The 54,607-nt window shown below is 63.4% G+C and carries 60 protein-coding genes and 2 pseudogenes (2 of these 62 only partly in view); 34 read left to right on the top strand and 28 right to left on the bottom strand.

Annotated elements, in window-relative coordinates; all coding sequences use genetic code 11:
* The 4 genes from BLW22_RS16895 to BLW22_RS16880 form a co-directional block, all read left to right on the top strand.
* A protein-coding gene (locus tag BLW22_RS16895; protein WP_065948102.1) for an ABC transporter permease crosses the window boundary here: on the top strand, positions 1-380 show its final stretch. It extends 415 nt beyond the left edge of the window; only the last 380 of its 795 coding nucleotides appear in the window; its start codon lies off the left edge, out of view; its stop codon occupies positions 378-380.
* Positions 377-1,408: an ABC transporter ATP-binding protein gene (locus BLW22_RS16890; RefSeq protein ID WP_065948103.1), complete on the top strand. Its 1,032-nt coding sequence runs from the start codon at positions 377-379 to the stop codon at positions 1,406-1,408. Before BLW22_RS16895 ends, BLW22_RS16890 begins: the two co-directional genes overlap by 4 nt.
* 10 nt (positions 1,409-1,418) lie before the next feature.
* Positions 1,419-2,252, top strand: a complete 834-nt coding sequence (locus BLW22_RS16885) for a phosphodiesterase (RefSeq protein WP_065924658.1) — start codon at positions 1,419-1,421, stop codon at positions 2,250-2,252.
* Positions 2,253-2,402: 150 nt separating this feature from the next.
* A complete protein-coding gene (locus tag BLW22_RS16880; protein WP_065924659.1) occupies positions 2,403-3,722 on the top strand; it encodes an OprD family porin in 1,320 nt (439 codons plus the stop codon).
* 132 nt (positions 3,723-3,854) lie between these two features.
* Here BLW22_RS16880 and BLW22_RS16875 read toward each other — a convergent pair.
* A pseudogene (locus BLW22_RS16875) lies at positions 3,855-5,238 on the bottom strand (sensor domain-containing diguanylate cyclase); the annotation flags it as partial.
* 158 nt (positions 5,239-5,396) lie between these two features.
* Between BLW22_RS16875 and BLW22_RS16870 the strand changes: the two are divergent.
* Together BLW22_RS16870 and metE are read left to right on the top strand one after the other, a co-directional pair.
* Positions 5,397-6,182: a M12 family metallopeptidase gene (locus tag BLW22_RS16870; protein ID WP_065948104.1), complete on the top strand. Its 786-nt coding sequence runs from the start codon at positions 5,397-5,399 to the stop codon at positions 6,180-6,182.
* A 166-nt stretch (positions 6,183-6,348) separates the two neighbouring features.
* Positions 6,349-8,637 carry a 5-methyltetrahydropteroyltriglutamate--homocysteine S-methyltransferase gene (metE, locus tag BLW22_RS16865; protein WP_074847087.1) on the top strand — a complete coding sequence of 763 codons (2,289 nt, stop codon included), beginning with the start codon at positions 6,349-6,351 and terminating at the stop codon, positions 8,635-8,637.
* Between the two features lie 250 nt (positions 8,638-8,887).
* Here metE and BLW22_RS16860 read toward each other — a convergent pair whose 3' ends face one another.
* Positions 8,888-10,042, bottom strand: coding sequence for an acetyltransferase domain-containing protein (locus BLW22_RS16860; protein ID WP_065924602.1), 1,155 nt, complete (start codon positions 10,040-10,042; stop codon positions 8,888-8,890).
* A 120-nt stretch (positions 10,043-10,162) separates the two neighbouring features.
* Between BLW22_RS16860 and BLW22_RS16855 the strand changes: the two genes are divergently transcribed.
* Both BLW22_RS16855 and yfcF read left to right on the top strand, forming a co-directional pair.
* Complete coding sequence (locus BLW22_RS16855; protein WP_137212212.1) at positions 10,163-10,699, top strand: DUF924 family protein; 537 nt, start codon at positions 10,163-10,165, stop codon at positions 10,697-10,699.
* A gap of 96 nt (positions 10,700-10,795) precedes the next feature.
* A complete protein-coding gene (gene yfcF / locus BLW22_RS16850; protein ID WP_065924603.1) occupies positions 10,796-11,428 on the top strand; it encodes a glutathione transferase in 633 nt (210 codons plus the stop codon).
* Here the strand turns inward: yfcF and BLW22_RS16845 are convergent.
* Positions 11,403-11,675: a hypothetical protein gene (locus BLW22_RS16845; protein ID WP_065924604.1), complete on the bottom strand. Its 273-nt coding sequence runs from the start codon at positions 11,673-11,675 to the stop codon at positions 11,403-11,405. The genes yfcF and BLW22_RS16845 overlap by 26 nt on opposite strands.
* A 132-nt stretch (positions 11,676-11,807) precedes the next feature.
* Between BLW22_RS16845 and BLW22_RS16840 the strand changes: the two genes are divergently transcribed.
* Positions 11,808-12,452: an ATPase gene (locus BLW22_RS16840; protein ID WP_065924605.1), complete on the top strand. Its 645-nt coding sequence runs from the start codon at positions 11,808-11,810 to the stop codon at positions 12,450-12,452.
* 34 nt (positions 12,453-12,486) lie between these two features.
* Positions 12,487-12,819, top strand: coding sequence for a YajG family lipoprotein (locus BLW22_RS16835; protein WP_027607228.1), 333 nt, complete (start codon positions 12,487-12,489; stop codon positions 12,817-12,819).
* A 308-nt stretch (positions 12,820-13,127) separates the two neighbouring features.
* On the opposite strand, the gene BLW22_RS16830 is transcribed toward BLW22_RS16835, so the two are convergent.
* Entirely contained in the window at positions 13,128-13,874 is a 747-nt protein-coding gene (locus tag BLW22_RS16830; RefSeq protein WP_027607227.1) for a creatininase family protein, read from the bottom strand.
* Between the two features lie 30 nt (positions 13,875-13,904).
* The gene (locus BLW22_RS16825) at positions 13,905-14,618 is read right to left on the bottom strand and encodes a murein L,D-transpeptidase catalytic domain family protein (RefSeq protein WP_074847086.1); all 714 of its coding nucleotides are present in this window, start codon (positions 14,616-14,618) and stop codon (positions 13,905-13,907) included.
* Positions 14,619-14,657: 39 nt separating this feature from the next.
* On the opposite strand from BLW22_RS16825, the gene BLW22_RS16820 reads away from it, so the two are divergent.
* Positions 14,658-16,259 carry a L,D-transpeptidase family protein gene (locus BLW22_RS16820; protein WP_074847085.1) on the top strand — a complete coding sequence of 534 codons (1,602 nt, stop codon included), beginning with the start codon at positions 14,658-14,660 and terminating at the stop codon, positions 16,257-16,259.
* Here the strand turns inward: BLW22_RS16820 and BLW22_RS16815 are convergent.
* Positions 16,256-16,759 (bottom strand): P-loop nucleotide/nucleoside kinase family protein, encoded by a 504-nt coding sequence (locus tag BLW22_RS16815; protein WP_074847084.1) that lies wholly within the window; start codon positions 16,757-16,759, stop codon positions 16,256-16,258. The genes BLW22_RS16820 and BLW22_RS16815 overlap by 4 nt on opposite strands.
* A 74-nt stretch (positions 16,760-16,833) precedes the next feature.
* On the opposite strand from BLW22_RS16815, the gene dapF reads away from it, so the two are divergent.
* Positions 16,834-17,637, top strand: a complete 804-nt coding sequence (gene dapF, locus BLW22_RS16810) for a diaminopimelate epimerase (protein ID WP_074847083.1) — start codon at positions 16,834-16,836, stop codon at positions 17,635-17,637.
* On the opposite strand, the gene BLW22_RS16805 is transcribed toward dapF, so the two are convergent.
* On the bottom strand, positions 17,625-18,767 hold the full coding sequence (locus BLW22_RS16805; protein ID WP_074847082.1) for a PAS domain-containing sensor histidine kinase: 1,143 nt from the start codon (positions 18,765-18,767) through the stop codon (positions 17,625-17,627). The genes dapF and BLW22_RS16805 overlap by 13 nt on opposite strands.
* Positions 18,757-19,572, bottom strand: a complete 816-nt coding sequence (locus tag BLW22_RS16800) for an alpha/beta fold hydrolase (RefSeq protein WP_074847081.1) — start codon at positions 19,570-19,572, stop codon at positions 18,757-18,759. The genes BLW22_RS16805 and BLW22_RS16800 overlap by 11 nt, the downstream gene beginning before the upstream one ends.
* A gap of 128 nt (positions 19,573-19,700) precedes the next feature.
* Between BLW22_RS16800 and BLW22_RS16795 the strand changes: the two genes are divergently transcribed.
* On the top strand, positions 19,701-20,906 hold the full coding sequence (locus BLW22_RS16795; protein WP_074847080.1) for a TPM domain-containing protein: 1,206 nt from the start codon (positions 19,701-19,703) through the stop codon (positions 20,904-20,906).
* A 59-nt stretch (positions 20,907-20,965) separates the two neighbouring features.
* Here BLW22_RS16795 and BLW22_RS16790 read toward each other — a convergent pair whose 3' ends face one another.
* Together BLW22_RS16790 and BLW22_RS16785 are read right to left on the bottom strand one after the other, a co-directional pair.
* Positions 20,966-21,391 carry a GNAT family N-acetyltransferase gene (locus BLW22_RS16790; RefSeq protein WP_065924614.1) on the bottom strand — a complete coding sequence of 142 codons (426 nt, stop codon included), beginning with the start codon at positions 21,389-21,391 and terminating at the stop codon, positions 20,966-20,968.
* Positions 21,392-21,409: 18 nt separating this feature from the next.
* Entirely contained in the window at positions 21,410-21,901 is a 492-nt protein-coding gene (locus BLW22_RS16785) for a GNAT family N-acetyltransferase (RefSeq protein WP_074847079.1), read from the bottom strand.
* Between the two features lie 422 nt (positions 21,902-22,323).
* On the opposite strand from BLW22_RS16785, the gene BLW22_RS16780 reads away from it, so the two are divergent.
* Positions 22,324-22,794, top strand: a complete 471-nt coding sequence (locus tag BLW22_RS16780; RefSeq protein ID WP_074847078.1) for a GNAT family N-acetyltransferase — start codon at positions 22,324-22,326, stop codon at positions 22,792-22,794.
* Positions 22,795-22,914: 120 nt separating this feature from the next.
* Here BLW22_RS16780 and BLW22_RS16775 read toward each other — a convergent pair whose 3' ends face one another.
* On the bottom strand, positions 22,915-23,400 hold the full coding sequence (locus tag BLW22_RS16775) for an HIT family protein (RefSeq protein WP_065924617.1): 486 nt from the start codon (positions 23,398-23,400) through the stop codon (positions 22,915-22,917).
* A gap of 140 nt (positions 23,401-23,540) precedes the next feature.
* On the opposite strand from BLW22_RS16775, the gene BLW22_RS16770 reads away from it, so the two are divergent.
* Complete coding sequence (locus tag BLW22_RS16770; protein ID WP_074847077.1) at positions 23,541-23,870, top strand: DHCW motif cupin fold protein; 330 nt, start codon at positions 23,541-23,543, stop codon at positions 23,868-23,870.
* A 206-nt stretch (positions 23,871-24,076) separates the two neighbouring features.
* On the opposite strand, the gene BLW22_RS16765 is transcribed toward BLW22_RS16770, so the two are convergent.
* Together BLW22_RS16765 and BLW22_RS16760 are read right to left on the bottom strand one after the other, a co-directional pair.
* Positions 24,077-24,544 carry a copper chaperone PCu(A)C gene (locus BLW22_RS16765; protein ID WP_074847076.1) on the bottom strand — a complete coding sequence of 156 codons (468 nt, stop codon included), beginning with the start codon at positions 24,542-24,544 and terminating at the stop codon, positions 24,077-24,079.
* A complete protein-coding gene (locus tag BLW22_RS16760) occupies positions 24,544-25,149 on the bottom strand; it encodes an SCO family protein (RefSeq protein ID WP_024074981.1) in 606 nt (201 codons plus the stop codon). Before BLW22_RS16760 ends, BLW22_RS16765 begins: the two co-directional genes overlap by 1 nt.
* Before the next feature lie 181 nt (positions 25,150-25,330).
* Between BLW22_RS16760 and BLW22_RS16755 the strand changes: the two genes are divergently transcribed.
* The 5 genes from BLW22_RS16755 to hemN all read left to right on the top strand — a co-directional run bounded on the left by BLW22_RS16755 (position 25,331) and on the right by hemN (position 29,621).
* Positions 25,331-25,714 (top strand): DUF2946 domain-containing protein, encoded by a 384-nt coding sequence (locus BLW22_RS16755; RefSeq protein WP_074847075.1) that lies wholly within the window; start codon positions 25,331-25,333, stop codon positions 25,712-25,714.
* Between the two features lie 62 nt (positions 25,715-25,776).
* Positions 25,777-26,322: a putative natural product biosynthesis protein gene (locus BLW22_RS16750; protein ID WP_074847074.1), complete on the top strand. Its 546-nt coding sequence runs from the start codon at positions 25,777-25,779 to the stop codon at positions 26,320-26,322.
* Positions 26,323-26,408: 86 nt separating this feature from the next.
* Complete coding sequence (locus tag BLW22_RS16745; RefSeq protein WP_065924622.1) at positions 26,409-26,852, top strand: hypothetical protein; 444 nt, start codon at positions 26,409-26,411, stop codon at positions 26,850-26,852.
* Positions 26,853-26,929: 77 nt separating this feature from the next.
* Positions 26,930-28,249 carry an oxygen-independent coproporphyrinogen III oxidase gene (locus BLW22_RS16740; RefSeq protein WP_065924623.1) on the top strand — a complete coding sequence of 440 codons (1,320 nt, stop codon included), beginning with the start codon at positions 26,930-26,932 and terminating at the stop codon, positions 28,247-28,249.
* Positions 28,236-29,621, top strand: a complete 1,386-nt coding sequence (gene hemN, locus BLW22_RS16735; RefSeq protein ID WP_065924624.1) for an oxygen-independent coproporphyrinogen III oxidase — start codon at positions 28,236-28,238, stop codon at positions 29,619-29,621. The genes BLW22_RS16740 and hemN overlap by 14 nt, the downstream gene beginning before the upstream one ends.
* A 689-nt stretch (positions 29,622-30,310) precedes the next feature.
* Here the strand turns inward: hemN and BLW22_RS16730 are convergent.
* From BLW22_RS16730 to nirS, 11 genes and pseudogenes are all read right to left on the bottom strand, one after another.
* The gene (locus tag BLW22_RS16730) at positions 30,311-31,765 is read right to left on the bottom strand and encodes a nitrite reductase (protein ID WP_074847073.1); all 1,455 of its coding nucleotides are present in this window, start codon (positions 31,763-31,765) and stop codon (positions 30,311-30,313) included.
* Positions 31,762-32,601, bottom strand: a complete 840-nt coding sequence (cobA, locus tag BLW22_RS16725) for a uroporphyrinogen-III C-methyltransferase (RefSeq protein ID WP_065924626.1) — start codon at positions 32,599-32,601, stop codon at positions 31,762-31,764. The genes BLW22_RS16730 and cobA overlap by 4 nt, the downstream gene beginning before the upstream one ends.
* A 44-nt stretch (positions 32,602-32,645) precedes the next feature.
* A complete protein-coding gene (gene nirJ / locus BLW22_RS16720; protein WP_065924627.1) occupies positions 32,646-33,827 on the bottom strand; it encodes a heme d1 biosynthesis radical SAM protein NirJ in 1,182 nt (393 codons plus the stop codon).
* A 3-nt stretch (positions 33,828-33,830) separates the two neighbouring features.
* Entirely contained in the window at positions 33,831-34,340 is a 510-nt protein-coding gene (gene ahbB, locus BLW22_RS16715) for a siroheme decarboxylase subunit beta (RefSeq protein WP_065948125.1), read from the bottom strand.
* Positions 34,315-34,758 (bottom strand): Lrp/AsnC family transcriptional regulator, encoded by a 444-nt coding sequence (locus tag BLW22_RS16710; RefSeq protein ID WP_065924629.1) that lies wholly within the window; start codon positions 34,756-34,758, stop codon positions 34,315-34,317. The genes ahbB (BLW22_RS16715) and BLW22_RS16710 overlap by 26 nt, the downstream gene beginning before the upstream one ends.
* Positions 34,751-35,266, bottom strand: coding sequence for a siroheme decarboxylase subunit beta (gene ahbB, locus BLW22_RS16705; RefSeq protein ID WP_074847072.1), 516 nt, complete (start codon positions 35,264-35,266; stop codon positions 34,751-34,753). Before ahbB (BLW22_RS16705) ends, BLW22_RS16710 begins: the two co-directional genes overlap by 8 nt.
* Positions 35,267-35,409: 143 nt before the next feature.
* Positions 35,410-35,859, bottom strand: a pseudogene (locus BLW22_RS16700) (Lrp/AsnC family transcriptional regulator); the annotation flags it as partial.
* A gap of 1 nt (position 35,860) precedes the next feature.
* On the bottom strand, positions 35,861-37,030 hold the full coding sequence (locus tag BLW22_RS16695) for a cytochrome D1 domain-containing protein (RefSeq protein ID WP_074847071.1): 1,170 nt from the start codon (positions 37,028-37,030) through the stop codon (positions 35,861-35,863).
* Positions 37,027-37,344 carry a c-type cytochrome gene (locus BLW22_RS16690; RefSeq protein ID WP_027607199.1) on the bottom strand — a complete coding sequence of 106 codons (318 nt, stop codon included), beginning with the start codon at positions 37,342-37,344 and terminating at the stop codon, positions 37,027-37,029. The genes BLW22_RS16695 and BLW22_RS16690 overlap by 4 nt, the downstream gene beginning before the upstream one ends.
* Before the next feature lie 16 nt (positions 37,345-37,360).
* On the bottom strand, positions 37,361-37,675 hold the full coding sequence (locus BLW22_RS16685; RefSeq protein ID WP_065948127.1) for a c-type cytochrome: 315 nt from the start codon (positions 37,673-37,675) through the stop codon (positions 37,361-37,363).
* A gap of 24 nt (positions 37,676-37,699) precedes the next feature.
* Positions 37,700-39,373, bottom strand: coding sequence for a nitrite reductase (gene nirS / locus BLW22_RS16680; protein ID WP_065924633.1), 1,674 nt, complete (start codon positions 39,371-39,373; stop codon positions 37,700-37,702).
* A gap of 195 nt (positions 39,374-39,568) precedes the next feature.
* Here nirS and BLW22_RS16675 point away from each other — a divergent pair, with 195 nt between their 5' ends.
* The 6 genes from BLW22_RS16675 to BLW22_RS16645 all read left to right on the top strand — a co-directional run bounded on the left by BLW22_RS16675 (position 39,569) and on the right by BLW22_RS16645 (position 46,216).
* Positions 39,569-40,345, top strand: a complete 777-nt coding sequence (locus tag BLW22_RS16675; protein WP_065948128.1) for a CbbQ/NirQ/NorQ/GpvN family protein — start codon at positions 39,569-39,571, stop codon at positions 40,343-40,345.
* Positions 40,329-40,892: a cytochrome c oxidase subunit 3 gene (locus BLW22_RS16670; RefSeq protein ID WP_065924635.1), complete on the top strand. Its 564-nt coding sequence runs from the start codon at positions 40,329-40,331 to the stop codon at positions 40,890-40,892. The genes BLW22_RS16675 and BLW22_RS16670 overlap by 17 nt, the downstream gene beginning before the upstream one ends.
* Before the next feature lie 7 nt (positions 40,893-40,899).
* Positions 40,900-41,148, top strand: coding sequence for a cytochrome C oxidase subunit IV family protein (locus BLW22_RS16665; RefSeq protein WP_074847070.1), 249 nt, complete (start codon positions 40,900-40,902; stop codon positions 41,146-41,148).
* Positions 41,149-41,875: 727 nt separating this feature from the next.
* On the top strand, positions 41,876-42,316 hold the full coding sequence (locus BLW22_RS16660) for a c-type cytochrome (RefSeq protein WP_074847069.1): 441 nt from the start codon (positions 41,876-41,878) through the stop codon (positions 42,314-42,316).
* A 3-nt stretch (positions 42,317-42,319) separates the two neighbouring features.
* Positions 42,320-43,741, top strand: coding sequence for a cbb3-type cytochrome c oxidase subunit I (locus BLW22_RS16655; RefSeq protein WP_074847068.1), 1,422 nt, complete (start codon positions 42,320-42,322; stop codon positions 43,739-43,741).
* A 633-nt stretch (positions 43,742-44,374) separates the two neighbouring features.
* Positions 44,375-46,216 (top strand): nitric oxide reductase activation protein NorD, encoded by a 1,842-nt coding sequence (locus tag BLW22_RS16645; protein WP_074847066.1) that lies wholly within the window; start codon positions 44,375-44,377, stop codon positions 46,214-46,216.
* Here BLW22_RS16645 and BLW22_RS16640 read toward each other — a convergent pair.
* Genes BLW22_RS16640 through BLW22_RS34545 form a run of 3 tightly spaced genes read right to left on the bottom strand, consistent with a single transcriptional unit; the run spans position 46,210 to position 47,314 of the window.
* Entirely contained in the window at positions 46,210-46,401 is a 192-nt protein-coding gene (locus BLW22_RS16640) for a protein DnrP (RefSeq protein ID WP_065924640.1), read from the bottom strand. The genes BLW22_RS16645 and BLW22_RS16640 overlap by 7 nt on opposite strands.
* Entirely contained in the window at positions 46,398-47,081 is a 684-nt protein-coding gene (locus tag BLW22_RS16635) for a Crp/Fnr family transcriptional regulator (RefSeq protein ID WP_065948311.1), read from the bottom strand. The genes BLW22_RS16640 and BLW22_RS16635 overlap by 4 nt, the downstream gene beginning before the upstream one ends.
* Before the next feature lie 29 nt (positions 47,082-47,110).
* Positions 47,111-47,314 carry a hypothetical protein gene (locus tag BLW22_RS34545; RefSeq protein ID WP_137212229.1) on the bottom strand — a complete coding sequence of 68 codons (204 nt, stop codon included), beginning with the start codon at positions 47,312-47,314 and terminating at the stop codon, positions 47,111-47,113.
* 120 nt (positions 47,315-47,434) lie between these two features.
* Here BLW22_RS34545 and BLW22_RS16625 point away from each other — a divergent pair, with 120 nt between their 5' ends.
* From BLW22_RS16625 to ubiT, 8 genes are all read left to right on the top strand, one after another.
* Complete coding sequence (locus tag BLW22_RS16625; RefSeq protein WP_074847064.1) at positions 47,435-48,625, top strand: NnrS family protein; 1,191 nt, start codon at positions 47,435-47,437, stop codon at positions 48,623-48,625.
* Between the two features lie 9 nt (positions 48,626-48,634).
* Positions 48,635-49,066 carry a hypothetical protein gene (locus BLW22_RS16620; RefSeq protein ID WP_074847063.1) on the top strand — a complete coding sequence of 144 codons (432 nt, stop codon included), beginning with the start codon at positions 48,635-48,637 and terminating at the stop codon, positions 49,064-49,066.
* Positions 49,067-49,643: 577 nt separating this feature from the next.
* The gene (gene pdxH, locus BLW22_RS16610; protein ID WP_074847062.1) at positions 49,644-50,291 is read left to right on the top strand and encodes a pyridoxamine 5'-phosphate oxidase; all 648 of its coding nucleotides are present in this window, start codon (positions 49,644-49,646) and stop codon (positions 50,289-50,291) included.
* A gap of 85 nt (positions 50,292-50,376) precedes the next feature.
* Positions 50,377-50,931 (top strand): molybdenum cofactor biosynthesis protein B, encoded by a 555-nt coding sequence (gene moaB / locus BLW22_RS16605; protein ID WP_074847061.1) that lies wholly within the window; start codon positions 50,377-50,379, stop codon positions 50,929-50,931.
* Positions 50,928-52,160, top strand: coding sequence for a molybdopterin molybdotransferase MoeA (locus BLW22_RS16600; protein ID WP_074847060.1), 1,233 nt, complete (start codon positions 50,928-50,930; stop codon positions 52,158-52,160). Before moaB ends, BLW22_RS16600 begins: the two co-directional genes overlap by 4 nt.
* Before the next feature lie 9 nt (positions 52,161-52,169).
* Positions 52,170-53,165, top strand: a complete 996-nt coding sequence (gene ubiU / locus BLW22_RS16595; protein ID WP_065948136.1) for a ubiquinone anaerobic biosynthesis protein UbiU — start codon at positions 52,170-52,172, stop codon at positions 53,163-53,165.
* 10 nt (positions 53,166-53,175) lie between these two features.
* A complete protein-coding gene (locus tag BLW22_RS16590) occupies positions 53,176-54,066 on the top strand; it encodes a U32 family peptidase (protein WP_074847059.1) in 891 nt (296 codons plus the stop codon).
* A complete protein-coding gene (ubiT, locus tag BLW22_RS16585; protein ID WP_065924647.1) occupies positions 54,060-54,539 on the top strand; it encodes a ubiquinone anaerobic biosynthesis accessory factor UbiT in 480 nt (159 codons plus the stop codon). Before BLW22_RS16590 ends, ubiT begins: the two co-directional genes overlap by 7 nt.
* On the opposite strand, the gene BLW22_RS16580 is transcribed toward ubiT, so the two are convergent.
* Positions 54,540-54,607, bottom strand: partial view of a Crp/Fnr family transcriptional regulator gene (locus tag BLW22_RS16580; RefSeq protein ID WP_074847058.1) — the end only. The gene runs 613 nt beyond the window's last position; only the last 68 of its 681 coding nucleotides appear in the window; its start codon lies beyond the right edge, outside the window; it ends in the stop codon at positions 54,540-54,542.

Here is a 54,607-nt window from a genome sequence, read left to right as displayed (position 1 = left end):
TGTTCACCTTGCCGTTCCTGGTACGTCCGGTGATGGCGGTGATGCAACGCCAGCAACTGCCGGTGCTGGAAGAGGCGGCGGCCAGTCTGGGCGCCGGGCCGATCAGGCGCTTTTTCAGCGTGGTGGTGCCCAACTGCCGGGCGGGGATTCTGGCGGGCGTGCTGATGGTGGTGACCTTGTCGTTGGGGGAGTTCAACCTGACCTGGATGCTCCACACGCCGATGACCAAGACATTGCCCGTGGGCCTGGCCGACAGCTACGCCTCGGCGCGCCTGGAAATCGCCAGCGCCTATACCCTTATCTTTTTGCTGATGATCGTGCCGCTGCTGATTGCGTTGCAGGCCATCAGCGCTCGTTTGTCCCGTGGAGAGCGTCGATGACCGCTATCACTATCCGCCTGCAAGGCTGTCGCAAGGCATTCGCCGACGGCACCGTGGCTGTGCATGACCTGAACCTGACCGTCGAAGGCGGTGAGACCCTGGCGATCCTCGGCCCGTCCGGCTGCGGCAAGACCACCACCTTGCGCCTGATTGCCGGCCTGGAACGCCCGGATGTGGGCCAGGTTTTTTTCGGCACCGACGACGTCACCCGCCTGCCCATCGAGCGCCGCGACGTGGGCATGGTGTTCCAGAACTACGCGCTGTTTCCCAACCTCGATGTGGCCGGCAATATCATCTACGGCTTGAAGATTCGCGGCATGGCGCCGCTTGCGCGGAACAAGCGCTGTGAGGAACTGCTGGAGTTGGTCGGCCTGCAACAGCATGGCAAGCGCAGCATCCACGAATTGTCCGGTGGCCAACGTCAACGGGTGGCCCTGGCCCGTGCCCTGGCGCCGCGCCCTAAAGTGCTGTTGCTGGATGAACCGCTGGCCGCCCTGGATGCGCAATTGCGTGAGCGCCTGCGCAGCGAGCTGAATGAACTGCTGCGCGGCCTCGGTATCACCTCGGTATTTGTCACCCACGACCAGGGCGAAGCCATGGCCCTGGGCGATCGTATCCTGGTGATGGAGCACGGCCGCGTCGCGCAACTGGCCAGCCCACGGGAGATCTACCAAAAGCCGGCGAATGCCTTCGTCGCCGGTTTTGTCGGCAACCTCAATGCCTTTGCCGTCACCTCGCGAACAGCCCATGGCCTGAAAGTCTGCGGCGGCGAGTTGCCGTGGCAGGCCGTCGACGTGCCCAACACGGTGTACTGCCGCCCCGAACACTTGCGGGTGATGGAGAGCGAAGGGCACTTGCACGGCCATCTATTGGCGCAGTTTTTCCAGGGCGCGCAAAGCCGCCTGTTGGTGGACGTGGGCGGCCCGCAACCGCTGCTGGTGGACAGCAGCGACAACCACCTGTACGCCGTCGGCGCGCCGATTGCCCTGGCGATTGCGCCGCACATGTTGTTCACCCTGAATGCGTGAGAGTTTGCTTGTGAATCGTCCGTTTCTTGTTGCGCAAATCAGCGACCTGCACCTTAAAGCCGGCCAGCGCCTGACGTATGGGGTGGTCGATACCCTGGGCGCGCTGCGCCGTGCCGTCGACCATTTGAACGCCAGCCACCCACGGCCCGATATCGTGGTGGTCAGCGGTGACCTGGTGGACTTCGGCCGCGCCGATGAATACGCCGTGCTGCACCCCGAACTCGCGCGCCTGCACATGCCGTGCTACCTGGTGCCCGGCAACCACGACACACGCGGTCCGTTGCTCGAGGCATTCCGTGATCACGCCTATTTGCCGTTGTCGGCAGAGGGCCCGTTGGACTGGGTGGTGGACGAGCATCCGCTGCGTTTGATCGGTCTGGACTCGACTATCCCGGGTGGGCACGGCGGCCAGCTACTGGACAGCCAATTGCACTGGTTGGACGCGCAACTGGCACGACGCCCGGACGTGCCGACGTTGCTGATCCTGCACCATCCACCGTTTATCAGCGGCATCGGCCATATGGACCGCGAACCCTTTATCAACGCTGCGGCGCTGGAAGCAGTTGTGTCTCGCCACCCGCAAGTGGAACGCCTGCTGTGCGGGCACCTGCACCGACCGATGCAACGACGCTTTGGCGGCAGCTTGAGTTGTGTGTGCCCCGGTACTTCCCATCAGATTGTGCTGGACCTGCAGGACGCCGCGCCCGCGCATTTCAACCTGGAGCCGGCGGGGTATCTGTTGCATCGCTGGGATGCGCAACAGGGCCTGATCAGCCACAACGGCGTGTTCGGGGATTACCCGGGGCCGTACCCGTTTTATGACGCTCATGGATTGATTGACTGAGGCTTACGGAGGTTTCACTTCACTCAACTCGCTAACAACTAAGCAACTGAATAACCGTTAACGCCGCGGCCAACTTCACATTTGGCCGACGGCATCCTGCTGCCCATTTTTTGCGCCCGGAACCTGGGTTCCGCGCCGGAGTTCGTCCTGATGAAAGCCACGTTGAATGTATTAAGTGTATTGACCGGCGGCCTGGGCATTGCCCTGAGCCCCTTGGCGTCTGCTGACTTTTTGAGCGACAGCAAAGCCAACTTGAGCATGCGTAACTTCTACTTCAATAACGACAACCGCGACGGCACGGCGGCACCGTCGAAGACCGAAGAGTGGGGCCAGGCCTTTATCCTCAACTACCAGTCGGGCTTCACCGACGGCACCGTCGGTTTTGGCCTGGACGCCATCGGCATGCTCGGCGTGACCCTCGACAGCAGCGCCGCGCGCCATGTCGGCAGCTCGATGATCCCCACCGAAGACGGCAAGGCCACGGATAACTGGGCCCGTGGTGGCGCGACGGCCAAGGCGCGCTTTGCCAAGACCGAAGCGCGCTACGGCTACCTGCGCCCGAACCTGCCGATCCTGGTGAGCAACGACGGCCGCCTGTTGCCGCAGTCGTTCGAAGGCGGGCAGGTCACCAGCAAGGACATCGACAACCTGACCCTGGTCGGCGGCCAGCTTGAGCACACCACCGGTCGCGGCTCCAGCGACCGCAGCGGCCTGGCAGCGGCGGGCGGTACCCGGGAGAGCAATAAATTTACCTACGCCGGTGCGGACTACCAACTGACCAAGGACCTGATGGTCCAGTACTACTACGCCAACCTCGAAGACTATTACCAACAACATTTCGCCGGGTTGATCCACGTATTGCCGCTGGGCGAATACGGCTCATTGAAAACCGACCTGCGCTACTTCAAGACCAGTTCCGACGGCAAAAACAGCAGCGCCGCCGGACGTGCCGAAGGCTACAAATTGGGCGGCTTCACCAAGAACGGCAACGGTGAAATCGACAACAACACCTGGAGCGCCGCGTTCATCTACTCCCTCGGCCCGCACGCGATCACCGCCGGCTACCAGCAAGTCTCGGACGACAGCAACTTCGCCCAACTCAACCAGGGCGGCCTGGTGAACAAAGGCGAGGGCGGTGCCAGCCTGTACCTCTACACCGACCGTACCGTACAGACCTTCATCCAGGCCGGCGAACGCACCGGCTTTGCCCAGTACGCCTACGACTTCGCGTCGCTGGGTGTACCCGGCCTGAAGGCCTCGGTCATGTACCTCAAGGGCGAGCACATCCTCACCACCAGCGGCAACGACGCCAGCGAGTGGGAGCGGGACATCTCGTTGGATTACGTGGTGCAGAGCGGCACGTTCAAGAACGTCGGCTTCGGCTGGCGTAACGGCGTGTCACGCAGTGAAGTGGCGCGGGACCAGGACCAGAATCGGGTGTTTGTGAGTTATTCGATTCCGTTGATGTAGTACCGCTGAGCCCCTCATCTTTGTAGGAGCGAGCTTGCTCGCGAAAAACGTCAACGATAACGCGCCTGTTCAGAATGCCAGCGGTGTCCTTGGGTTCTTCGCGAGCAAGCTCGCTCCTACAGGGGGGCTTGCTCACGTCACCCGATTCCTGCCCGCGCCCTTGGCCTCATACAAGCGCATGTCCGCGCGCTTGAGCAATGCCAGGGAGTCGCGGTCAGAAGGCTCGGCCACGCCCACGCCGATACTCACGGTCAGGCGACCCACGCTTGGGAACACTGCCGCCTCGACAGCCACACGGATCTTTTCGGCGACCACGTCAGGGCTGTCCGGCGCTTCGACTTCCGGCAGCAGCACGGCGAATTCTTCTCCGCCATAACGGGCAACGAAGTCGGTGGCGCGCGTGGTGTTTTCTATCAGGGCTGCCAGTTGGCACAGCACATCGTCACCGATGGCATGGCCGTAGGTATCGTTGACGCGCTTGAAATAGTCGGCGTCGATCAGCAGCAGGGCGAAGGTGCGGCCGGTACGTTGGAACAGCAGGCTGTTCTCGGCGAGTTTTTCGTCGAAGCGGCGCCGGTTGAACACGCCGGTGAGGGCGTCGTGGGTGGCCAGCTTGAGCAGGTCGGCGTTGGCCTGGGTGAGGTCGGCGGTGCGTTGCGCCACGGTGGCTTCCAGGGAGGCGTTGGCGTCTTGCAGTTCACGTTCCTTGGCGAGCAGCGATTGCGTCATGCCGGTGAGCGATTGTCCCAGTTGGGCAATCTCCAGCACCGGGTGTTCCTGGGGGAAGACCGCGCCGGGCTGATGGTCCTGCACCTGTTTGGCGGACTTTGCCAGGCGCTCGATGGGACGGCTGAGGGAGGAGGCGAGGTAATACGCGGCCACTACAAAAGTGATCGCCGCGAGCAGGCCGAGCACGAGCAATTTGTACAGCAGGCTGCGCGCCGGTTGCAGGGCTACGTCCAACGGCTGGCGCACCATGATGTACCAGTTCATCCTGGCGTTGGACGGGCTTGGCACGGCGACGGAGGCCGTGACGTAGCCGTTGCCGGAGAACCAGCCGGCCGACGTGAGCAGCTTGTCTGAGGGTATCTGTTCACCCGCGAGGGCTTCGGGGTAAAGCACCTTGCCATCGAAGTCGACAATCAAGGCCTCGATATCGGGGAGGGCGTCTTTTTGCGTTACGGCAGCAGTTTGGCCAGCAGCACTGCCTCGTGGGGATCGCCGGTGTACTCACCGCGCAGGCCGGCCTGGAACCATGCTGCACCGATTGATTGACCAGCAGCCCGTTGACGGCCTGGCGCACTTGGCCATCGGCGTCGGCGATGCCCATCCAGGCATATTCGGCGCGTGATTGCGTACGCAGTTCCATCAGCGTGAGGATATCCGGTGCGTCCAGGTCGCCCTTGCGCATGATCGGTGCTTTGCTCAACAAAGACACTTCCAGCTGGCGCTCGTGCAGTTGCACCGCCAACAGCGCTGCGGTCGAGCGCGCCGTGCTCAGCAGGGGGCTGGCGCTGGTGGGGTGTGCGTATTTCATGTTTTACGCGTTTTACCTGCACGTGATTGCGCCCTGAGATGAGTGGTTGAAATGGGCGGTTGTACTTCACGCGGAACCGTTGGCGCTCTCGGCACCAACTGTTCATTGTGGCAAAAAGCCGGACAACCACGGAGATCATGATTGTGATGACAGGAATTAATATTCAGCCATTTATACCGCCTTCCTACGCCCAGCCGAATGATGACACTGGCCAGAAACAGCCCGTCGACGCACCGGTTTTATCCAGGAGCAAGCGTGGGGTGGCCCTAGAGGCTGCGTTGTGGCCACAGTTTTCGACGGTCAGGATTTCTCTGATGGAGATGACCAAGGAACAGGAAAAATTCATCAAGGACAACATCAACAAATGGGCGCCGTATATCAACCTGAAACTGGAGTTCACCAAAGAGCTCGATGGCGATATCAGAATCAAGGCAGATAATGACCTCCTCGGTGGGAACTCCTATTACGGCACCCAAGGTAAACAAACGGCAGGTGCCGGTGAGCCTACGATGAATATCGGCTTCAAGGGTGGGCTGAATGAACTCAACGCTCGCGTGATAATGCATGAGTTCGGTCATGCATTGGGATTAGCCCATGAGCATCAGCACCCGGAAAATACACTCGACCTGAATTTTGAGCGGATTCGCAAATATCACACAGAGAAAAATGAGCCCTCGGCCCATGAATGGTTTTTCCCGTTCGACTCACAGACGGTTGTCACCTCCCCCTATGATCAAGCGTCCGTCATGCACTACACCATTCTCAAGGATTTTCGGAACAGTGGACATTATGTCGAGGGCGGCAGTGAGTTGTCAGAAGGCGACAAGCAATTTGCGCGCAAGCTCTATCCCATCCCCCGTCCTCCGGTACCGCCTCGTTGGTGGAACCTTTACAACGGACACGTCCCTTCTTCGCGAGCCTGAGCTGATCCCCCATTCAGACATCACCCAATGCGCCACCGCGAAAAGGGCGGGTTTGCAGCTTGTGATCATGAATTAAATTTGTGTTCGTATAAAATAAAATGAGTTTGTCTCACTATGATTGACTGCCGACAATGGCTCCCATCTCAACAGATTGGAGTTTTTTGTCATGGCAGTCGCTCATTCCCTCGGATTTCCGCGCATTGGACGCGATCGTGAACTGAAAAAAGCGCAGGAAGCGTTCTGGAAGGGCGAACTCGACGAAGCCGGCCTGCGGGCCGTCGGCCGGGAACTGCGCAAGGCCCACTGGGATCTGCAGAAACAGGCCGGTATCGAGTTGCTGCCCGCCGGTGATTTCGCCTGGTACGACCAGGTGCTGACCCACTCGCTGATGTTCGGTGTGATCCCCGAGCGTTTCCGTCCAGCCGACGGCAACGCCACCCTGCAGACGTTGTTCGGCATGGCCCGTGGCGTCAGCGACAGCTGCTGCGGCGGTGCCCATGCCCAGGAAATGACCAAGTGGTTCGATACCAACTACCACTACCTGGTGCCTGAATTCAGCGCCGACCAGCAATTTCACCTGGGTTGGGAGCAGTTGTTCGAAGAGGTGCAGGAAGCCCTCGACCTGGGCCACACCGTCAAGCCGGTGGTGATCGGCCCGCTGACCTACCTGTGGCTGGGCAAGGCCAAGGGGGGTGATTTCGACAAGCTCGACCTGCTTGAGCGTCTGCTGCCGTTGTACGGCCAGATCTTCCAGGGCCTGGCCGACCTCGGCGTGGAATGGGTGCAGATCGACGAGCCGATCCTGGTCCTCGACCTGCCGCAGGAATGGAAGAACGCGTTCGAGCGTGCCTACAACCTGATCCAGCGCGACCCGCTGAAAAAGCTGGTGGCGACCTACTTCGGCGGCCTGGAAGAGAACCTCGGCCTGGCCGCGAACCTGCCGGTGGATGGTCTGCACATCGACCTGGTGCGCGCGCCGGAGCAGTACCCGACCATTCTCGACCGCCTGCCGGCGTACAAGGTGCTGTCCCTGGGTGTGGTCAACGGCCGTAACGTCTGGCGTTGTGACCTGGAAAACGCTCTGGCCACCTTGCAGCACGCCCATGAAAAACTCGGTGATCGCCTGTGGGTGGCGCCATCCTGCTCGCTGCTGCACAGCCCGGTGGACCTGGGCCGTGAAGACCAGTTGGATGCCGAGCTGAAAAGCTGGCTGGCATTCGCCGTGCAAAAATGCGCTGAAGTGGCGGTGCTGGCGCAAGCGTTTAACCAGCCTGAAGCGCCCAACGTCCTTGCTGCCCTGGCCGAAAGCCGCGCGGTGCAGGCGGCCCGCGCGGTCTCGCCGCGTATCCACAAGCCTGCGGTACAGGCGCGGGTGGCGGCGATTACCCGCCAGGACAGCCAGCGCCAGTCGCCGTTTACCCAGCGTATCGAGAAACAACGTGCGGGCCTGAACCTGCCGCTGTTTCCGACCACCACCATCGGTTCGTTCCCGCAGACCGCATCGATCCGCCTGGCGCGGCAGTCCTACAAACAGGGCAAGTTGAGCCAGGCCGAATACGTCGAAGCCATGCACAGCGAGATTCGTCACGCCGTCGAGGTGCAGGAAAACCTCGGTCTGGATGTGCTGGTGCACGGGGAAGCCGAGCGCAACGACATGGTCGAGTACTTCGCCGAGCAGTTGGACGGCTATGTGTTCACCCGCTTCGGCTGGGTGCAGAGCTACGGTTCGCGTTGCGTGAAGCCGGCAGTGATCTTCGGCGACCTGAGCCGCCCGAAGGCGATGACGGTGGAGTGGATCCGCTACGCCCAAGGCCTCACCCGCAAGGTGATGAAGGGCATGCTGACGAGACCTGTGACCATGCTGATGTGGTCGTTCCCCCGCGAAGACGTGAGCCGCGAAGTGCAGGCGCGCCAACTGGCCCTGGCGATTCGCGACGAAGTGGTCGACCTGGAGGCCGCCGGCATCAAGATCGTACAGATTGACGAAGCCGCGTTCCGCGAAGGCCTGCCGTTGCGCCAGGCGCAGTGGCAAGGCTACCTGGACTGGGCCACCGAAGTGTTCCGCCTGTGCGCCTCGGGCGTGCGGGATGAAACCCAGATCCACACGCACATGTGCTACAGCGAGTTCAACGATGTGATCGAGTCCATCGCCGCCATGGATGCCGACGTGATCACCATCGAGACCTCGCGCTCGGACATGGAGTTGCTGGACGCGTTCGAAGCCTTTGCCTACCCCAATGACATTGGCCCAGGCGTCTACGACATCCATTCGCCACGGGTGCCGGATGCCTCGGAAATGGCCAACCTGTTGCGCAAGGCGGCGAAACGGATTCCTGCCGAGCGCCTGTGGGTGAACCCGGATTGCGGGTTGAAGACGCGGGGGTGGCCGGAGACGGAGGCGGCGTTGATTCATATGGTCACTGCAGCTCGCCAGCTACGCGCTGAGTTGGCTTGATATCGTAAAAAATGTGGGAGGGGGCTTGCTGTGGTGAGCGGGCTTGCCCCGCGCTGGGCCGCGCAGCAGCCCCAGTAAAGCAGAATGCGGTATATCAGAAACTCCATAGCGGCTGTTTTGGGGCCGCTACGCGGCCCAACGCGGGACAAGCCCGCTCGCCACAGGGGGAACTCGCCAGTCTCTGAAAGTTGTGTAGATACCTATGCCACGATGAGTATGGGCGAGCTCCCACATTTGGATCTGTGTCAGATTAGAGGTATTTGAGCCAGGCCAGGTCGCGCCGCCGCGCCTTGAGCCCGGCGAACCAGCGCACCGGCGGGTAGAGCGCCAGGGGTAATACTAGCGCCATCAGCCACACCGCGCCCATGCTGTCGAAGCCAAAGTAGTTGCCCTGGTTCAGGCCAAGCAGCGCGACACAGGCGACATACAGCACTTTCAGCACATAAAGGTGCAACAGGTAAAAGAACATCGGCACGGATCCAAACACCGCCAACACGCCGATCCAGCGTCGATGCCCCGCGCGTTCAAACGCCAGCAACAGTAACAGTCCAATGCCCAGGGTCAACGCCAGGAACAGCAGCGAAGGCGGGTACTTGGTGACGTTGAAAAAGCTCATCAGCGTCTGCACGCCGTTGTCATACGCCTGCCAGGGTTTCTCGCCGTAGCCATTGAGCCCACGCAACAGCACAAACCCCAGCAACGCACCCAAGCCGCCGAGCAGCAAATACCGCTGGCGCACGGCAGGCCGCGTGGCATTGGCAAACCACGGTCCCAGGCCGTAACCCAGGGCAATCACGCCGATCCACGGCAGTACCGGGTAGGTCGTGCGCAGGCGCAGGGTGTCGGATACGTCAATCCAACTGCGTTCATGCAGGATCGTCCACGGAATATGCAGCGCCGAGCCTGGGTCGAAGTGCAGGCCATCCAGCAGGTTGTGCCCGCCGATGATCACCAGCGCCAGCACGATCAACAGCGGGCGCGGCAACCACACCAGGGCGGCGAGGGCGAGCATGCTGATGCCAATCGCCCAGATCACCTGCAGATAGATCACGCTGGGCGGCAACTGGAAGGTCCAGGCGAAGTTGACCAGGGTGAACTCCAGCACCACCAGGAACAACCCGCGCTTGAACAGGAACGCCGACACATCGCGGCGGCCCTGGTATTTCTGGCCGTATAAAAACGCGGATAAGCCCGTGAGCAACACAAACACCGGCGCGCACAGGTGGGCGAGGGTGCGGCTGATAAACAACGCGGGCTCGGTGCTGTCGATGCTCATCGGGTCGCTGACCTGGCGATGCAGCAGGAAGGTCTCGCGTACGTGGTCGAGCAGCATGAACAGGATCACCAGGCCGCGCAGGGCGTCGATGGAGAGCAGGCGTTGGCGCAGGGGAACGGCATCGGTCATGGGCGGGATCACAGGGCAGGGCGGAAAATTGGCGTTATCCTATAACATTAATCGACGCGTTGCCCTCCATTGATCCCGCTTCTGATACCTTCAGTAAACCCATACCCGGAGCCCCTGAGCATGAGCACCCCTCAAACCGTCATCGACTTCTGGCAGCACGCCGGCCCCAAGCGCTGGTTCGCCAAGGACGATGGGTTCGACGCCACCTTCCGCGACACCTTCCACGCCACCCACCTGCAGGCCGCCCGGCGCGAGCTGGAAAGCTGGCTGGATTCAGCCGAAGGCGCCTTGGCCTTGCTGATCCTGCTCGACCAATACCCACGCAACGCCTTTCGCGGCACCGCGCACATGTTTGCCACCGACCCGCTCGCGCGTCTGTATGCCGCGCGCATGGTGGACGCCGGGCTCGACCAGCAGGTGGAGCCGGCATTGCGCGCGTTCTGTTATTTGCCGTTCGAACACTCGGAAGACCCAAGGGATCAGCAACGCTCCCTGGCCCTCAACCAGCCACTGGACGCCAACACTTACCGCTGGGCCAAGGAACACGCGCAGATCATCGAGCGCTTCGGGCGTTTTCCCCATCGCAATGCGGTGCTGGCCAGGGTCACCACGGATGAAGAGCGCGCCTTTCTGGACAAGGGCGGGTTTGCCGGTTAACCCGCTATTCCGCCCGGGAATGCCCCCATAAAAACCGCGCATTGTCTTTCTCGGCGCGCATCTCGTAGCGTAGGGCTTCACCCAAGGAGCCCCGTTATGAACCAGCCCCCGTTGCGCCTCTACGTTGATTCGCTCTACACCAGCCCGTACGCGATGTCGGTGTTCGTCACCCTGCGGGAAAAAGGCCTGGCCTTCGACCTGGTCACCCTGGACCTGGACACCGCGCAAAACCAGACAGCCGACTTTGCCCAGCTATCCGTGACCCAGCGCGTGCCGACCCTGGTGGAAGGCGATTTTGCCTTGTCGGAATCCTCCGCGATTACCGAATACCTGGACCAGGCCTACCCCGAGACAGCCGTGTACCCGGCCGATCCCAAACAGCGGGCGAGGGCACGACAGGTGCAGGCGTGGTTGCGCAGTGATTTGCTGCCGATTCGCCAGGAGCGTTCGACCCTGGTGGTGTTTTATGGGCAGAAAATGCCGCCGTTGTCAGCCGACGCCCAAGGGGCAGCCCGGCGCTTGATCAGTGCGGCGCAGGTGCTGTTGGCGGGCAACCCTTCGTACTTGTTCGGTGAGTGGTGCATTGCTGACGTGGACCTGGCGGTGATGCTCAATCGCCTGATTCTCAACGGCGACAGCGTACCTGCCGAGTTGGTGGCTTATGCGCAGCGCCAGTGGCGCCGGCCGTCCGTGCAGGCGTGGGTCAACCTGCAACGTCCTGCGCTGTAGCGCTGGTCGTCATTTGCATGACGCGCCGGTCCAGGTCTTCCCAATCGGCCATGCCCAGCACCCGCGTGGTGTTCAAGCCACGCAGGTAGCCGCGCAACTGCTGGGCACTGGCGTGCACCTGGTCGGCCTCCGACGCCTCATCCAGCAGTACCTGTTCATACTCGACCAGGTAATCGGCGACCCGCTCGCGAAACTCCGGCAAGACGGCTTCGCGGATGCGGTCGAAGGTTTTCTGGTGAGGCTTCATGGCGTGGTCCTTATAGGTTTTATGTGAGCACTATCGGTTCAGATAATAGTCACCATCATGCAACGCAAGTTCTGTTTTTTCAGGAAAAGCGCAAAATCGCCTGCATCGGGACGCTGTTCAAGGAAATGCACGATGAGGACGTTGATTCAGCTGGGTTTAATGATGCTGATGCTGGGCACTGTGATCGTCAACAACGCAGCGATCGCTGATGAATTGCGTGCAGGCCATTTGCTACCTATCGTCGGTAGCGTAGACTCCCTGCAGCATGCGCAATCGGTGGGGGTGTTGTTAAGCGATAACACCCGCGACAACCTCAGCTACCTTGAACGCTACCACGACATGGCCTTGAACGGCGCCAGGGATGCCCTTGACGCAGGTATCCGCGAGGCGTTCGTCAACAGCTCCGACCCGGAACTGGCCATTGATTGGTTGATGAGCTCGCTGCAGGGAACCTTTTTGTCGGTGACGGTCTACGACAACCTGGATGCCCTGGTGCAGGCTCGCCCCGATGTGGTGGTGATGCTCGATACCCATAACCAATTGCTGACCCAGCGCAACGATCAGGTCGAAGCGCGTTTTATCGCACGGTTTTATGACGCGAACCTGCAATACATCGCCAAGGCCGAAGGCTCGGTGCACAGGCAGGTGCCCTCGGTGTGGGTGCACGACAAGGCCGCACCGGAGATTGCCGCGCGGATCGAACAGCAGCGGGATGTGCAGCTCGATGCGTTGAAGCAGTTCGATGCCTCGCTCAAGGCGCTGGTTCGCGCGGGTTGATGTGAACCTTTATTTTTAGACTCAGGATTTTTTCATGCGCTCTTTTTTCGTACCGGTCGCGGCCCTGTTGCTGGCCGGTTGTGTTTCCGCTCCCAATAATCCGACCTTGACCCTGCAAACCGGCAAGAGCCCGGATGACTATGTGCAATGCCTGCTTCCCAAGCTGGAAAAGCACGGCATCACGTCGACGGTGACCCAGAACTCGCGCCACGCCAAGCTGGTGTTGACCAGCAAGATTGCCGCCGATGACGTGCTGGAGGTCTACAAGGCGGGGGACGGCGGCAAGGTGTTTTTGTATGAGCGCAAGCCGCTGGCGTCGACCATTACGCCGTCGCGGCTTGAACAGGTGGCGCAGGACTGCAGATAACCGATGTGGGAGGGGGCAAGCCCGCTCACCACAGCGGTTCGATCCTGCTGCTGGCGGTGGTCATCGACCGCATGAAACAACGCTGATGGGGGTAAACAAGCCCGTCGTAGTGAGCGGGCTTGCCCCGCGCTGGGGCGCGAAGCGGCCCCAATACAGTCACTGCATTCTTCCAGGCTGAACCGGGTTGCGGGTTTTAGGGCCGCTTCGCGCCCCAACGCGGGCAAGCCCGCTCACCACAGTTACAGTGTTCCTCCTTAACTGACTGGCATTGGGGCAAGCCCCCTCCCACATTTGAATCTGCATAAGGCCTAAGGTCTGGCTTCATTGCTGAAGCTGTTAACCGTTTTCACCAGCCCTTGAGCCGCCAGCGCCACCAACTCCCCACCTTTCTCCACCGTCGCCAGCGCCGGGTCCGAGCCCATGCGCCCGTCGGGGAAGCGGGCGCGGAAGTCCAGGGCTTCACGGATCGGCCCGGTGTTGGCGATCTGCGGGGAGTAGTCGGCCGACTTGATCGCGTCCGGGTACGCCCACTGCGTCACCGCGATTTCCGAAGGCGTCGCATGGCTGCCATGGCCCACCGGGAATTGGCGGTGCGCCAGGTCAGTGACGCCTTCCAAGTCCCACCAGTTCACCAGCTTCAACGCAAACCCGGCAGGGCGACGGCCGAAGCTCGCCTCGGCGTACAGCTCGGAAAACGCCGCTTCAATCGTGGCGATATTGCCGCCGTGACCGTTCAGGAACAGGATCTTGTCGAAGCCATGCCCGGCCAGCGAGCGCACCCAGTCGCCAATCGCAGCGATAAAAGTGGAAGGGCGCAGGGAAATGGTGCCGGGGAAACCCAGGTGGTGCTGGGCCATGCCGATATTGAAGGTCGGGCCGATGAGGATGTCGGCGTTCTTTTGCGCCTCATGGGCGATGATTTCCGGGCACATCCAGTCGGTGCCCAGCAGGCCGGTGGGGCCGTGTTGTTCGTTGGAGCCGATGGGGATCACCACCGTGCGGCTGCGTTCCAGGAACTGCCCGATCTCGATCCAGGTCGATTGATGTAGAAGCATGCGAAGCTCTCTTTTATCTGTGGGGACAGGCTAACCGCCACGGATTGTACGACTACTCGCCACCTGCTGGGGTTTGCAATTGAGGTACGTCGAGGACTTCAACCAGCGTTGGTCGGGGTACCACGAAAACATGAACTGCCCATCCTTGAGCTTGTCCACCACCTGGCGCGCCACCTGCGGGCGCACGGCCGGACAACCCTGGCTGCGGCCGATGCGGCCTTCGCGCTTGCTCCACAAGGGGCTGACGTAGTTGGCGGCGTGAATCACGATGGCGCGGTCGCGGGCCTGGTCATTGAACCCCGGCTCCAGGCCGTCCATGCGCAGCGAGTAGCCATGGGTGCCGAGGTAGCTTTCCTGGGTGCGGAACAGGCCCAGGCTGGATTGATGGCTGCCTTCCAGGTTGGAGAATTGGGTGGCGAAGTTTTCCCCGGACTTTGCGCCGTGGGCCACCAGGTCGCGCAGCACCAGGGTTTTCTTGCGCAGGTCGAAGATCCACAGCCGACGGGCGGTTGAAGGTTGGGAATAGTCAATCACGGCCAGGCGCTCGGAGCGTTCTTCGCCATTATTGACGGCGCATTGCACGGCGTTCAGGGCGCTTTTCAGTACCGTGGGATTGAGTTCTGGAGCCGAGCGCGCCAGGCTGCTATACAAGGAAGGAGGGTTGCCATTGGCGGCGAGCGTAATAGTGCTCAGTAAAGCCAGGCCCACGGTGACCAAACCGAGGCGGCACATAAAAGTCAGCATCTACAGTACATCCCCCCACTGTGGATTGGAGCAAAGCTATTGTTCAAAAAACACGCATGTTACTTGAGCATTTGCCTGCTCGTTGCACCATTGGTCGCCACAGCCGACGTGCTGCCGGTCGAGCCATTGCCGGTCACCACGCCGGCGCCGGTCGAACTGGCCCCGCTGCAACAGGCACTGGCGCAACTGCCGGGTGTCTGCCCCGGCCTTGCCGCGCAGATAGACGCCGCCGCCCAATTGCGCCTGCAAGCGTTCTACCAGCAGCAGGGGAATGGGCCGCTGTGGTCCGCCAATGATCGCCGCGAGGCACTGCACGCCCAATTGCAGCTGCTCGCCGATGACGGGCTGGACCCCACCCACTATAGTCTGCCTGCGGCGGATGCCACGGCCAATGTGCTGTGCAGCGACATCGACATCAGCCAGCACTACCTGCAAGCCCTGCAGGATCTGCATTACGGGCGCCTGCAGCAATCGCGCTTCGAACCGCTGTGGCATTCGCAGCCGCCCACCCGCGACCCCGACACCGAAGTGCTGGCCCTCGCTGCCCTCGGCCTGCAAAACATGGCGCAAGCCTTTGACCAGGCGCGCCCCAGCGCCGATCTGTACCGCAGCCTGCGCAACGCCTATGCCAGCGTCCGCCTGCAACCCTTGCCGCATTGGGATCCGGTCGGCAGCGGCCCGTTATTGCGTCCCGGCATGGACGACCCGCGCGTCCCGGAACTGGCCCGTCGGCTCCACAGCGGTGGCTACCTGTCTGCAGAACCCAAGGGCGCCGGCAAACAATACGGTCCGGAACTGGTCACCGCGGTGAAGGCCTTCCAGCTCAGCCACTCCCTGCAATCGGACGGCGTGATCGGCGCCGGCACCGTGGCCGAACTCAATATCAGCCCGGCCATGCGCCGCGAACAGCTGCGCATCAACCTCGAGCGTTTCCGCTGGCTGGCCCAGGACCTGGAGCCCGAAGGCGTACTGGTCAACGTCGCCGCCGCGCAACTGAGCGTGTACCAGAGCGGCATCCCGGTGTGGCAGACCCGCCTGCAAGTGGGCCGCGCCGAACGCCAGACGCCGCTGCTCAAGTCACGCATCACCCGGTTGACCCTCAACCCCACCTGGACCATCCCGCCCACCATCATGCGCGAGGACAAACTCCCGGCCATCCGCCTCAACCCCGAGTACCTGCGCCAGCAGAACCTGCAAGTGCTCGACGCCGAAGGCCACCCGCTGGCGCCGGAAAATATCGACTGGGCGCGCCCCGGCAATATCCTCCTGCGCCAGGAAGCGGGCCCGCGCAACCCACTGGGCAAGATCGTGATGCGCTTTCCCAACCCGTACTCGGTGTACCTGCACGACACCCCCAGCCAACCGCTGTTCACCAAGGGCCCGCGGGCGTTCAGCTCCGGTTGCGTGCGGGTCGAACAACCGCTGCTGCTGCGCGACCTGCTGGTCAGCCCGGCCGAACGCGCGCGCACCGATGAACTGCTGGCCACCGGCGTGACCCATGAATTCCGGCTGGCCACCCCGGTGCCGGTGCTGTTGGGCTACTGGACGGTGCAGGTCGACGGCCAGGGTGACCTGGTGTATGCGCCGGATATTTATGGGCGGGACTTGGTGTTGATGAAGGCGATGGGGAGTGTGCTCTAGGGCATTGCCGTGTGGGCAACGATTGACGCGACGGCCTCGGTAGCTGTCACGGAGGCCGTGTCCAGGGTCAACACGGGTTGGTCCCAACGCTCATATTCATGCGCCGATACCGACTGCCAAGTCGGCGGCGTCAACCCAGGAATGTCGCCCCTACGGGTTTCCACCCGGCGCCGGTGTTCCTGTGCGTCTGTACACACCACCTGAATATTGACCAGCGCCACGTCTGCCGTCGCGGCCGTCGCTGTCCAGTCTGCCCGACTCTCCTTGACCGGGTTCACGCAATCGGCGACGACCCTATGGCCCAACTGCAAGTTACTCAGCGCCAGCGCATTCGCCACGCCGTAACCGCTGGCACCGACATCACCCGCCAATACGCCAGCGTCGCGAATCGCCTGTTCGATGACATCGATGCGCAGGTAAACCGCACCGGTCTGGCGCGCCAACTCGCGGGCAATCGTGGTTTTGCCGGTGCCGGGCAGGCCGCTGAAGACGATAAGCATGCTTGACTCTCGATAAGCTTGGGTCGGTTCAGGGTATCCTCCAGTTCCCCCACCGGTCGACCCCAGGACAGCCCATGACCTTGCCGTTCACAAAAATGCACGCCCACGGCGACGATTTCATCATTATCGACCGCCGTGGCCTGGACGACCCTGTTACCCCCGAGGTCGCCCGCCGCCTGGGCAATCGCCACACCGGTATCGGCTTTAATCAATTGGCCGTGGTGCTCGACTGCGAAGACGCCGCTGCGCGCATCAAGTTCTGGAACCCCAATGGCACGCCGCTGCAAGCCTGTGGCAGCGCCACGCGCGGGGTGGCCGACCGCTTGATGCATGAAACCCGCAGCGATTCGGTTGTGCTGCGCACCGACCGGGGCCTGTTGACCTGCGTGCGGGTAGCGGATCGTCAAGTGTCGGTCAACATGGGTGAGCCGTCGCTGGACTGGTCGGCCGTGCCGCTGGCCGAGGCCATGGATACGGGTACGTTACCGCTGGCGGGCAACCCGGCGGCGTGCAGCATGGGCAACCCCCATTGCACGTTTTTTGTGGCCGACATCAACGCCATCGACCCTGCCGCCGTCGGCCCGGCGCTGGAAATTCACCCGCTGTTCCCGGCCAGGACCAATGTGCATTTCGTGCAGGTGCTCGACCGTGGGCATATCCGCCTGCGCATCTGGGAGCGTGGCGGCGGCGTGCCGCTGGGTTCCGGTTCGTGCTGCTGCGGCGCGGTGGTCAATGGCATCCGCCGTGGCTTGCTGGATGCCACGGTGCAGGTGCAGTGCGACGGCGGTACGGTCACGGTGCACTGGGACGGGCAGGGTGGTGTGGTGTTGACGGGCAGTGTGGAACCGATCATGCAGGGCAGCGCCTACCTGTTCTGAAACGTCACCGTGAAGGTGGTGCCGGCCGTGGCACAGGAACTCACCGCCACATCGCCGCCATGGACCTTGGCCAACTCCCGCACGATATACAGGCCCAGGCCCACGCTGCGCACGTCGCTGCCCTGGTCGTTGCCACGGGTCATGGGCTCGAACAGCCCGGCCAGCAAACCTGCCGGAATCGCCGTACCGTGGTTGTGTACCGCCACTGCGCAAGCGCCCGCATCCAGGCGCGAGGTGATGGTGATCGGTCGTTGCGGGTCACCATAGGCCACGCTGTTGGCCACCAGGTTGCCGATGATCTGCTGCACGCGATCGGCATCCAGGCAGGCGTCGCCGCTGCCTTGTGCGTGATGCTCCAGCGTTGCCTTGGGGAACGCCACGCGCAGTTCGTCCACCGCGCGATGGATCACCTCGTGCAGGTCCAGCGGCGCCGCCTTGATGGTGATGCCCTGGCCGACCCGTGCCTGGGTAAAGTCCAGCAGGTCGGCGATCATGCGTTGCGCGCGCTCGGAGGACTGGTCGATATGCCCCAGCAGTTGGCGCTCCTTGGGTGTGCGTTCGCCACGGCTGAGAAAGTCCGAGGCCATGCGGATCGCCGTGAGCGGGTTTTTCAGGTCATGGCTGACAATCGCGACCATCTGCTCGGCAAACAGGGCGCGACGCTGGGCGATGGCGTAGGCCTCGTTCAGTTCGGCCTGGGCTTGTTGCAGCGCGACTTCGGTGGCGGTTTTTTCCTGCAACAGCGCTTCGGCCAGGTGGCGCGCGTTGAGCAGCTCGCGCTCGTACTTGTCGCGGTCGGTGGTGCCGAACAGCGCCAGGTCGTACACCACGGCGCCGGCCTGTTCGCGTTTGTTGCCGTTGAGCAGCACGGTCAGCTTGTGGCCATCGCGGTGCAGCAGGTCCAGCTTCACCTCGGTGACGCTGCCGTGCATGCGCAGCATGGGCGCCAGGTGAGTCTGATGGAAGATCCTCCCGCCCATGCTCAGCAGGTCCTGGAAACGCCGGCCCTGCAGCTCGGCGATGCTGAACCCCAGCCCGTCGCTGAAGCGTGCGTTGGCCTGCAGGATCGTGCCATCTTCCGTGGTGACAGCCAGGGCGCAGGCGGCGCTGTCGAACAGATCAGCCGGCACGTGCTGCCATCCACGGCGCGAGGAAGGCATCCATGGCCGCCGCGCAGGCCTGCGGCGCGCTCATGTGCGGGCAATGGCCGACGTTGTCCACCAGGCAATAGGTGCTGTTGGGCAGCACGCTGTGCAGGTATTCACCCACGGCCACCGGGGCGATCAGGTCGTCACTCGATTGCAGGATCAGCACCGGGGTGGGCAGGCCGATCACGTCCTGGCGGTTGTCCGACATAAAGGTCACGCGCGCGAACTGCCTGGCGATCTCCGGCTCGGTGCGGCAGAAACTCTCGGTCAACTCGTCGCTCAGCGCCGGTTGGTCGGGGGCTCCCATGATCACCGGGGCCATGGCGCTGGACCAGCCGAGGTAGTTGCTGTCGAGGGTGTCGAGCAGGTCGTCGATGTCGGCGCGCTTGAAACCGCCCACGTAGCCATCGTCATCGATATAGCGTGGCGACGGGCCGATCATCACATGGGCGGCGACACGGCCGGGGGCCAGGCGGTCGGCGAGGGTGCCGATCATCGCACTGACCGAGTGTCCCACCAGGATGACCGGGCCCTCGGCAAAGGCCTCGATGATCTCGTTCAAGTCGCGGGCATAGCCGTCCAGCGCGCTGTACTTGGCCTTGTCAAAGGCGTTGAGGTCGGACAGGCCTGCGCCCGTCAGGTCATACATCACCACGCGAAAACGCTCTTTGAACTGCGGCGCAAGGTAGTTCCACATGGCCTGGTTGCAGCCGAAACCATGGGAAAACACCAGGGTCGAGGGCCCGTCACCCATCACGTTGACGTTGTTGCGCTGGAGTAGGCCCATGGGGATCTCGAAGTTATGGCGTATTGCTAGGTGTGCTGCAGTTTAGATAGTCGATGGCTTTGGGTCACGCGTTATAGCGCCGATAGGGTAAAGTCGGCGCCTTCAGGAAGAAACTTCAGGTAACAAACATGATGCGGTGGTTGCGGCAATCCGTCTTGAGTCTGCTGGTATTGATGTCCGCCGGCCTGTTTATCACCGCCCAGGGCGAGACGTCGCCCATCGGCGTGTCCCTCGACCAGCGGGTGATCGACCTCACCAACACCCTCGACGCCGCCACCACCACCCGTCTGCAAGACCAGCTCGCCGCCCTTGAGCAGCGCAAAGGCGCGCAGGTGGCGGTGTTGCTGGTGCCCACCACCCGTGGCGCGAGCATCGAGGACTACGCCAACCAACTGTTCCGCGCCTGGAAACTGGGGCGCAAGGATGTCAACGACGGCATCCTGCTGCTGGTGGCCAAGGATGATCGCAAGGTGCGCATCGAAGTCGGTTACGGCCTGGAGGGCACGGTGACCGACCTGCTGGCCCACCGGATTATTGAAGAACACATCACCCCGGCCTTTCGCCAGGGCGACTATGCCGGCGGTGTCGAGCAGGGCGTGAACGACCTGGTTGTCCTGGTGGATGGCGGTGACTTGCCGCAAGTGGCCGGGCACGGCGGCAGTCTTGAGGCGCTTGCGGTATTGCTGGCGTTTGTGTGTGGTGCCATCGGCGGCGTGCTGGTCGCGGCGCGCAAGCTGGGCTGGCGGGGGGCGCTGATCGCCACCGCAGCCGTTACCGTGGCGCTGGTGGTATTCGCCGGTGGCCGGGAATGGCCGATGTACCTGCTGGTACTGCCGCTGACCCTCCTGATCGGCGGCGCCACCTTCGGCGCCTTGTGGCTGGCGCGCACGGCGTTCTACTGCGTGATAGGGCTGTTGGCCTACATCGCCGGGGTGGTGATCGCCAACCGGTTCGTGGAGGTCAGCTATATCCATTGGCTGGTGTGGCCGTTTGGCGCGGCGTTGGTGCTGGGCTTGTACCTCGGGTTGTTCTTCGTCATCAGGGCATCCTGGAAAAAGCGCCCGCGCTTTTTCCTCCTGCGTGCGCTGGCGGTCATGGCCATCTACGTCGCTGCGGCGACACTGCTGGGGCACGGGTATCAGGGCTGGATCGTGGCGATTCCAGTGGCCTCCTTTGTGGCGTTTATCGTGTTTGTGCAGAGCATCGCCAGTTCCGGCTCGGGGTCCGGTTCGGGCGGTGGTTCCGGTTCGGGCTCCAGTGGCTCCAGCTCCAGCAGCAGTTCCTCGGGGGGCGGTGGTTCCAGTGGCGGTGGCGGGGCGTCGGGGAGTTGGTAATCGGCGGTTGTTCGGCGTGACGCCAGGCTGCAAGCGGCTGTCGGGCAAAGCCTTGGACGTTACAGCCGCTTGGACAGAAACACGCGACTGCTGCCTGCCGGTTCACATGGGACTTCCCCGAACCGCACCCACCCATGCTTTTCATAAAAGCCCGGTGCCTGAAAACTGAGGGTATAGAGCACCGCGTTCGCGCAGCCGCGACGCCGGGCTTCGTGCTCAAAGGCGTGCAGCAATCGGCTGCCGAGGCCTGTGCCGCGCAGGGTCTCGGGCAGGTGGAACAGGTCGAGAAAAGCCATGCCCAGGGTGGTTTTGCCGGTGATGCCGCCGACGATCTGCCGGGTATCGGGATCTTTGAGCAATACCGTCAGAGGCAGGCGATCGTTGTAGCCGGCGATACCTTCGTTGAACGCAGCCAGGCCGTTGCCGAGCATACGCTCGGCGTCGGGATTGGCCTGGTCGCTGACTTCAATAAGCGCTGCGGTCATTGCGAAACCCTCCGTTGGTTAAAGCGTCATCAGCATCTCATGCCAGGCCATGCCGCCATGATCCGAGGGTGACGGCTGCATGTAGGTGTAGCCCATGCGGGTGTACAACGGCACATGCTGTTCCTTGCACATCAGGTGAATCGTGCGCTTGCCCATGGCGCGCATGCGCTGCACGAACTCGCTCATCAGCACCTTGGAATACCCCTTGCCTTGATGCGCCGGGTCGACCACCACCGACATGATCACCGCATTCGGCGCCTCGGCCGAATGCCCCACCAGTTCCTTGAACGCCTCGTCCGACATCACCACTTCGTGGGCGCAGCCGCTGTTGATAAAACCTGCCACTTCGCCATCGGCTTCCAGGATCAAAAAACCTTGCGGGTATAGGGCAATGCGCGTGGCGATCTTTTCCAGGGTCGCGGCTTCGTCGCCCTCGTAGGCGGTGATTTCAATTTCAAAGCAACGGGCGGCGTCGGCGGGGAGGGCGTTGCGCAAGGTGAGGGCGGGCATGGGCGTTTCCTGGGGCGTTGAGCGAAAGGCCACATCATAACGGCCTCGCTGGGACTCTGCGCAGAACACAGATCGAAATTGTGGGAGGGGGCAAGCCCCCTCCCACAGTTTTGTCCGCGCCAGGCTTGGTGGTGGGTGCTGTTTTCGATGCATGTTGGTCAGGGCCATGACGTTCAAGAGGCAGTGTGGAACCCGCCAAAGCGGGTTTCCTCACTGCTCAAGTCACATCAACTCACCGTAAACACATCCGCCACGTCCTGGACCAGGATCCGGGCGGTATTGGCGACGGTGCAACCGATTGGCAGAACGACTGCTCGGCCTGAGTGCTTGATAGGATTAAACTGCCAAAGCGGGAGCAAGCTCCCTCACCTCCGTTATTCATTCACCCGGGCGGGCAACGGAAATCCATGAAGGAAGGACCCATGCTGGAAATAAAACGCGCCACCCCCACCGACGCCAACACCGCTTTTGACATCCGCCGCGCAGCCATTCGCAGCCAATGCATCGGTGCCTACACCGCTGAACAAATGGCGCTCTGGACCCGTGGCAAGGCCGAGGACGGCTACAGCGCGCTGATGGAAAAACCGTTCTACCTGGGCTGGTTGAACGGTGAGCCGATCGCCACTGGCATGCTCGACCCGGCCAACAACGAAGTCGGCGCGCTGTTCGTGTTGCCCGCATTCACCGGACGCGGGTATGGCAAGGCCATGCTGGATCACCTTGAGCATGTCGCACGGGAACTGGCGATTGAAGAGGTGGTGCTGGACGCGACGTTGAATGCCGCGAGTTTTTATCGCGCGTGTGGCTACGTGGGGGATGAGCAGGCGATTTACCACTCACCGTCGGGGTTGCAGTTGGCGTGTATTCCGATGAAAAAACCGCTGCCGCGCTGACGCACCGACTGTAGGAGCCGGCTTGCCGGCGAAAAGCCCGAGGGCAATGCGCTTATTCAGAATGGCCGCGTCATCGTTGACGATTTTCGCTGGCAAGCCAGCTCCTACGGGTGGGCTTGTTCAGTGGAAAAAGTGGGTTCGCAAGGTTGCGATCACTTGTGTAACGGACGGCCCGTGGATCGGTGGAGGCATCAGGCTCTCACCAAACTCCCGCCACACAAACAGCGTCAGTTCCGCACCATCGGTGAGCGTTTTTGCCAGGCCCTGCGAACCCAAACCCTGCAACCGCCGATAGCGCTCATCCCGCCAGAATGCTTCCTCCACCCAGTCATACACCGGGATGAAATGAAAGTGCAGCGGGAACCCCGGCATATGCCCATAGCGGCTGATATACAACCACTTGGGCTTGAGTTGCGCGTCCATGACTCGCTGGGTTTTTGCCAGCAGTCCACCCAGTTCGGCCAGCGCTGCATCCGGCATATCGGCCAGGGAATCAACAGGCGCCTTGGCACCCAGCAACAGGTAACCCGGCAGCTTCGAAGCCAGGTGATGGTTGAGCAGCCAGTGCTCGGTCTCAAGCAGGATGTAGGTGGGGTCGATCTGCATCAGTGCGCGTCCTTGGGAGCAAGGTCGGCAGGATAACAAACACGCACGCCTGTATCCCACAAAACCACGGGATCTGTGTCTATCGCGCACGTTGTCAGGTGGATAGCCTCAGGCCACGTTAACTGACGACCGAGCACACCATGGAACTCACCGCTGTCCCGTTTGGCATCACCGACTGGTCCACCGTCGAACCCGAGCTTCACCCCGGCGTCAGCGGCAGTGCCTCATGGCGCACCTGCCACTTTGGCACCACCCGCGTGCGCAGGGTCGAATACAGCGCCGGCTACCTGGCCGATCACTGGTGCACGCGCGGGCATGTGCTGCTGTGCCTGGAAGGCGAGTTGCACACCGAGCTGGAAGACGGCCGCCGGTTCACGCTGACGGCGGGGATGAGTTACCAGGTGGGCAATGATATGGAGGCGCATCGTTCCTCGACGAATGTCGGGGCGAAGCTATTTATCGTGGATTGAAGGGTGACCTTTGTGGCGAGCGGGCTTGTTGTGGTGAGCGGGCTTGCCCCGCGTTGGGCTGCGAAGCAGCCCCAATAAGATCATGAAGTTCCTTCAGATAGACCTCGTCGGCAGGCTTCAGGGCCGCTTCGCAGCCCAACGCGGGGCAAGCCCGCTCGCCACAAAAACAGGAACAGCCACAGAAACAACCACAAAAATCCGGTGCATCAATGCATCTTGCTATGGTCCATGCCATCCAGCCCACGTGCCGTGGCCTGGACCTCAACGGTCTGCTTTTCGCCCTTGGCGTCCTGCACCGTCAGGGTCAGCGGCACCTGGTCACCTTCCTTGATCTGGCCGGTCAGGCCCATCAGCATCACGTGGTAGCCGTCCGGGTCGAGCTTGACTGCCTTGCCCGTCGGCAGGGCCACCGAGTCCACGGGGGCCATGCGCATCACGTCGTCCTTCATGCTCATCTCATGGATCTGCACATCCTTGGCCACCGGCGAGGCCACGCTGAGCAGCTTGCTGTCGCTGTCGGCGGTCACGGTCATGAATGCCCCGCTGGACGGTTGGCCCGGCACCGAGGCGCGCACCCAGGCGTCGGTGACTTGCACCTGGGCACTGGCGTGGGCGGCGAGGCCCAGCAGGGTGAGGCCAAGGGTGAAGCGCTTGAGGTGTTGAACGGCAGTCATTAGCAGACCTCCATGACGGTGAGCAGGTCTTCTGCGCACTCTTTAGCGGTAAGGGATGCCTGCAACCCCAGGCGCAGGTTGCCACGGGTGTCGAAGACAAAACTGGTGGCCGTGTGGGACAGGGTGTAGGTGTCGCCGGCGGGGATCTTTTCATAGAAGATCCCGAACTCCTTGGCGGCCACGGCGATTTCTTCCGGGGTGCCGTACAGCGCTTCGAAGCTGGGGTCGAAGGCCTTGACGTACTTGTCGAGAATCTCCGGCGTGTCGCGTTCCGGGTCCAGGGTGATAAAGATCACCTGCATGATCTCGCCGTCGCGGCCCATCAGTTTCTTGGCCTGGGCGGCGCGGGCCAGCGTGGTCGGGCACACGGCCGGGCACTGGGTGAAACCGAAGAACACCACCGGCATCAGGCCACGGTAGGAACTGAGGGTGACGGTGTCGCCCTCGGTGTTCTTGAGCTTGAAGGTGCGGCCCATGATCTTGTCGCTCAAGTCCTTGCCGTACTTGAAGTTCAACTTGGGGCTGTTGTCACAACCGGCCAGCAGGCCCAGGCCCAACAGGCCCATGCCGGTCAGGACCTTGCGGCGGGTGAATAACGTACTCATCAACGGTGCATCCTGTGAAACGCCCGCATTGCGCGAAATCAACTCGGCGGGCTTTGAATAGGAGTAAACGAGGAGGGCGCCAAGTCTACCAACCCTGGCCAGCCCGCGTAATCTGCGACGTTCTGCCACAGGGGCACGCTGGATTTCATCCTTTTGCACCGCTGGTGGTAGAGTCGCCGCCATGAAATCGAGCCGCCCCGACCGTTCCCTGATCGTCTGGACCCTGTACTTCTGCGTGCTGATGAACCTGTTCGTGTGCGGTTTGGGCCATGGCCAGATGACCGGCCAGCAGCTCAACGGGATCGGTGGCGCGTTCTGTGGAGTGGACGGCCAACAGGCGCCACTTTCCGACAAAGGGCTGGGCGCGCCGTCTTCCAGTAACATCTCGAACTACTTTGCCTGCCCGGTGTGCAACGCCGTGACCGTCGCGCTGGTGTTCCTGATCGGCCTGGCCTGGTTGCTGGGCCTGGGGCAGACCCCACGCCCGGCCCATGAGCGGCGCAACAAGGCGCCGCCGCGTTATTCCTGGCCTTCGGCCAACCCCCGCGCATCCCCCGCATTCTGACGTGTGCCCTGGGCCTCCTGTGAACAGGGGGCGTTCTATCGTCACGACTGTGAGTGCGCTTTATGAACCATCACTTGCCTGCAGGCGCCAGCCGCCTGGTCAGCCAGGCGTCCCGCCGCACGCGCGCGGAGCCGGCACGCCCGGACTACCCGAGCAATGCCCGCTGCTTTGTGCACCTGGATGCACGCCTGTTGCCGTATTGGCACACCGTGTTCGACATCTGCCCGACGCTGCTCAAGCTCGACCCGCCCGAAGGCCTGAACCTGTTTCGCAGCTTTATGACCTGGGCCTATCGCAACCGCCCGGCCCAGGACTGGACGTATCACTTGAGCGTCTGTCGTTGGCTGTTGGGCTCGGCGTATCGCGCGCAGATTGGCGACGAGCCCATCGAGGCCTTCATGGCCGCCGCCGCAGCGCGCTGGATCAGTACCGATCAGAGCCCTGCGCTGGGCATCGTCCTGGCGTGGCGCGGGTCGAAGGTGTTCGATTGGAAGGACGCTCGGTTCGCGGCTGCCGAACAACAGGTGCTGCCCGCTCCAGCGTGGGAGTTTGCCTGGAGCCCGCTGACGCACCTGGGCGAATTCAACCGCTGGTTGCCGCTGCCGTGAACCGCGCTTGATCGGCATCAAGGCCACGGCCTGCGCAAGTCCGCACACTGAGGGTCCTCACTGGCCGGTCCCTCTGCGAGGCCTCCATGCTCTACCTCCTGTTGCTATTGGCCCACCTGTTCGCTGCGCTGATCTTTATCGGCACGGTGTTCTTCGAAGTGCTGATTCTCGGGCACCTGCACCAGCACTTGCCGATTCGGGTGATGGTGCTGGTGGAGCAGGGCGTCGCCCGGCGTGCCCGGGTGTTGATGCCGTGGGTGTTGCTGGTGCTGTTCGGCGCCGGGCTCGGCATGGTCTGGCTGCGTTATCTGCCGGCGTTGGCGGCACCGTTGGCGTCCTCGTTCGGCACGTTGCTGAGCCTCAAGTTGATCCTGGCCGCCAGCGTATTGCTGCACTTTCTGGTGACCATGGCGCGGATGCGCTGGGGCAAGGTCAGCGCGCGCTATAGCCGCTTTATTCACCTGAGCCTGTTCGCGCACATGGTCGCCATTGTGTTGCTGGCCAAGGGCATGTTTTACCTCAGTTGGTAACGACCTTGATGCATATCAAGGTGCGCGCAGCGGTCGCACCGGACAATGGACCACCGCCGCCCGTTCCGGAGTCCGCCATGCGCACCCATCTTCATCCCACCCGCTTTCGTCAGGACCAGGGCGTGCTGGACCTGGCCTGCGATGCGGACACGCGCCGCTTCCATGGCGGTGTGGGTTCCCTCGACCTGTTGCGTGCCCTGCGCGACAGTCGCCAGCGCCAGCGGCCCCTGGCGTTGAACCTGCAGTGGCCGGCGGTTGACGGCGGCGCCGACTACCTGCGCAGCCTCACCGAGGAAATCCAGTTGATCGGCTGCCAGCTCGGTCCGCGCCAGCCGGTCGAGCACTTTCACCTGCGCGGCACCACGCCGACCATCGAGCAGGTGTGTACGTTGCTGGAACACCTGCACAGCCGCTTCAACTTCCTCGACCACGACCGCGGCGACTACCGTATCGACCTCGACCCCTGGCACACCGACTGGGCCACCATGGGCCTGCTGCGCGACCAGGGCTTCAACCATGCCAGCATCGGCGTGCCCGACGTCAGTCGCGAGGGACCGCTGTGCCAGGCGCGCTACCAGGACCCGGCGCCTATCGAATCGCTGGTGGATGCGGCGCGCACCTTTGGCTTTCGCTCGGTGAACATCGACCTCGGCTACGGCCATGCCTGGCAGACGCCGGCCAGTTTCGAGTTGAAACTGGCCAGCCTGATTGCCCTGGAGCCGGATCGCCTGCAACTGTTCGATTACGCCCAGCCACCGGTGCGCTACCAGGGCCGGCAACCCCAGGCGTTTTGCAGCGCGGCGGATAAGATCGTCATGCGCCGCAGCGGCTTTGAACACCTCACCGCCGCCGGGTATCACTACATCGGCCTGGGCCAGTTCGCCCGCGCCGACGATGACCTCAAACAGGCCCAGGAGCGCGGTCGCCTCAGCCGTAACTGCGAAGGCTTTACCCTGCACGGTTACTGCGACCACATCGGCTTCGGCCTGGGCGCCATCAGCCAGATCGATACATTGTGCGCGCAGAACACGGCGGTTCTGCCGCACTACCGTGAGCAGCTGGCCAGTGGTCAACCGGCCACGTGCCGAGGCTGGTTTCGCGAGGCGGCCGACCCGGTGCGCCTGCATGTCGCCGAACGCCTGGCCTGTGACCTGGAACTGAATATCCAGGCCGTGGAGCGCCGTTACGGCCTGGTGTTCAGACGTTATTTCGCCAACCTCTGGCCGCTGCTGGAGGCGTTGCACCGCGACGGTCTGCTCGAGTTGTCGCCTACGTTTATCTGGCTGCTGCCTGCGGGCCTGCCCCAGGTGGATGCCATCTGCGCATTGTTCGAACGGGCGGTGCTCGCCACCCCCGTCAGCGCCAACGACGAGGTGATCGACCATGACGGCGTTTGAGTTCGACCGTGCCCTGGTGCACAAATACGACCGCCCGGGGCCGCGCTACACCTCGTACCCGACCGCGCCGCAGTTCAACAGCGCGTTTGCCCTGGACGACTATCACCAGGCCGTGCGCGCCAGTCACCAACTCGCCGCGTCCAAGGCGTTGTCGGTGTACATCCATATTCCGTTCTGCCAGAGCCTTTGCTACTACTGCGGCTGCCACAAGATCATCACCCGCAAGACCCATCGCGCCGTCGAGTATGTGGCGTACCTCAAGCGCGAGATCCAGATGCAGGGCGCGCTGTTCGAGCGCTCGCGACGCCTGACCCAATTGCACCTGGGCGGCGGCACCCCGACGTATCTGGACGACGCGCAACTGGCCGAACTGATGGCCTGCCTGGCGGACAACTTCAGCCTGGATGACAGCGACGCCCATGAGTTTTCCATCGAGGTCGACCCGCGCACCATCAGCCTTGAGCGCATCAACACCCTGCGCCGCCTGGGCTTCAATCGCCTGAGCTTCGGCGTGCAGGACTTCGACCCCGACGTCCAGGCCGCCGTCAATCGCGTGCAAAGCGAAGCGCAGATCCTGCAACTGGTGGCGGCGGCCCGCGAGGCGCGCTTCAAGTCGGTGAGTGTCGACCTGATCTACGGCCTGCCCCTGCAAACCGTGGCCAGCTTCGACGTGACCCTGAGCAAGCTGATCGCCCTGCGCCCCGACCGCGTGGCCGCCTACAGCTACGCGCACCTGCCAAGCCAGATCCGCGCCCAGCGCATGATCCGCCCCGAAGACATGCCACCCCCGGCACGCAAGCTGGAGCTGCTGGAACTGACCATTCGCCGCCTCACCGAGGCCGGGTATGTCTACATCGGCATGGACCATTTCGCCCTGCCCGACGATGAGTTGGCACTGGCCCGCGTCAACGGCAGCCTGCAACGTAACTTTCAGGGTTACTCCACCCATGCCGATTGCGACTTGATCGGCCTGGGCGTATCGGCCATCGGCAAGGTCGGCGACAGCTACAGCCAGAGCGTCAAGGAACTGTCCCAGTACTACGCGCGCATCGATGCGGGCATGCTGCCGGTGCAACGCGGTTACCGGCTCAACCCCGACGACGTACTGCGCCGCGAGGTGATCAATGGGTTGATGTGCGACGGCCGCGTCGATGTCGCCCAGGTGGAAGCGGCCCATGGCATTCGGTTCAATGAGTATTTTGCCCAAGCGTTGACGCAGTTGGACGAGCAAGTGGCGGACGGCTTATTGCTGGTTCGGGACGACGCGCTGCAACTGCTGCCCAAGGGCCAACTGATGGTGCGCAGCGTGGCCATGGCCTTCGACGCCTACCTGGGCGGCGCCCACAAAGGCCAATTCTCCCGCACCGTCTGACCCACCACGCAGCCCGATAGCAGTGTGTCAGCCAACACCTCTACCAACCCTGCCACCGCCATCGAAGCCTCGCTGAAGCTCGACATCTCCCACAGGGGATCAGCGGTGCCCATCAGACCTACGGCCGGACGTTTTCTACCTGTCAACAACATTCAAATGTGGGAGGGGCGGTGCGACGATTCGACTTGCTCCCGATAGCGGTGGGTCAGCCAGCACCTCTATCAACTGTGCCGCCGTCATCGAAGCCTCGCTGAAGCTCGACATCTCCCACAGGGGATCAGCGGTGCCCACGAGATCTACAACCGGGCAACTTCCCACCTGCCAACCGAGCTCAAATGTGGGAGGGGCGGTGCGACGATTCGACTTGCTCCCGATGGCGGTGGGTCAGCCAGCACCTCTATCAACTGTGCCGCCGTCATCGAAGCCTCGCTGAAGCTCGACATCTCCCACAGGGGATCAGCGGTGCCCACGAGATCTACAACCGGGCAACTTCCCACCTGCCAACCGAGCTCAAATGTGGGAGGGGCGGTGCGACGATTCGACTTGCTCCCGATGGCGGTGGGTCAGCCAGCCCCTCTATCAACTGTGCCGCCGTCATCGAAGCCTCGCTGAAGCTCGACATCTCCCACAGGGGATCAGTGGTGCCCATGCGCTCTACGACCTGGCTGCTTCCAGCCTGTCACCCGTGTTCAATGCGACGTCCCTTCCGCAAACTCCACCTTATTGCCCACGTTGTACTTGCCCGACGGCTTATTCATGGGAATGCGCTTCACCTCCTCGAGCGTCTGGCTGTCATACACAATCAGCGCCCCCTCCGTGGCCCAGATGCTCAGCAACACATACCGCCCATCCCGGGTGAATTCCACATGGGCTGCCGTCTTGCCCGGCACTGGCCTCAGGGTGTGGGCGATCTCGAGGGTCTGCTTGTCGATCAGGTGAATCGCATCATTGTCCGGCCCGAAAAACACGTCGCTCCACACATAGCGCGAGTTCACATGGCTGCGCATGAAAAAGCCCGGCCCGAGGGTGGGAATCTGTTTGATCAGGCTCCAGGTCTTGAGGTCGATCACCGAGATTTGCCCCTTGCTGATATTCGGCGTGGCAAACACCCATTGCCCGTTGCGTTGCCAGTACGTCCCCGAACCCAGGTGCGGCATGCCGGACAGCGGGACGTCGGTGACCACGCGGCCGCTGTCCAGGTCGATCACCTGGCCGCCGCCGGCCTTGCGTGAGGTGGCGATCAGTTGCCGGTAGTCGGGCGAGAACGAGAAGTCGTCGAGCACGTCCTGGGCCTGGATGCGCCGGGGCTCGAAGCTGGGGCGGGCATCGGCATAGGACAATTCCCAGACTTCGTTCACGTCCTTGAGCGCGACGATAAAGCTGTTGCGCGGTGGTGCAGTGTACACCGCACTGACCCGTGAGCCCGTTTCCAGGGTCTTGACCAGCGACAGGTCGCGGGCATCCAGCAGCACCAGGTTGCCCGGCAGGTAGTTGCCCGCCAGCACCCAGCGCCCATCCTTGCTCACCGCCAGGTTGCGGGTGTTGAGGCCCACGCGGATCTCGGCGATCAGCTTGAGGTTGTGCAGGTCGTACTGGCTGATCCAGCCGTCCCGCGAGGCGAAGTACACAAAGCGTCCATCCGGGGAGAATTTCGGCCCGCCGTGCACCGCGAAATGGGTGGGGAAACGGTCCAGCACGGCAAAGGTGTCGCCGTCGAGAATATCCATGTGATGGTCGCCGGATTCCACCACCACAAACAGGTTGAGCGGGTCGGCGTGATGCTGCGGCGTGCTCGGCAATTGGCGCAGGTCCGCCAGCACGCTGTGGCTGGTGCGGATGTCATGCTCGTTCCAGGTCGCCGGTGAGTCAGGCGGCTGTTGCAGAAACTGCGCCAGCCCATCCATCTGCGCGGCGCTCAGTTGCGCACTGAACGCGGCCATCTGGCTGGCGGGCCGGCCGTGTTCGATGACCTTGCGCACTTCATCCGGCTTGATCCGCCCCAGGCTCTCCGGCAGCAGCGCCGGGCCGGTGGCGCCGATGCGATTAAGCCCGTGGCAGCTTTCGCAATACTGGCGGTAGTCCTGCGCGGGCGTAGCGTGCGCGGCCGTGGCCCACAGCAGCGGCATCAGCAGCAGGCGTTTCATACCGCCACCGCTTCACGGGCCGGTGCCAGGCTGGCGGGGAAGTGCAGGGCGGCGTCGGCAAACAGGTTGACGACGTGGCCGATCACCGTCAGCGTCGGTACGCCGGGTTCGCAGTCGGCGGCCAGGGTGGGCAACTGGCGCAGGGTGCCACGGGCCACCTGTTGATCGGCGCGCGCACCGTTGCTGATCAGGGCGGCCGGCGTATCTGCGGGCAAACCGGCCGCCACCAAATGCTCGGCGATCAGTGCCAGGTTCGACAGGCCCATGTAGAACACCAGGGTCTGGCTCGGCTCGGCCAGGCTGGCCCATGGCAGTTTCAACGCGCCGTCGCGTTGCAGGTGGCCGGTGACGAAGCGGCACGAATTGACCAGCTCGCGGTGGGTCAGCGGGATACCGGCATAGGCGCTGCAGCCGGAGGCGGCGGTGATGCCCGGCACCACCTGGCACGGGATACCGCGCGCGAGCAGGTACTCCAGCTCCTCGGCGCCGCGCCCGAAGATAAACGGGTCGCCGCCCTTGAGGCGCACCACCCGCTGGCCCTGGTCGGCCAACTCAGCCAGCAGTTCATTGAGTTGATCCTGGGGCAGGCTGTGGCAACCGCTGGCCTTGCCCACGTAATGACGGGCGCAGGTCAACGGGATCAGCGCGAGCAGTTCGGCACTGATCAGCCGGTCGAACACCACGGCGTCGGCCTGCATCAACAGGCTCCAGGCGCGCAGGGTCAGCAGGCGCGGGTCACCGGGGCCGGCGCCCACCAACGCGACTTCGCCGGGGTGCAAGGGGCTGTGCAGACTGGCCGGCAGGCCAGTGGAGGAGTGGGCAGTTGAAGTGTGCATGCGACGTCCTTGGTTCATCATCAGGTAGGCGGCCCCCGGTTGTGTCACCGGGTAGTCGAGCAAGGGATCAGGTTGAGCGGCTGGCGCGCGATCTCGGCGTCGCTGAAGTAGCAACCGGGGTCCGGGCCCCACAGGTCGCCATCGGCCCAGGCGCGGGTGCGGGTATTGCCGTTGCAGATCGCCAGCCAGCGGCACTCGGCGCAGCGTCCGCCAATGCTGCGCGGGTGTTCGCGCAGGCGTAGCAGCAACGGGTCGGGCTGCTCCAGCCAGAGTTGGCGGAAGGTGGTGTTGCGCACATTGCCCACCGATTGCTGCCACCAGTAGGTGTCCGGGTGCACCTCGCCGGTGTTGTCGATATTGGCGATGCCGCTGCCCGAGGCATTGCCGCCCCAGCCGTGCAGCAGGTGTTCAAGCTGCGGGTAGTGTTCGGGCAGGTGCTGGTGCACCCATTGCAGCAACAGCACGGCGTCGGCGTCGTTGTTGCCGCTGACGAAATCGCTGTCCACGCCGTGTTGAATATCGCTCCAGGCCTGCTGGAAGATCAGCGCCATGGCCTCGCGGCTCATCTGCCGGTGCGCATCCAGCTGGCGGCTGCGCTTGCCGCGCCCGCTGTAGTTGAGGTGCGACAGGTAGAACTTCTGCACGTCATAGGTGCGCATCAGCGCCAGCAACTGCGGGAGCTGCCCATGGTTGTCCTGGGTCAGGGTGGTGCGCAGGCCCACGCGAATCCCGGCTTCGCGGCACAGGCGGATGGCGTGCATGGAGCGCTGGAAACTGCCGTGCAGTTGGCGAAACGCATCGTGGGTCGCCTCCAGGCCGTCGATGCTGATGCCCACATAGTCGAAGCGCGCGTCGGCGATCTGCTGGATGTTGTGCTCATCGATCAGCGTGCCGTTGGTCGACAGCGCGACGAAAAAACCCTTGTCACGGGCATAGGCGCTCAGCTCGAAGAGGTCTTCGCGCAGCAGCGGCTCGCCCCCGGACAGGATCAACACGCGAACCCCGGCGTCGTGCAAATCGTCGATCACCCGCAATGCTGCCGGGGTGTCGAGTTCATCGCGAAACACGCTGTCGGCGCTGGTGGCGTAGCAGTGCTTGCAGGTGAGATTGCAGCGCCGCAGCAGGTTCCAGATCACCACCGGCGGCCGCTCTCTGCCAGGGGGCGAGGTGCGCGGCGGCGGGCATTGGCCGGCGAGGGTGCGCAGGTACTGACTGATTCGCAGCATGGGCTATTCCTTTGAGTGCGCCGGCGTCAGGCGCAGGCCGGTCTTTTTCAGGATGCGGCTGCTCACCAGCATCTCGTCGGCGTGGCAGGCATCCCCCAGCAGGAAACGCAGGTGCTCGCGGTAGCTGTCGATTTCTTCGCGGCTGCGGCCATGCACCATGGCGAACAGGTTGTAGGGCCAGTTCGGGCGCCGGGGGCGACGGTAGCAATGGCTGACAAACGGCTGGGCGCCGAGCAGTTCTCCCAGGCGCGGCAGGTGCACATCGGCCACGTCCCACACGGTCATGCCGTTATGCCGATAGCCCAGGCGGTAGTGGTTGGGCACGGCGGCGATACGCCGGATCGCGCCTTCGGCCTGCAGGCGCTTGAGCAGGTCGAGGGTCGATTCGACGCTGATGCCCAACTGCTCGGCGAGCCAGGCCCACGGGTCCTCCACCAGCGGCAGGCCGCTTTGGGTGAGGGCGACCAGCTGCAGGGCCAGGGTGTTGTCAGACCGGGAAATACAGACCGACATGGTAGGTGTGCTCCTTCGGCAGATTGAGCACCGCCAGCCCGGTGAGGGCCTCGATGTGCGATAGGGTGGCGGCCAACTCCTGCGCGGTGGCGCAGGCCAGCACGAACCACATGTTCCAGCGGTGTTCGCGGCGGTAGTTGTGGGCCACCTGGGGCAGGGCGTTGAGCTGCTCGGCGACCGCGTCAAAGCGCGCCTCGGGTACGGCGAGCGCCGCGAGGGTGAAAGCGCCGCCGAGACGCTCGATATCGAACATCGGGCCGAAGCGCGTGAGCACGCCGTCTTCGAGCAGGGCATACAAGCGGTCGAGCAGTTCACTCGGATGGCTGTGCAGTTCCTCTGCCACCTGTTGCCAGGTCTGGCGCACCAGCGGCAGGCCGTGTTGCAGGCGGTTGATCAATTGTCGATCCAGCTCATCCATGGGCCCATACCTGTGACGTCGGCGGCGCGAAACGCCCGCCGCATTGCTTGAAGGCGCGGGTGCTGAACAGCAGTTGGTAGGGCAGGTCGCTGAGCAGATGCTGCTCCAGCAACGCCTGGATCTGCGCCTCGACCACCGCGCGCTCGCGCCCGTGCACCATGCAGAACAGGTTGTAGCGCCACTGCGGCAGGCGTCGCGGGCGCTGGTAACACAGATTCACGCCGGGCGCGCGGCCCAGGCGCGCACCGACTTCATCGACCAGCGCATCCGGCACATCCAGCACCAGCATGGCGTTGGCCACATAGCCCAGGGCGCGGTGATTGAGCACCAGGCCGACACGACGGAACAGGCCCTGGTCGTGCCATTGCTGCATCTGTTGCAGCACCTGATCGTGGTGGGCACCAATCTGCTCGGCGAGCTCGTCGTAGGGCCGTGGCACGATGGGCAAACCGCGTTCCAGGCACTGGCGCAGATCGAGCATCTGCTCGTGGTTCAGTGGCGCGATCACGGCTGCTCTCCCAAACTACCCACCTCAAAAAAATCTCCCGTAGCAGCTGCCGAGCCTTGGCGAGGCTGCGTTTGCGGTGTGTCTGACCCACCGCTGACGCAGCCTCGCCAAGGCTCGGCAGCTGCTACGCGCGGGGCTTCTCCCGCTTCGAGGGGGAAACCGAGGTCGATGCGATAGGCGGTGAGCATCGGCAGGTCCAGGGGCGTGAGGCCGGTGTCTTGCTCCAGCTCATCGAGGATCTGCTGCAGGTGCTGGCGGTGGGGCCCGGTGAGCACGAACCATAGGTTGTAATGATGCTCGCGGGCGTAGTTGTGATTGACCTCCGGGTACTGGCTGACCCGCGCGGCCACCTGTTCCAGGCGCTCGATCGGCACCGCCAGGGCGGCCAGGGTGCTGGCGCCCGCGCGGGTGTGTTCGAACACCGGGCCGATGCGCGACAAGGCGCCGGCCAGTTCCAGGCGTTGCAGGCAGGCCATCACCTCGGCCGCGCTGCAACCCAGCACCTGGGCCATTTCGCGGTAGGGCTCGGCGCACAGCGGCATGCCGTGCTGGAAGCGTTCGATCAATTGCTGGCTGAGCGAATCAAGGTCCATTTCAATACCCCATTTTTTGCGCGCGCAGGCTGAAGAAAATCCCGCTGGGACTCTGGGCCGGCAGGCTTTTCAGCAGGGTCAGGCGGTACGGGTCCCACACTTGCAGCTGTTCGCCATCGCGCACCGACAGCCACAGTTGCTCGCCACGCCCGCTGAATTCCATGTGCAGCACACCGGGGCCGGGGCGCAGGTCGGCGACCACTTGGTGGGTTTCGGTGTCGAGTACCTGCACCCGGTCGTTGTCCGGGTAGGCGAAGTTGACCCACAACTGGCGCCCGTCGGGCCGCGCAGTGACAAAGATCGGCTGCCCGGCCACCGGGATCGCCGCCGTCTGCTGCCAGGTGCGCGCGTCCATCACCAGCACCTGGTGGCGTCCCACCGCCGGCACGAACGCCTGGTCATCGGCGACGGCCCAGCCCTCCAGGTGGGGCATCTTGTACACCGGCAGCTTGGCCTGGCCCCGGCCATAGTCCTTGAGCACGCGCACCACGCCGCGCTCCGGGTGCCACAGGTCGAGCTGGGCCATGCCGTCTTCACCGAACAGCCCGGCCATGTAGTAGCGGCCGTCGGCGGTGATCAGCGCGTCATAGGGTTGCTCGCCGACCTCCTTGAAGCGGGTGATGCGCGGCGGGTTGCCGTGGCTGAAGTCGGCGCTCCAGATCTCGCCGGTGTCGAACAGGCTGAACACGAAGCGCTGCCCGGGCGCATCCACCAGGCCGACCACCCGCGAGCGTTTGCCATCGGCCAGTGCGGTCGCGGGGATGTCGGCGATGAGGGTCAGGTCTTCTGCATCGAACACCTTGACCCCGCCCGGCACGTAATTGGATACGGCGATCAAGCGCCCATCCTGGCTGATGGCGCCGCCGATGCTGTTGCCGCCCTGGACGATGCGCCGCTCGATGCGTTGGCGCAGCAGGTCGATCTTGGTCAGGCCGCCATCGCGGGCAAACACGTAGGCATAGCGCTGGTCGCGGGAAAACACCGCCGAGGCGTGGGACAGGTCGCCCAGCCCCTCGATACGGGCCAGTTCGGTCATGCCGGTGCTCTCGATAATCTGCACGCTGCCACTGGCGCGTTCGATCACCAGGCCCAGGTCGCCGCTGCCGCGCAAGGCGGGTTGGGCGCAGGCACCCAGCAACAGGCACAGGGATAACAGGGTAGGACGCATCATGGTGGGGGGCTTCCTTGCAATAGGCGGTCGACCAGCCAGGCAATATCGCCGGCACTCAGCAGCGGGCCCCAACCGGGCATGGCGCGGGCAGGGCGGCCGTAGGTCACGGTGGCGATCAGGCTGTCGCGGCTGTGGTGGGCCAGGGCTTGCGGTGTGAGGGCCGGACCCAGGCCGCCGGTGAGGTGCAGGCCATGGCAGGCCCCGCAATCCTGGGTCAACAGGTGTTCAAGGCGGGCAGCGTCCGGGGTGGCCGCTGCCCGCGCGGGAATCAGCAGGAGCAGCGCCATGGCCGTACCGATCATCGATGCTTGCATGGCGTGCTCCTTGTGCTTATTTCAAGGTCAGGACCCAATCGGCCAACACCTTGGCTTCATCATCGGTGACCTGGTTCGGCGGCATCGGCACCGGCCCCCAGTTGCCCTGGGTACCGTTCTTGATGTGGCTGGCCAGGGTGGTGGCTGCGTCTTTCACACCGGCATTCTTGGCGGCGACGTCCTTCAAGGCCGGCCCCACCAGTTTGCTGTCAATCATGTGGCAGCCCACACAGGGTTTGCTGTTGAACAACCCCGGCCCGTCTTGTGCCAACACCGGTTGCAGGCTGAGCGCAGCGGCGGATGCCAGCAGTGCGAGTAGAATATTTTTCATTCGGTGACCTCGTGTTGATGGGGCTCAATAAATGTCGTGTTGGGTGTTGTAGACGTTGAATTTTCCGGTCGGCGTGATCAGGCGCTTGTCGCGGATCACCTGCTTGAGCTTCAAGGTCTTGTCATCGATCACCACCAGCGCCGACTCTTCGGTCTGGCCGTTCCACACCGAGAACCACACCTCGTCACCGGCCTTGTTGTATTCCGGTTGCACCACCCGCAGCGCGCCTTGCTTGATGCCCGAATACTCGGCAATCGGCAGCACGGTGTAGCCCTTGTCCAGCTGGTTGATGTCGAACACCGCCACCGACTGGCTGAGCTTGGCGTCGGGGTTGAGGGTGGTGTCGACATACAGGTGATGGGAGTTGGGGTGGGTCTTGATAAACAGCGAACCGCCGCCCTGGCCCTTGAGGGATTCCACCTGCTTCCAGGCGTATTGCGGGTGCTTGACCGGGTCGGTGCCGATCACCGAAATACCGCCGTCGCCCAGGTGGCTGGTAGCCCACACCGGGCCGTATTTGGGGTGAATGAAGTTGGCGCCACGGCCAGGGTGCGGGGTCTTGCCGACCTCTACCAACGCGGTGAGCTTGCGCTCCTTGGAGTCGATCACCGCGACCTTGTTGGAGTTATTCGCGGCGGTCATGAAGTAGCGGTGGGTGCTGTCCCAGCCGCCGTCATGCAGGAACGGCGCGGCGTCGATGGTGGTGATGGTGAGGTTCTTGATGTCCTGGTAATTGACCAGCATCACCTTGCCGGTTTCCTTGATATTGACGATGAACTCCGGCCACTCGTGGGAGGCGATGATCGCCGCCACGCGGGGTTCGGGGTGGTATTCCTGCTTATCGACGGTCATGCCCCGGGTGGACACGATCTGCCTGGGCTCCAGGGTTTCGCCATCCATGATGGTGAACTGCGGCGGCCAGTAGGAGCCGGCAATCGCGTACTTGTCTTCATAGCCCTTGAACTTCGAAGTCTCCACCGAGCGCGCTTCGATACCCACCTTGATCTCGGCGACTTTGGTCGGCTCCAGGGGCCACAGGTCGATCATGTCGATCTTGGCATCGCGGCCGATCACCAGCAGGTAGCGGCCAGACGCGGAGATACGCGAGATATGCACGGCGTAACCGGTGTCGATCAGCTTGATGATCTGCTTGGTGTCACCGTCCACCAGGGCGATCTTGCCGTCGTCGCGCAGGGTGACCGAGAACAGGTTTTGCAGGTTGAGGGTGTTCAGTTGTTTTTTCGGCCGGTCTTCGGGCTTGACCAGCACTTTCCAGGTCTTGAGGGTTTCGGCCATGCCCCATTCAGGCGGGGTGGGCGCGGTGTGCTGGATGAAGGTGGCCATGCTGGTGATCTGCGCCTTGGTCAGCGCATTGGACGTGCCCCAGTTGGGCATGCCGGCCGGGGAGCCGTAGGTGATCAGCGCTTCCAGATACGCCTGGCCACGGGCCTGGGTGATGTCCGGGGTCAGCGGCTTGCCGGTGGCGCCCTTGCGCAACACGCCGTGGCAGCCTGCGCAGCGTTCGAAGTAAATCTGCTTGGAGGCGTCGAACTCCGCCTGGCTCATATCCGGCGCGCCGGGGCTTTTCACCATCCCGGTCGGCGCGTCGCCATGGGCGTTGATGGGCAATGCGAGGGCCAGGGCGCAGCTCAGGCTGGCAAGACTCAGGACCCAGGGTTTTCTGTTGCGAGTCAGCATTCCATATCTCCTCAGGCAAGACCTTTGCGATGCCCGGCGAAGGCGGGGTAGAGCGCAGGTTCTTAGTGCCAGGCAAGACTATGTTGCAGTGGCGCGATGCTCGCTTGACGGCGATCAAGTTTGCCGTTGTACGTGCTTGCCAGGTTGTCGCAGGGGCCCTTAGCGTGGGGGCCGAACCCGTTGCGAGTACGCGTAATGACCGAGCCCTTCTACCAACCGCAGGACAACGAACAGCAGCTGTTCGAACACGCCTGGCGCCACCACCTGCCGGTGCTGATCAAAGGCCCCACGGGCTGTGGCAAGACGCGCTTCGTGCAGCACATGGCGCACCGCCTGAACCTGCCGCTGTACACCGTGGCCTGCCACGACGACCTCAGCGCCGCCGACCTGCTCGGCCGCCACCTGATCGGCACCGACGGCACCTGGTGGCAGGACGGCCCACTGACCCGCGCCGTGCGCGAAGGCGGGATCTGCTACCTCGACGAAGTTGTCGAAGCACGCCAGGACACCGCCGTGGTGCTGCACCCGATTGCCGATGAACGCCGTGAACTGTTCCTGGAACGCACCGGCGAAGTGCTCAAGGCGCCGTCGTCGTTCATGCTGGTGGTGTCGTACAACCCCGGCTACCAGAACCTGCTCAAGGGCATGAAACCCAGCACCCGCCAGCGCTTCGTGGCGATGCGGTTTGCCTACCCGCCGGTGGCCGACGAAGAACGCATCGTCGCCCGCGAGGCCGGTGTGGATGTGGCGCTGGCCGCCCAGGTCGTGCGCCTGGGCCAGGCGTTGCGTCGGCTTGACCAGCATGACCTGGAGGAGGTGGCCTCCACCCGGCTGCTGATCTTCACCGCCCGCCTGATCGGCGCCGGCATGAGCCCACGCGAAGCCTGCCTGGCGTGCCTGGCCGAACCGCTGAGCGACGACCCGCAGACCGTCGCCGCGCTGATGGACGTGGTGGATGTGCACTTTGCCTGAACCGCGCCGGCTGCCAGGCGACCTGGCGATGTGGTTTTTTATCCTCGCCGAGCTGTCGGTGTTCGCGATTCTGATCCTCACGTTTGCCGTGACCCAGGTGCTCAAGCCCGAGCTGTTTGCCGCCGGGCGCGCACAGCTGGATACCTCGACCGGGTTGGCGATGACCTTGAGCCTGCTGACCGCAGGCTTGTTGGCAGCGTTGGCGGTGCAGCAGGTGCGATTGCAGCGCTGGCGACGCGGCGCCGGTTTGTTCGTCGCGGCGTTGTTGGTGGCGCTGGTGTATGTGGCGATCAAACTCACCGAGTACGCCCACCTGGGCGCTGCCGGACTGGGCCTGGAGCACAGCACGTTTTTTACCTTGTACTGGATACTCACGGGGTTTCATTTCCTGCATGTGCTACTGGGGATGGTGATTCTCGGGTGGCTGGCGCTGGGCTGCTGGTGCGGCGGGCTGTCAGTCGGCGGGCTGGAGTCCGGGGTGCTGTATTGGCACATGGTGGATCTGGTGTGGGTGGTGTTGTTTCCGCTGGTCTATGTGATTCGCTGAGGTGTGTATGACGGGTTCCCGGACGCTGATCCTGTGTTGGCTGATGTTGGTGGTGCTGAGCGTTGGCACTGTACTGACGGGGGCGTCCGGGTTGTGGTGGGGGGTGTTGTTGCTGGCGGTGGTCAAGGGATGGGTGATTGTGGATGGGTTTATGGAATTGCGGCGTGGGCCGTGGTTGTGGCGGTTTGTGATGGTGGGGTGGGTGGGGGTGTTGATCGCGTTGGTTGGGCTGAGTACATATCCGTTTTTTCGGTAACGGCGGCCTATGGTTCCGCTCTTACAGCGGGTCACTTTGGAAAAGAGCCGGAATGCCGGCCCAGCCCAAAGTAACCAAAGGGCTCTTGCCCCAACACTCGGTGCCTCGCCTAGGCTCGGCATACCCTCACTCCGGCTTGAATCCGTGGGCCGCCGTCATGGGCCATCCTTGGCCCAGGACGGCTAACCCGGCGTCCTGCCGGGTTGCCCACGGATTCAAGCCTGCGTTCGGCCAGCGTGTTTGACGGGGCGCCTAGGATCAAGATCAAAAGCAGAGCAAAAGCAGACCGAGGTCCATCTGATATATGGAGATCCAAATGTGGGAGGGGCGGTGCGACGATTCGACTTGCCCCCGATTGCAGTGGCTCAGTACCAAATCCACCAACTGACACTCCCTCATCGGGGGCAAGCCCCCTCCCACACTTTTTACCGAGTACACCAGACCCAGCTCCGGTCGGCTCCAAAGCCGGAGTGAGGGCACACCGAGCCTAGGCGAGGTGCCGAGTGTTGGGGCGAAGCGTTTTTGGTGGTTACTTTTGGCGCTCTTCCAAAAGTGACCCGCTGTAAGAGCGGAACCATAGGCCGCCGTTACCTTAATAACGGATATGTACCCAACCCCCTCCCAAAAAAATACCCCACCAAAACCATCAACATTTCTTGATCGCCATCAAGCAGTTTTCACCCCCCACCTCCCTATCATCCCCTGGCCAAGCAATGAGGAAGCGACCATGTCAGAGACCTTCACCAAGGGCATGGCCAGGAATATCTACTTCGGAGGAAGCGTGTTCTTCTTCCTGATTTTCCTGGCCCTGACCTACCACACCGAACAAACCTTTCCCGCCCGCAGCAACGTCGACCAACTCAGCGAATCCGTCGTGCGCGGCAAGGGCGTCTGGGAGCGCAACAACTGCGTCGGCTGCCACACCTTGCTGGGCGAGGGCGCTTATTTCGCGCCGGAGTTGGGCAATGTGTTCAAGCGCCGGGGCGGCGAAGAAGGGTTCAAGCCGTTCCTGCATGCCTGGATGAAAATGCAGCCCCTGGGTGTACCGGGGCGGCGGGCCATGCCGCAATTCAATCTCAGTGACCAGGAGGTGGACGATATGGCCGAGTTCCTCAAATGGAGCTCGAAGATCAATACCAATAACTGGCCACCGAACAAGGAGGGCTGAGCCATGCGCAGTGCCAATCCATACTTGAAATTCCAATCCCAGGCCGTGGCCAAACCCTACTTTGTGTTCGCCCTGATCCTGTTTCTCGGTCAGGTGCTGTTCGGTTTGATCATGGGCCTGCAATACGTCATCGGCGACTTTCTGTTCCCGTTGATCCCCTTCAACGTGGCACGGATGGTCCACACCAACCTGCTGATCGTGTGGCTGCTGTTCGGCTTTATGGGCGCGGCTTACTACCTGATACCCGAGGAGGCCGAACGCGAGCTGCACAGCCCGAAACTGGCGATCATCCTGTTCTGGGTGTTCGCCGCCGCCGGGGTGTTGACCATCCTCGGCTACCTGATGGTGCCGTATGCGGCGCTGGCCAGGCTGACCCACAACGAGCTGCTGCCGACCATGGGTCGTGAGTTCCTGGAGCAACCGACCATTACCAAAATGGGCATCGTCGTGGTGTGCCTGGGCTTTCTGTACAACATCGGCATGACCCTGCTCAAGGGCCGCAAGACCACCGTCAGCATGGTGATGATGACCGGGTTGATTGGTCTCGCGGTGTTCTTCCTGTTCTCTTTCTACAACCCCGGCAACCTGGCGCGTGACAAGTTCTACTGGTGGTGGGTGGTGCATCTGTGGGTCGAAGGTGTGTGGGAGCTGATCATGGGCTCGATGCTGGCCTTCGTGCTGATCAAGGTCACCGGCGTCGACCGCGAAGTGGTGGAGAAATGGCTGTACGTGATCATCGCCATGGCCTTGATCACCGGGATCATCGGTACCGGTCACCACTTCTTCTGGATCGGCGCGCCCGAGGTGTGGCTGTGGGTCGGTTCGATCTTTTCGGCCCTGGAGCCGCTGCCGTTCCTGGCGATGGTGATGTTCGCCTTCACCATGGTGAAGCAACGTCGGCGCCAGCACCCGAATCGCGCGGCGACGTTGTGGGCCAAGGGCACCACGGTCACGGCGTTCTTCGGCGCAGGCGTGTGGGGGTTCCTGCACACCCTGGCACCGGTCAACTTCTACACCCACGGCACCCAACTCACCGCTGCCCACGGGCACCTGGCGTTCTTCGGTGCCTACGCAATGATCGTGATGACCCTGATCAGCTACGCCATGCCCCGCCTGCGCGGTATCGGTGAAGCGCCGGACGCGCGTTCGCAAACCCTCGAAATCCGGGGCTTCTGGCTGATGGTGCTGTCGATGGTGATGATCACGCTGTTCCTCACCGCCGCCGGCGCCGTGCAAGTCTGGCTGCAACGCTGGCAGGTGGACGGGGTGGCCTTGCCGTTCATGGCCACGGTGGAGCATTTGCAGGGACTGTTCTGGGCGCGGTTGGTCAGTGGGGTGGTGTTCCTGCTCGGGCTGGTCTGCTACCTATGCAGCTTCCGGCAACGCGCCCGGATGGCTGGAGCGCCGGTGCCGATCGTCTACTGAAGTAATGCGGTCCAAATGTGGGAGGGGCGGTGCGACGATTCGACTTGCCCCCGATGGCGGCCTCTGGGCCGACCGCTTTTTGGGGGGTGAGTACATATCCGTTGCTGCGGTAACGGCTGCTTAGGGTTCCGCTCTTACAGCGGGTCACTTTTGGAAGAGCGCCAAAAGTAACCATGCTCTGCTTTTGCTCTGCTTTTGCTCTGCTTTTGCTCTGCTTTTGCTCTGGCTTTTGATCTTGATCCTAGGCGCCCCGTCAAACACGCTGGCCGAACGCAGGCTTGAATCCGTGGGTAACCCGGCAGGACGCCGGGTTAGCCGTCCTGGGCCAAGGATGGCCCATGACGGCGGCCCACGGATTCAAGCCTGCGTTCGGGCACACCGAGCCTAGGCGAGGTGCCGAGTGTTGGGGCAAGAGCCTTTTTGGTTACTTTTGGGGCTCTTTTCCAAAAGTGACCCGCCGTAAGGGCGGAACCCTAAGTCGCCGTTACCGCAGCAACGGATATGTACTCATTCCAACCCCAGCAAATGGTCGGCCCAGAGGCCGCCACGGGAGCAAGTCGAATCGTCGCACCGCCCCTCCCACATTTTGACTGCAGTGTGCCTGTCAAATATCAAACAGTTGGAGCCCATCCCATGGCCTTTACCCTTGAATTGGAAGAATGGATCGGCAGTGCCTGGCACCGCTTTATCACCCGCCGCGCCAGCGCCGATTTCCCGGCGGCGCGGGTCGAGCTGGTCGACCGCCAGCGCAGCCTCGCCGTATTGTTTCGCGCCTTGGGCGGTGCCAGCGGGATCGCCCTCGAAGCCGCCAGCGAACGCGACCTGCTGCTGCGCCGCAACCTGTTGATGCGCATCGCCGGCACCTGCCGGCATGCGCCGCTGGCCTCCTGCGATGGCAACCGCCTGCGCCTGCCGTCGAGCCTGGCGGTGTACCCCACCGTCGCCTTGAACCGGGAGCTGTACCGCTGGCTGGCGCTGCTGGCCGCCCATGCAGGCCCCATGGCCCATTGGGCCCGGGACAACCAGCGCTGGACCTGGCTGCTGCTGCAACGCTACCCGGCGCTGTTGCCCAGTTACCAGCGCCTGGTGGACGCCCATATTACGCTGCGCCCCGACCCGGCCAGCCTGAGCCCCGCTGAAGCTGCCCTGGAAAAAGCCTTGCGCAAGGCCCTGCGCGAGCCCGGCAGCGTGCGCCATTTACCCCGCAGCGAACGCGCCGCCTGGCCGTTGCCCTTATGGCTTTACCCGCCGTTGCACCTGGACACGCCCCAGGCCCTCGACCTTGAAGACGACGGCGACGACCTCGCCACCCCGTCCGGGGAGCAGCAGGGCGCGCCCAAACGTGCCTGCCGTGTGGATGATCACAGCCGTGATGGCGGCCTGCTGGTGGTGCGCCTGGAAAACCTGTTCAGCTGGACCGAGCACGTCGACCTCGATCGCTGGGCCGACGACAGTGAGGACCCGGACGCCGCCCGCGTCGCCGAAGACCTCGACCAGTTGAGCCTGTCGCGCCAGCGCGTGCGCAAGAGTGGCGGCTTGAAGCTGCACCTCGACCTGCCTCCTGCCGAAGTGGATGACATCCCCCTCGGCGAGGGCATCAAGCTGCCCGAGTGGGATTACCGTCAACAATGCCTGCAACCCGGTTTCGTCAATCTGCAACGGATGCAGCCACGTGCCGATGCACCGCAACCGTTACCAGCCCGATTACTCGGCCCGGCCCAGCGCCTGCGCCGCCAGTTCCAGCAACTGCGCACCGACCGCCAATGGCTGCGCCAGCAACCCCAGGGCGCGGAGCTGGACCTGCAAGCCTGGGTGGATTTTTACGTGCAACGCCAACACGGCGCCTGCACCGAACGCGGCTTGTACCAGGAGCAACGTCACACCCGACGCGACCTGGCATGCCTGCTGCTGGCGGACCTGTCAATGTCCACCGACGCGCATTTGAACGACGAGCAAAAGGTCATCGACGTGATCCGCGACAGCCTGTTGCTGTTCGGCGAAAGCCTGGACGGGCTGGGGGATGCGTTTGCGTTGTATGGCTTCTCGTCCCTGCGCCGCCATCAGGTGCGCCTGCACCAGCTCAAGACCTTCGAGCAAGTCTATGACGACCGCACGCGCGGCTGCATCCAGGCCCTCAAACCGGGGTACTACACGCGCATGGGCGCCGCGATTCGCCAGGCCACCCAGTTGCTGGGCGCGTGCAAACAGCGGCGCAAGTTGTTGTTGCTACTGACCGATGGCAAACCCAATGACCTGGATCTGTATGAGGGCCGCTACGGGGTCGAAGACACCCGCCAGGCAGTGGTCGAGGCGCGGCGCCAGGGCCTGATTCCGTTCTGCATCACCATCGACAGACAGGCCGGGGACTATTTGCCCTATATGTTCGGTGCCCATGGCTACACCCTGATCCGCCAGCCGGAGCAGCTGCCGCTGCGGTTGCCCCAGCTGTACCGGCAACTGACCGAGGGTCAGTAGAAGTCGCGCGGCAACCAGAAGAACATCGCGATGCAAAACAGCGTCAGGCTCAGGCAGAACCACTGGAAACGCCGCAAGCGAAGGGCCTGTATGCCGGCGTCCGAGGCGGGCAGGGCCATACCGCAATCCGTGCACTGCTGATGCTTGTCGGCATTGCGCTGCTGGCAGTACAGACAGGTTTTCACTCGAATTGCTCCAGGCGCAGCCGGTCCAGAATGGCGATCTGACGTCCGTCCTGGGTGATGATCTTTTCATCGATCAGGCGCCGGATAATCCGCGAAAAGGTTTCCGGCTGGATCGACAGATGCCCGGCAATCAACTGCTTGGCCATGGGCAGTTCGAAGGTGGCCTCGGTGCTGTGCAGGCGCATCAGTTGGGTCAGCAGGTAGCGCACCACGCGGTGGGTGGCGTTTTTCAGCGACAGGGTCTCGATCTCGTTGACCCGCTGGTGCAGGCGCACGCACAACGTGCCGAGCAGGGCGAAGGTCAGGCGGCTGTTGCTGTGCAGCAGGCGCATGTAGGTGGCGTTGGACAAACGGTACAACTGGGTGGGGCACACCGCTTCGGCGCAGGCCACGTAGTTGGGGGTGTCCATCAGCATCATGGCCTCGGCGAAGGTCTGGCGCTCGCCGATCACTTCGAAGACCTTCTCCTGGCCGTCGGGGGTCAAACGGTAGATCTTCACCGCACCGGCAATCACGAAGTAAAACGCATCGGCCGGTTCGCCCTGGCGGAACAGCGGCTCGCCTTTGTCGATACTCAGCAACTGGCTGTTGCCCATCAGCTCGTTGAGTTCTTCGTCGTTCAGCGGTTCGAACAGGTGATGGCTGCGCAGGATCTGGTGGTGCACGCGATGCAGCACCATGCCCGGTTCCTTGAACAGCAGCGGCGCGTTCACACCAGCACCAGCGAAAGCCCGCTGGCGGCGGCCAGCATGGAGCCGAGGATCACAAACCAGGCGAGGGGGACATAGGCGTTTTTCATCATGGCTCCAAAGCATGCTAAAGGTGTTGTAGGAGCGAGCTTGCTCGCGAAAAACCCACAGACACCGCGTTTAATCAGGATGCCCGCGTCATCGTTAACGTTCTTCGCGAGCAAGCTCGCTCCTACAGTGAGCGCAAGCGTAAGCGTTGAAGTGGGTTTGCGACTTGATCTACGACAAGGGCAACGCGCAGGTATCGGCGCAAGATTGCCGCAGTCCTGAAGGGAGACCGTGTCATGCAAGTGCTCGATCGGCGCAAGGCCATGTCGATTACCCCGTTGTTTCGCCTGGCCTTCCGGCCATTCTTCCTCGGCGCCTGTGTATTGGCGACGCTGGCAATCCCCCTGTGGCTGCTGGCCCTGGGCGGTCACCTCGGCAGCTGGCAGCCGGCGGGCGGCTGGCTGGCCTGGCATCGCCATGAGCTGCTGTTCGGCTTTGGCCTGGCGATTATCGCCGGCTTCCTGCTCACGGCAGTGCAGACCTGGACCGGCCGTCCGGGCATCAGCGGCAACGCCCTGGCGCTGCTTGCCGGCGTGTGGCTGGCGGCGCGCCTGGGGTGGTTGTTCAACCTGCACTGGCCGCTGTTGGCGGTGCTGGAGCTGACCTTTCCCCTGGCTGTCGCCGCAGTGATGGGCTGGACCCTCTGGCAGGTAAGACAGAAGCGTAATTACCCGATTGTGCTGGTGCTGGCGCTGTTGACCGTGGCCGATGCGCTGTCGCTGTATGGCTTGCTGCGCAATGACCCCGGCCTGCAACGCCAAGCGGTGCTCACAGGCCTGTGGCTGGTGGCGGCGATGATGGGCCTGATCGGCGGACGGGTGATTCCGTTTTTCACCCAGCGCGGTTTGGGCCGGGTCGAAGCGGTCAAACCCTGGGTGTGGCTGGACCTTATATTGCTTGGCGGCTCGCTGCTGATCGCCGTGCTGTATGCCGCAGGGCCTGCATTGGGCGCCAACCTGTGGATCGGCCTGCTGTTCGCCGCCCTCGGGTTGGGGCACCTGGTCCGCCTGGTCCGCTGGCATGATCGCGGCCTGTGGCGCGTGCCGTTGCTGTGGTCATTGCACCTGGCGTATGCCTGGCTGGCCGTGGCCTGCCTGGGCATGGCGCTGTGGCACTGCGGTGCGCCGCTCAATCCCAGCCTGGCCGTGCATGCATTGACCATCGGCGCCATGGCCGGGCTGATCCTGGCCATGATCGCCCGCGTCAGCCTGGGCCACACCGGCCGCCCGTTGCAGCCGCCGGTCGGGATGACCCTGGCCTTTGGGCTGCTGAACCTGGCGTGTGTGTGCCGGGTGGTGCTGGTCCTGCTGTTGCCGATGGCCGCGTTGTGGCTGGCGGGTGTGTGCTGGACCCTCGGGCTCGGCCTGTACCTGTGGCGGTATGGCCCGATGCTGTGGCAGGCGCGGGTCGATGGGCATCCAGGCTAGGGGGACGTCATGCTCTATTCCACCTTGTTGATCGTGCATTTGCTGGCGGCGATTGCGTTTATCGGCACGCTGTTTTTCGAAGTAGTGATCTGGCACAGCGCCCGTGAGGAATTGGCCTGGTCGGCGCAGTTCACCTCCGACCACGCCATTGCACGGCGTTCGCGCCAGGTACTGCACGGCGTGGTGGTGTTGCTGTACGGCGCCGGCATCGGCCTGGCCTGGCACTATCGCGGGCTGTTGGCGGTGCCCTGGGCCAGCCATTTCGGGGCGCTGCTGAGCCTGAAAATTTTGCTGGCCCTGAGCATCATCGGCCATTACCTGTGGCTGGCGTACCTGCTGGGCCATCAGCGCTTGAGCCCGAGGCGTGCGACGTGGATTCGTCGCAGCATCCTGGGGCATATGGTCGTGATCGTGATTCTGGCCAAGTTGATGTTGCGCTGATCTGGCAGGCTGATAGGGACCTGATGTATAGAGATCAAATGTGGGAGGGGCGGTGCGACGATTCGACTTGCTCCCGATGGGTCCTCTGGACCGACCATTTGCTGGGGTTGGAATGAGTACATATCCGTTGCTGCGGTAACGGCCACTTAGGGTTCCGCTCTTACAGCGGGTCACTTTTGGAAAAGAGCCCCAAAAGTAACCAAAAGGGCTCTTGCCCCAACACTCGGCACCTCGCCTAGGCTCGGTGTGCCCGAACGCAGGCTTGAATCCGTGGGCCGCCGTCATGGGCCATCCCTGGCCCAGGACGGCTAACCCGGCGTCCTGCCGGGTTACCCACGGATTCAAGCCTGCGTTCGGCCAGCGTGTTTGACGGGGCGCCTAGGATCAAGATCAAAAGCCAGAGCCAGAGCCAGAGCCAGAGCCAGAGCAACAGCAACAGCAACGCGATCCGTTGTGTAGAACCCCACACCTCAAGCGATCACATGCGGCGTCATGCCACGGGTGAATGTTGATCGTGGTCAAGGGATAACGGCGCGGTAGTTCCCACACTGTAGCGAACTTTCTGGAGGACCGTGTCATGCCCTTGTCTCTTGCGCAATTGCGCCGTAACTACACCCTTTATGGTTTGCGTGATGACTTGGCGCAGGACGATCCCCTGGTGCTGTTCGGTCAGTGGCTGGATCAGGCGCGCAAAACCGAGGTGCCTCCGGCGGAGGCCAATAGCATGGCGCTGGCCACCGTGGACAGCCAGGGCCATGCGCATTGCCGCATCTTGCTGCTCAAGGGTTTCAGCGCCGAGGGTTTTTTCTTTTTCGGCCATTACCAGAGTGCCAAGGGCCAGGAGTTGGCGAGCAATCCCCATGCGGCCATGACGTTTTTCTGGCCGGGGCTGGAGCGTCAGGTGCGTATCGAAGGCCCGGTGGTGCGGGCGGATGCGCAGCTGTCGGACGATTATTTCGATGCACGCCCGGCCGCCAGCCAGTTGGGCGCCTGGGCGTCGCCGCAAAGCCAGCCCCTTGGCCATCGCAGCGAGCTGGAAAGCCGCCTGCGTGAGGTCACCGAGCGTTTCGCCGGGCAGCAACCGCCACGCCCCGAGCATTGGGGCGGCTACCGCCTGCAGCCGCAGCGCATCGAGTTCTGGCAGGGCCGGCCCGACCGTCTGCATGACCGTCTCGACTACCGCCTGCACGCGGGCATTTGGCAGCGCACGCGCCTGGCCCCCTGAACGAGATACCTCCTTGGAGGAATAGGCCCTGCGCCCGTTGCGGCGCAGGCTGACGGCAACTTTCTTGACGCCTGGAGCCTTGATCATGGCCCATTTGAAACAACGCAATTTCGTGCCCCTGAACATCGCCGTGCTGACCATCAGTGACACCCGTACCCTCGACACCGACACCTCCGGCCAGACCCTGGTGGACCGCCTCGAAAGTGCCGGGCATGTGCTCATCGACCGTGGCCTGGTGATCGACGATATCTACCAGATTCGTGCGCAAGTCTCCCTGTGGATCGCGGACCCCGAGGTGCAAGTGGTGCTGATGACCGGCGGTACCGGTTTCACCGCCCGCGACAACACGCCCCAGGCGGTGTTGCCGTTGCTGGACAAACATGTCGAAGGCTTCGGTGAGCTGTTCCGCCAGGTGTCCCTGGCCGAAATCGGCACTTCCACCGTGCAGTCCCGCGCGTTGGCCGGCATCAGCAACGGCGTGCTGGTGTGCTGCATGCCGGGCTCGCCGGGGGCGTGTCGCACCGGCTGGGACCAGATCCTGGCGGGGCAGTTGGACAGCCGCACCGGCCCGTGCAACTTCGTGCCGCACCTCAAGCCCCAGCCTGAGCAAATCCTGCAAGCCTGCGAGTCGCGTTCATGAGTGTCTCGGTGTGTGACAGCGGCCACCTGATGCCGGTGGACGAGGCCATCGCCACGCTGCTGGCCCAGGCGCCGCCGCCGCCGAGCACCCAGGTGATTGGCCTGGAGCAGGCGCTGGGGCGGGTGGTCGCTGAAGAGCTGTTCTCGCCCCTGGATTTGCCCGGTTTCGACAACAGCGCCATGGACGGCTACGCCCTGCGCGCCGAGGACGTGCCGGCCGAAGGCGGCTACCTGATGCTCGCCGGGCGCATTGCGGCGGGGCAGCACAGCAAGGTGAGCGTGCAGGCCGGGCAGGCCGTGCGCATCTTTACCGGTGCGCCGCTACCGCCTGGCGCTGACACGGTGGTGGCCCAGGAGCGTTGCCGCCTGTACGGCCAGCGCATCTGGTGCCCGCCGGTACGTCTCGGCGAGCACGTGCGCAAGCAGGGTGAAGAGCTGCAGCGCGGGCAGACCCTGATCGCCGTCGGCAAGCGCCTGCGCGCCCAGGATATCGGCTTGCTCGCCTCGGCGGGCATTCCTCGGTTGAAAGTCTATCGCCCGTTGCGGGTGTGCCTGCTCAGCAGCGGCAACGAGTTGCGTGATCCGGGCGAGGCGCTGGTGCCGGGGCAGATCTACAACAGCAACCGCTATGCCCTGGCCGCGTTGTTGCGTGGCTGGGGCGTGGACGTGCACGACTACGGGGTGATGGCCGATGAGTTGGCCGCCAGCCGTGATGCCCTGGCCCTGGCCTCGTCCGAATGCGACCTGTTGCTGACCTCGGCGGGGGTGTCGGTGGGGGAGGAGGACCATCTCAAGCAGGCCATCGAAGCGCTCGGTCGCGTGGACTTCTGGCGCCTGGCGATCCAGCCCGGCAAACCCCTGGCATTTGGCGAAGTGGCGGGCAAGCCGTGGCTGGGCCTGCCCGGTAACCCGTCGGCGGCGCTGATCACCGCGCTGGTGGTGGTGCGCCCGTTCCTGCTGCGCGCCCAAGGGGTGGAGCGGGTGTTGCCGGTGCCGATCCAGGTGCCGGCCGCGTTCGAATGGCTCAAGCCCAACAAGCGCCGCCAGTACCTGCGTGCACGCCTGAGCCCTGGCGAGGACGGGCAATTGCGCGCCGTGCTGCACCCCCAGCAAAGCTCGGCGATGCTCACCGCCGCCTGTTGGGCCGATGGCCTGGTGATCGTCGAGCGTGAGCACCAGGTGCTCAAGGATGAACCGGTGCCGTTTGTGTCTTTCGCTGAATTTCTCTGAGGAGCCCCCATGCAACTGGTCTGCCCGGCAGGCAACCTGCCTGCGCTTAAAGCCGCTGTGCGTCAAGGCGCCGATGCGGTGTATGTCGGTTTTCGCGATGACACCAATGCCCGGCACTTTGCCGGGTTGAACATGGACGACAAACAGTTCGACGGTGCCGTCGCCTTTATTCGCCAGCACCAGCGCAAGCTGTACGTGGCGGTCAACACCTACCCGCAACCGAAGATCTGGGCGCGCTGGCAACGCGCCGTCGACCGCGCGGCGGACCACGGCGTGGACGCCCTGATCGCCGCCGACCCCGGCGTGCTCGACTACGCCAGCCGCCAGCATCCGCACATGGCCTTGCACCTGTCGGTACAGGGCTCGGCCACCCACGCGGCGGCGCTGAAGTTCTATGCCGAACGCTATGGCATTCGCCGCGCGGTATTGCCCCGTGTGCTGTCCCTGGCCCAGGTCAAGCAGGTGGCTGCGAGCAGCCCGGTGCCCATCGAAGTGTTCGGTTTTGGCAGCCTGTGCATCATGGCCGAGGGGCGTTGCCACCTGTCTTCCTATATCACCGGCGAGTCGCCGAACCTGTGCGGCGTGTGCTCGCCGGCCAAGGCGGTGCGCTGGAGCGAAGATGCCGAGGGCTTGAGTGCGCGCCTGAGCGAAGTACTGATCGACCGCTATACCGCCGACGAACCCGCCGGTTACCCGACCCTGTGCAAGGGCCGCTTCCTGGTCGGCGGCAAACGCTTCCATGCCCTCGAAGAACCCACCAGCCTCGACACCCTCGACCTGCTGCCGGAGCTCAGCGCCATCGGCGTCGAAGCGGTCAAGATCGAAGGCCGCCAACGCAGCCCGGCGTATGTGGAACAAGTCACCCGGGTCTGGCGCGCCGCGCTCGACGCCCACCGCAGCGCACCGGCCAGCTTTGTGGTCAAGGACCAATGGCGCCAGGTGCTGGCCGGGTTATCCGAAGGCAGCCAGACCACACTCGGCGCCTACCATCGTGCATGGCAGTGAGGAGACACAGATGAAACTCAGCCTGGGACCGGTGCTGTTTTATTGGGATAAGGAACACCTGGGGCGCTTCTACTCGGACATGGCCGGCTTGCCCCTGGACGTGATTTACCTGGGCGAAACCGTGTGTGCCAAGCGCCGCGCGTTTTCCCTGGACCGTTGGTTGGGCCTGGGGCGGGAGCTGCAGACCTGCAGCCCGGCGCAGATCGTGTTGTCGAGCCTGACCTTGATCGAAGCCGCCTCCGAACTGTCGAGCCTGCGCCGCCTGTGCGACAACGGCGAGTGGCTGGTGGAGGCCAACGACATGGGCGCGGTGCAGATGCTGATCGAACGCAAATTGCCCTTTGTCGGCGGCCCGGCGCTCAACCTCTACAACGGTCAAGCCCTGGTGCAACTGCTCGACGCCGGCATGCAGCGCTGGGTGCCGCCGGTGGAGTGCTCCCAGGGCTTGATCGCCGACGTGCTGGAACAGGTGCGCGAATTGGGCCGGCCATTGCCCGAAGTGGAGATCTTCGCCTACGGCCATTTGCCCCTGGCCTACTCGGCGCGTTGCTTCACCGCCCGCGCGGAAAACCGCCCCAAGGACGATTGCCAGTTCTGCTGCAGCAACTACCCCGACGGCATGCCACTGACCAGCCAGGAAGGGCAGGCGCTGTTCACCTTGAATGGCATCCAGACCATGTCCGCCGACGTTACCAACCTGCTGGCCGATTACCCCGGCCTGGTGTCCAGCGGTGCCGATCTGTTGCGCCTGAGCCCACGGGCCGAGGGCATGGTCGAGGTGGTGCGTGCCTACGACCAGGTACGCCAGGGCGCTACGCCGCCGCTGTATGTCGAAGGCTGCAACGGCTACTGGCACGGCCAGGCGGGCATGTTGCGGGTTGAGGAGGTGGGCCTGTGCTGAGTCGTAAACCATGGCTGCTCAAGGGTGCCGACCGGTTGTTGCCATTGATTCGCCGTGTGCCGTTTGGCGTACAGCGCCTGGTCTTGCAGCAGGCCCTCAACCGCTGCCTGGCCGAACCCCTGCGCGACGGCGGGTTTGACCTGCTGCGCGGGCGTTGGCTGTGTTTGCGTATTCCTGACCTGGGGTTGTGCTGGTACCTGACCCTGGGGCGGGATGGGTTGCGGATTGCGCAAAAGGCTGAGGCGCAGGTCAGCATCAGTGGTAATTGGCGGGAGTTTCTGTTGCTGGCCAGCCGCCAGGAAGATCCGGATACGCTGTTCTTTCGCCGCCGGTTGGTGATTGAGGGGGATACGGAATTGGGGCTGGGGTTGAAGAATCTGATCGACAGTTTGGACCCGGATGTGTTGCCGCCCTGGTTGTGGCGGAATCTGGAGCGGGCGGGGCGGGCGTCAGCGGGCCATAGCGGGCACTGATCAGCCGGCCTGATAGCCCATCAACTGTTCTTCGCAGAGGATTCGAATGGTGCGCCGCTGCACCTCGA

The organism is Pseudomonas marginalis, from assembly GCF_900105325.1.
GTDB classification, from domain to species: Bacteria; Pseudomonadota; Gammaproteobacteria; order Pseudomonadales; family Pseudomonadaceae; genus Aquipseudomonas; species Aquipseudomonas marginalis.
This window is presented reverse-complemented; position numbering and strand designations above follow the sequence as displayed.

Bases quoted from the DNA above. Each gene is read 5' to 3' on its own strand.
- BLW22_RS16890 (WP_065948103.1), top strand. From the start codon at position 377: ATGACCGCTATCACTATCCGCCTGCAAGGCTGTCGCAAGGCATTCGCC.
- BLW22_RS16880 (WP_065924659.1), top strand. From the start codon at position 2,403: ATGAAAGCCACGTTGAATGTATTAAGTGTATTGACCGGCGGCCTGGGC.
- BLW22_RS16870 (WP_065948104.1), top strand. From the start codon at position 5,397: ATGATTGTGATGACAGGAATTAATATTCAGCCATTTATACCGCCTTCC.
- metE (WP_074847087.1), top strand. From the start codon at position 6,349: ATGGCAGTCGCTCATTCCCTCGGATTTCCGCGCATTGGACGCGATCGT.
- BLW22_RS16860 (WP_065924602.1), bottom strand. From the start codon at position 10,042: ATGACCGATGCCGTTCCCCTGCGCCAACGCCTGCTCTCCATCGACGCC.
- BLW22_RS16855 (WP_137212212.1), top strand. From the start codon at position 10,163: ATGAGCACCCCTCAAACCGTCATCGACTTCTGGCAGCACGCCGGCCCC.
- yfcF (WP_065924603.1), top strand. From the start codon at position 10,796: ATGAACCAGCCCCCGTTGCGCCTCTACGTTGATTCGCTCTACACCAGC.
- BLW22_RS16845 (WP_065924604.1), bottom strand. From the start codon at position 11,675: ATGAAGCCTCACCAGAAAACCTTCGACCGCATCCGCGAAGCCGTCTTG.
- BLW22_RS16840 (WP_065924605.1), top strand. From the start codon at position 11,808: ATGAGGACGTTGATTCAGCTGGGTTTAATGATGCTGATGCTGGGCACT.
- BLW22_RS16835 (WP_027607228.1), top strand. From the start codon at position 12,487: ATGCGCTCTTTTTTCGTACCGGTCGCGGCCCTGTTGCTGGCCGGTTGT.
- BLW22_RS16830 (WP_027607227.1), bottom strand. From the start codon at position 13,874: ATGCTTCTACATCAATCGACCTGGATCGAGATCGGGCAGTTCCTGGAA.
- BLW22_RS16825 (WP_074847086.1), bottom strand. From the start codon at position 14,618: ATGCTGACTTTTATGTGCCGCCTCGGTTTGGTCACCGTGGGCCTGGCT.
- BLW22_RS16815 (WP_074847084.1), bottom strand. From the start codon at position 16,759: ATGCTTATCGTCTTCAGCGGCCTGCCCGGCACCGGCAAAACCACGATT.
- dapF (WP_074847083.1), top strand. From the start codon at position 16,834: ATGACCTTGCCGTTCACAAAAATGCACGCCCACGGCGACGATTTCATC.
- BLW22_RS16800 (WP_074847081.1), bottom strand. From the start codon at position 19,572: ATGGGCCTACTCCAGCGCAACAACGTCAACGTGATGGGTGACGGGCCC.
- BLW22_RS16795 (WP_074847080.1), top strand. From the start codon at position 19,701: ATGATGCGGTGGTTGCGGCAATCCGTCTTGAGTCTGCTGGTATTGATG.
- BLW22_RS16790 (WP_065924614.1), bottom strand. From the start codon at position 21,391: ATGACCGCAGCGCTTATTGAAGTCAGCGACCAGGCCAATCCCGACGCC.
- BLW22_RS16785 (WP_074847079.1), bottom strand. From the start codon at position 21,901: ATGCCCGCCCTCACCTTGCGCAACGCCCTCCCCGCCGACGCCGCCCGT.
- BLW22_RS16780 (WP_074847078.1), top strand. From the start codon at position 22,324: ATGCTGGAAATAAAACGCGCCACCCCCACCGACGCCAACACCGCTTTT.
- BLW22_RS16775 (WP_065924617.1), bottom strand. From the start codon at position 23,400: ATGCAGATCGACCCCACCTACATCCTGCTTGAGACCGAGCACTGGCTG.
- BLW22_RS16770 (WP_074847077.1), top strand. From the start codon at position 23,541: ATGGAACTCACCGCTGTCCCGTTTGGCATCACCGACTGGTCCACCGTC.
- BLW22_RS16765 (WP_074847076.1), bottom strand. From the start codon at position 24,544: ATGACTGCCGTTCAACACCTCAAGCGCTTCACCCTTGGCCTCACCCTG.
- BLW22_RS16760 (WP_024074981.1), bottom strand. From the start codon at position 25,149: ATGAGTACGTTATTCACCCGCCGCAAGGTCCTGACCGGCATGGGCCTG.
- BLW22_RS16755 (WP_074847075.1), top strand. From the start codon at position 25,331: ATGAAATCGAGCCGCCCCGACCGTTCCCTGATCGTCTGGACCCTGTAC.
- BLW22_RS16750 (WP_074847074.1), top strand. From the start codon at position 25,777: ATGAACCATCACTTGCCTGCAGGCGCCAGCCGCCTGGTCAGCCAGGCG.
- BLW22_RS16745 (WP_065924622.1), top strand. From the start codon at position 26,409: ATGCTCTACCTCCTGTTGCTATTGGCCCACCTGTTCGCTGCGCTGATC.
- BLW22_RS16740 (WP_065924623.1), top strand. From the start codon at position 26,930: ATGCGCACCCATCTTCATCCCACCCGCTTTCGTCAGGACCAGGGCGTG.
- hemN (WP_065924624.1), top strand. From the start codon at position 28,236: ATGACGGCGTTTGAGTTCGACCGTGCCCTGGTGCACAAATACGACCGC.
- BLW22_RS16730 (WP_074847073.1), bottom strand. From the start codon at position 31,765: ATGAAACGCCTGCTGCTGATGCCGCTGCTGTGGGCCACGGCCGCGCAC.
- cobA (WP_065924626.1), bottom strand. From the start codon at position 32,601: ATGCACACTTCAACTGCCCACTCCTCCACTGGCCTGCCGGCCAGTCTG.
- nirJ (WP_065924627.1), bottom strand. From the start codon at position 33,827: ATGCTGCGAATCAGTCAGTACCTGCGCACCCTCGCCGGCCAATGCCCG.
- ahbB (WP_065948125.1), bottom strand. From the start codon at position 34,340: ATGTCGGTCTGTATTTCCCGGTCTGACAACACCCTGGCCCTGCAGCTG.
- BLW22_RS16710 (WP_065924629.1), bottom strand. From the start codon at position 34,758: ATGGATGAGCTGGATCGACAATTGATCAACCGCCTGCAACACGGCCTG.
- BLW22_RS16695 (WP_074847071.1), bottom strand. From the start codon at position 37,030: ATGATGCGTCCTACCCTGTTATCCCTGTGCCTGTTGCTGGGTGCCTGC.
- BLW22_RS16690 (WP_027607199.1), bottom strand. From the start codon at position 37,344: ATGCAAGCATCGATGATCGGTACGGCCATGGCGCTGCTCCTGCTGATT.
- BLW22_RS16685 (WP_065948127.1), bottom strand. From the start codon at position 37,675: ATGAAAAATATTCTACTCGCACTGCTGGCATCCGCCGCTGCGCTCAGC.
- nirS (WP_065924633.1), bottom strand. From the start codon at position 39,373: ATGCTGACTCGCAACAGAAAACCCTGGGTCCTGAGTCTTGCCAGCCTG.
- BLW22_RS16675 (WP_065948128.1), top strand. From the start codon at position 39,569: ATGACCGAGCCCTTCTACCAACCGCAGGACAACGAACAGCAGCTGTTC.
- BLW22_RS16670 (WP_065924635.1), top strand. From the start codon at position 40,329: ATGTGCACTTTGCCTGAACCGCGCCGGCTGCCAGGCGACCTGGCGATG.
- BLW22_RS16665 (WP_074847070.1), top strand. From the start codon at position 40,900: ATGACGGGTTCCCGGACGCTGATCCTGTGTTGGCTGATGTTGGTGGTG.
- BLW22_RS16660 (WP_074847069.1), top strand. From the start codon at position 41,876: ATGTCAGAGACCTTCACCAAGGGCATGGCCAGGAATATCTACTTCGGA.
- BLW22_RS16655 (WP_074847068.1), top strand. From the start codon at position 42,320: ATGCGCAGTGCCAATCCATACTTGAAATTCCAATCCCAGGCCGTGGCC.
- BLW22_RS16645 (WP_074847066.1), top strand. From the start codon at position 44,375: ATGGCCTTTACCCTTGAATTGGAAGAATGGATCGGCAGTGCCTGGCAC.
- BLW22_RS16635 (WP_065948311.1), bottom strand. From the start codon at position 47,081: ATGGTGCTGCATCGCGTGCACCACCAGATCCTGCGCAGCCATCACCTG.
- BLW22_RS16625 (WP_074847064.1), top strand. From the start codon at position 47,435: ATGCAAGTGCTCGATCGGCGCAAGGCCATGTCGATTACCCCGTTGTTT.
- BLW22_RS16620 (WP_074847063.1), top strand. From the start codon at position 48,635: ATGCTCTATTCCACCTTGTTGATCGTGCATTTGCTGGCGGCGATTGCG.
- pdxH (WP_074847062.1), top strand. From the start codon at position 49,644: ATGCCCTTGTCTCTTGCGCAATTGCGCCGTAACTACACCCTTTATGGT.
- moaB (WP_074847061.1), top strand. From the start codon at position 50,377: ATGGCCCATTTGAAACAACGCAATTTCGTGCCCCTGAACATCGCCGTG.
- BLW22_RS16600 (WP_074847060.1), top strand. From the start codon at position 50,928: ATGAGTGTCTCGGTGTGTGACAGCGGCCACCTGATGCCGGTGGACGAG.
- ubiU (WP_065948136.1), top strand. From the start codon at position 52,170: ATGCAACTGGTCTGCCCGGCAGGCAACCTGCCTGCGCTTAAAGCCGCT.
- BLW22_RS16590 (WP_074847059.1), top strand. From the start codon at position 53,176: ATGAAACTCAGCCTGGGACCGGTGCTGTTTTATTGGGATAAGGAACAC.